This is a genomic window from Bradyrhizobium sp. F1.4.3 (genome assembly GCF_040548375.1).
In the GTDB taxonomy this organism is placed as follows: domain Bacteria; phylum Pseudomonadota; class Alphaproteobacteria; order Rhizobiales; family Xanthobacteraceae; genus Bradyrhizobium.
Genome location: NZ_JBEPRN010000001.1, coordinates 616,366 through 674,036 on the forward strand (window position 1 = coordinate 616,366; position 57,671 = coordinate 674,036).

52 protein-coding genes and 3 tRNA genes (2 of these 55 only partly in view) are annotated in these 57,671 nt (G+C 63.8%); 31 read left to right on the forward strand and 24 right to left on the reverse strand.

The features are described from left to right. The 3 genes from ABIB73_RS03070 to ABIB73_RS03080 all read right to left on the reverse strand — a co-directional run. Positions 1-617 carry the 5' portion of a PepSY-associated TM helix domain-containing protein gene (locus ABIB73_RS03070; RefSeq protein WP_354221308.1) on the reverse strand. The gene continues 520 nt to the left of window position 1, outside the view, so the window shows 617 of its 1,137 coding nt (coding positions 1-617); the start codon lies at positions 615-617; its stop codon lies beyond the left edge, outside the window. A gap of 22 nt (positions 618-639) precedes the next feature. Further along, on the reverse strand, positions 640-2,889 hold the full coding sequence (locus ABIB73_RS03075) for a TonB-dependent siderophore receptor (protein WP_354222535.1): 2,250 nt from the start codon (positions 2,887-2,889) through the stop codon (positions 640-642). A 175-nt stretch (positions 2,890-3,064) separates the two neighbouring features. Further along, entirely contained in the window at positions 3,065-3,580 is a 516-nt protein-coding gene (locus tag ABIB73_RS03080) for a MarR family winged helix-turn-helix transcriptional regulator (RefSeq protein WP_354221310.1), read from the reverse strand. Positions 3,581-3,776: 196 nt separating this feature from the next. Here ABIB73_RS03080 and ABIB73_RS03085 point away from each other — a divergent pair, with 196 nt between their 5' ends. The 8 genes from ABIB73_RS03085 to ABIB73_RS03120 all read left to right on the forward strand — a co-directional run bounded on the left by ABIB73_RS03085 (position 3,777) and on the right by ABIB73_RS03120 (position 9,714). Next, entirely contained in the window at positions 3,777-4,967 is a 1,191-nt protein-coding gene (locus ABIB73_RS03085) for a Rieske 2Fe-2S domain-containing protein (protein ID WP_354221312.1), read from the forward strand. Between the two features lie 60 nt (positions 4,968-5,027). Further along, complete coding sequence (locus ABIB73_RS03090) at positions 5,028-6,323, forward strand: spinster family MFS transporter (protein WP_354221314.1); 1,296 nt, start codon at positions 5,028-5,030, stop codon at positions 6,321-6,323. A gap of 142 nt (positions 6,324-6,465) precedes the next feature. Next, a complete protein-coding gene (locus tag ABIB73_RS03095; protein WP_354221316.1) occupies positions 6,466-6,669 on the forward strand; it encodes a hypothetical protein in 204 nt (67 codons plus the stop codon). Between the two features lie 160 nt (positions 6,670-6,829). Further along, a tRNA-Asp gene (locus ABIB73_RS03100) sits at positions 6,830-6,906 on the forward strand. 251 nt (positions 6,907-7,157) lie between these two features. Continuing rightward, positions 7,158-7,457: an HU family DNA-binding protein gene (locus tag ABIB73_RS03105; RefSeq protein ID WP_354221318.1), complete on the forward strand. Its 300-nt coding sequence runs from the start codon at positions 7,158-7,160 to the stop codon at positions 7,455-7,457. Between the two features lie 102 nt (positions 7,458-7,559). Next, complete coding sequence (gene pepT, locus ABIB73_RS03110) at positions 7,560-8,810, forward strand: peptidase T (RefSeq protein ID WP_354221320.1); 1,251 nt, start codon at positions 7,560-7,562, stop codon at positions 8,808-8,810. 59 nt (positions 8,811-8,869) lie between these two features. Next, positions 8,870-9,070, forward strand: coding sequence for a GDCCVxC domain-containing (seleno)protein (locus ABIB73_RS03115; protein ID WP_354221322.1), 201 nt, complete (start codon positions 8,870-8,872; stop codon positions 9,068-9,070). Between the two features lie 29 nt (positions 9,071-9,099). After that, the gene (locus tag ABIB73_RS03120; RefSeq protein WP_354221324.1) at positions 9,100-9,714 is read left to right on the forward strand and encodes a class I SAM-dependent methyltransferase; all 615 of its coding nucleotides are present in this window, start codon (positions 9,100-9,102) and stop codon (positions 9,712-9,714) included. 35 nt (positions 9,715-9,749) lie between these two features. Here ABIB73_RS03120 and ABIB73_RS03125 read toward each other — a convergent pair whose 3' ends face one another. Next, positions 9,750-10,373 carry a class I SAM-dependent methyltransferase gene (locus tag ABIB73_RS03125; protein WP_354221326.1) on the reverse strand — a complete coding sequence of 208 codons (624 nt, stop codon included), beginning with the start codon at positions 10,371-10,373 and terminating at the stop codon, positions 9,750-9,752. Between the two features lie 305 nt (positions 10,374-10,678). Between ABIB73_RS03125 and ABIB73_RS03130 the strand changes: the two genes are divergently transcribed. The 13 genes from ABIB73_RS03130 to ABIB73_RS03190 all read left to right on the forward strand — a co-directional run bounded on the left by ABIB73_RS03130 (position 10,679) and on the right by ABIB73_RS03190 (position 26,040). Then, positions 10,679-11,122 (forward strand): hypothetical protein, encoded by a 444-nt coding sequence (locus tag ABIB73_RS03130; protein WP_354221328.1) that lies wholly within the window; start codon positions 10,679-10,681, stop codon positions 11,120-11,122. Positions 11,123-11,253: 131 nt separating this feature from the next. Next, positions 11,254-11,652, forward strand: a complete 399-nt coding sequence (locus tag ABIB73_RS03135; protein ID WP_354221330.1) for a FixH family protein — start codon at positions 11,254-11,256, stop codon at positions 11,650-11,652. Beyond that, the gene (locus tag ABIB73_RS03140; protein ID WP_354221332.1) at positions 11,649-13,103 is read left to right on the forward strand and encodes an efflux RND transporter periplasmic adaptor subunit; all 1,455 of its coding nucleotides are present in this window, start codon (positions 11,649-11,651) and stop codon (positions 13,101-13,103) included. The genes ABIB73_RS03135 and ABIB73_RS03140 overlap by 4 nt, the downstream gene beginning before the upstream one ends. Beyond that, positions 13,100-16,291 carry an efflux RND transporter permease subunit gene (locus tag ABIB73_RS03145; RefSeq protein WP_354221334.1) on the forward strand — a complete coding sequence of 1,064 codons (3,192 nt, stop codon included), beginning with the start codon at positions 13,100-13,102 and terminating at the stop codon, positions 16,289-16,291. Before ABIB73_RS03140 ends, ABIB73_RS03145 begins: the two co-directional genes overlap by 4 nt. 54 nt (positions 16,292-16,345) lie before the next feature. Beyond that, positions 16,346-16,903, forward strand: coding sequence for a sigma-70 family RNA polymerase sigma factor (locus tag ABIB73_RS03150; RefSeq protein ID WP_354221336.1), 558 nt, complete (start codon positions 16,346-16,348; stop codon positions 16,901-16,903). Beyond that, positions 16,900-17,535: an NrsF family protein gene (locus tag ABIB73_RS03155; protein WP_354221338.1), complete on the forward strand. Its 636-nt coding sequence runs from the start codon at positions 16,900-16,902 to the stop codon at positions 17,533-17,535. The genes ABIB73_RS03150 and ABIB73_RS03155 overlap by 4 nt, the downstream gene beginning before the upstream one ends. A 720-nt stretch (positions 17,536-18,255) precedes the next feature. Further along, positions 18,256-18,966 carry a c-type cytochrome gene (locus tag ABIB73_RS03160; protein WP_354221340.1) on the forward strand — a complete coding sequence of 237 codons (711 nt, stop codon included), beginning with the start codon at positions 18,256-18,258 and terminating at the stop codon, positions 18,964-18,966. 4 nt (positions 18,967-18,970) lie between these two features. Then, positions 18,971-19,084 carry a GDCCVxC domain-containing (seleno)protein gene (locus ABIB73_RS03165; protein WP_354222537.1) on the forward strand — a complete coding sequence of 38 codons (114 nt, stop codon included), beginning with the start codon at positions 18,971-18,973 and terminating at the stop codon, positions 19,082-19,084. 96 nt (positions 19,085-19,180) lie between these two features. Beyond that, positions 19,181-19,543, forward strand: coding sequence for a hypothetical protein (locus ABIB73_RS03170; protein WP_354221342.1), 363 nt, complete (start codon positions 19,181-19,183; stop codon positions 19,541-19,543). A gap of 54 nt (positions 19,544-19,597) precedes the next feature. Further along, positions 19,598-20,872, forward strand: coding sequence for a divalent metal ion exporter subunit IhpA (ihpA, locus tag ABIB73_RS03175; protein ID WP_354221344.1), 1,275 nt, complete (start codon positions 19,598-19,600; stop codon positions 20,870-20,872). Continuing rightward, a complete protein-coding gene (ihpB, locus tag ABIB73_RS03180) occupies positions 20,869-21,846 on the forward strand; it encodes a divalent metal ion exporter adaptor subunit IhpB (protein ID WP_354221346.1) in 978 nt (325 codons plus the stop codon). The genes ihpA and ihpB overlap by 4 nt, the downstream gene beginning before the upstream one ends. Continuing rightward, entirely contained in the window at positions 21,839-25,051 is a 3,213-nt protein-coding gene (locus tag ABIB73_RS03185; protein ID WP_354221348.1) for an efflux RND transporter permease subunit, read from the forward strand. Before ihpB ends, ABIB73_RS03185 begins: the two co-directional genes overlap by 8 nt. Positions 25,052-25,053: 2 nt before the next feature. Beyond that, the gene (locus ABIB73_RS03190) at positions 25,054-26,040 is read left to right on the forward strand and encodes a cation diffusion facilitator family transporter (RefSeq protein WP_354221350.1); all 987 of its coding nucleotides are present in this window, start codon (positions 25,054-25,056) and stop codon (positions 26,038-26,040) included. Positions 26,041-26,262: 222 nt separating this feature from the next. On the opposite strand, the gene ABIB73_RS03195 is transcribed toward ABIB73_RS03190, so the two are convergent. The 9 genes from ABIB73_RS03195 to ABIB73_RS03235 form a co-directional block, all read right to left on the reverse strand. After that, a complete protein-coding gene (locus ABIB73_RS03195; RefSeq protein WP_354221352.1) occupies positions 26,263-27,123 on the reverse strand; it encodes a class I SAM-dependent methyltransferase in 861 nt (286 codons plus the stop codon). A 177-nt stretch (positions 27,124-27,300) separates the two neighbouring features. Next, positions 27,301-27,492, reverse strand: a complete 192-nt coding sequence (locus ABIB73_RS03200) for a hypothetical protein (RefSeq protein ID WP_354221353.1) — start codon at positions 27,490-27,492, stop codon at positions 27,301-27,303. Between the two features lie 675 nt (positions 27,493-28,167). Continuing rightward, positions 28,168-28,243: transfer RNA gene (locus ABIB73_RS03205), tRNA-Val, on the reverse strand. A gap of 61 nt (positions 28,244-28,304) precedes the next feature. Beyond that, complete coding sequence (locus ABIB73_RS03210; RefSeq protein ID WP_354221354.1) at positions 28,305-28,709, reverse strand: GFA family protein; 405 nt, start codon at positions 28,707-28,709, stop codon at positions 28,305-28,307. A gap of 83 nt (positions 28,710-28,792) precedes the next feature. Next, positions 28,793-31,216 (reverse strand): endopeptidase La, encoded by a 2,424-nt coding sequence (lon, locus tag ABIB73_RS03215; RefSeq protein WP_354221356.1) that lies wholly within the window; start codon positions 31,214-31,216, stop codon positions 28,793-28,795. A gap of 314 nt (positions 31,217-31,530) precedes the next feature. After that, a complete protein-coding gene (gene clpX, locus ABIB73_RS03220) occupies positions 31,531-32,802 on the reverse strand; it encodes an ATP-dependent Clp protease ATP-binding subunit ClpX (protein ID WP_354221358.1) in 1,272 nt (423 codons plus the stop codon). Positions 32,803-33,262: 460 nt separating this feature from the next. Beyond that, the gene (locus tag ABIB73_RS03225; RefSeq protein WP_354221360.1) at positions 33,263-33,895 is read right to left on the reverse strand and encodes an ATP-dependent Clp protease proteolytic subunit; all 633 of its coding nucleotides are present in this window, start codon (positions 33,893-33,895) and stop codon (positions 33,263-33,265) included. A gap of 303 nt (positions 33,896-34,198) precedes the next feature. After that, a complete protein-coding gene (gene tig, locus ABIB73_RS03230) occupies positions 34,199-35,560 on the reverse strand; it encodes a trigger factor (RefSeq protein WP_354221362.1) in 1,362 nt (453 codons plus the stop codon). Positions 35,561-35,739: 179 nt separating this feature from the next. Then, positions 35,740-35,824, reverse strand: a tRNA-Leu gene (locus ABIB73_RS03235). A 153-nt stretch (positions 35,825-35,977) separates the two neighbouring features. Here ABIB73_RS03235 and ABIB73_RS03240 point away from each other — a divergent pair. After that, entirely contained in the window at positions 35,978-37,282 is a 1,305-nt protein-coding gene (locus ABIB73_RS03240) for a multicopper oxidase family protein (protein WP_354221364.1), read from the forward strand. Between the two features lies 1 nt (position 37,283). On the opposite strand, the gene ABIB73_RS03245 is transcribed toward ABIB73_RS03240, so the two are convergent. After that, complete coding sequence (locus tag ABIB73_RS03245; protein WP_354221366.1) at positions 37,284-37,727, reverse strand: GNAT family N-acetyltransferase; 444 nt, start codon at positions 37,725-37,727, stop codon at positions 37,284-37,286. After that, complete coding sequence (locus ABIB73_RS03250; RefSeq protein ID WP_354221368.1) at positions 37,727-39,226, reverse strand: NAD(P)H-hydrate dehydratase; 1,500 nt, start codon at positions 39,224-39,226, stop codon at positions 37,727-37,729. Before ABIB73_RS03250 ends, ABIB73_RS03245 begins: the two co-directional genes overlap by 1 nt. Positions 39,227-39,603: 377 nt before the next feature. Between ABIB73_RS03250 and ABIB73_RS03255 the strand changes: the two genes are divergently transcribed. Together ABIB73_RS03255 and glnA are read left to right on the forward strand one after the other, a co-directional pair. Next, complete coding sequence (locus tag ABIB73_RS03255; RefSeq protein ID WP_007603495.1) at positions 39,604-39,942, forward strand: P-II family nitrogen regulator; 339 nt, start codon at positions 39,604-39,606, stop codon at positions 39,940-39,942. 152 nt (positions 39,943-40,094) lie between these two features. Next, positions 40,095-41,504 carry a type I glutamate--ammonia ligase gene (gene glnA / locus ABIB73_RS03260; RefSeq protein ID WP_354221370.1) on the forward strand — a complete coding sequence of 470 codons (1,410 nt, stop codon included), beginning with the start codon at positions 40,095-40,097 and terminating at the stop codon, positions 41,502-41,504. Positions 41,505-41,626: 122 nt separating this feature from the next. On the opposite strand, the gene ABIB73_RS03265 is transcribed toward glnA, so the two are convergent. The 4 genes from ABIB73_RS03265 to ABIB73_RS03280 all read right to left on the reverse strand — a co-directional run bounded on the left by ABIB73_RS03265 (position 41,627) and on the right by ABIB73_RS03280 (position 46,073). Continuing rightward, on the reverse strand, positions 41,627-42,763 hold the full coding sequence (locus ABIB73_RS03265; protein ID WP_354221372.1) for an asparaginase: 1,137 nt from the start codon (positions 42,761-42,763) through the stop codon (positions 41,627-41,629). 191 nt (positions 42,764-42,954) lie between these two features. Next, a complete protein-coding gene (locus ABIB73_RS03270; RefSeq protein WP_354222539.1) occupies positions 42,955-43,716 on the reverse strand; it encodes a slipin family protein in 762 nt (253 codons plus the stop codon). Further along, on the reverse strand, positions 43,713-45,095 hold the full coding sequence (locus tag ABIB73_RS03275) for an NfeD family protein (protein WP_354221374.1): 1,383 nt from the start codon (positions 45,093-45,095) through the stop codon (positions 43,713-43,715). The genes ABIB73_RS03270 and ABIB73_RS03275 overlap by 4 nt, the downstream gene beginning before the upstream one ends. A gap of 204 nt (positions 45,096-45,299) precedes the next feature. Further along, a complete protein-coding gene (locus tag ABIB73_RS03280; RefSeq protein WP_354221376.1) occupies positions 45,300-46,073 on the reverse strand; it encodes a gamma-glutamyl-gamma-aminobutyrate hydrolase family protein in 774 nt (257 codons plus the stop codon). A 261-nt stretch (positions 46,074-46,334) separates the two neighbouring features. Here ABIB73_RS03280 and ABIB73_RS03285 point away from each other — a divergent pair, with 261 nt between their 5' ends. Next, complete coding sequence (locus ABIB73_RS03285) at positions 46,335-47,465, forward strand: AI-2E family transporter (protein ID WP_354221378.1); 1,131 nt, start codon at positions 46,335-46,337, stop codon at positions 47,463-47,465. A gap of 110 nt (positions 47,466-47,575) precedes the next feature. On the opposite strand, the gene ABIB73_RS03290 is transcribed toward ABIB73_RS03285, so the two are convergent. Both ABIB73_RS03290 and ndk read right to left on the reverse strand, forming a co-directional pair. Continuing rightward, positions 47,576-48,436 carry a TerC family protein gene (locus ABIB73_RS03290; protein ID WP_354221380.1) on the reverse strand — a complete coding sequence of 287 codons (861 nt, stop codon included), beginning with the start codon at positions 48,434-48,436 and terminating at the stop codon, positions 47,576-47,578. Positions 48,437-48,588: 152 nt separating this feature from the next. After that, positions 48,589-49,011 carry a nucleoside-diphosphate kinase gene (ndk, locus tag ABIB73_RS03295; RefSeq protein ID WP_106943663.1) on the reverse strand — a complete coding sequence of 141 codons (423 nt, stop codon included), beginning with the start codon at positions 49,009-49,011 and terminating at the stop codon, positions 48,589-48,591. Positions 49,012-49,320: 309 nt separating this feature from the next. On the opposite strand from ndk, the gene ABIB73_RS03300 reads away from it, so the two are divergent. The 3 genes from ABIB73_RS03300 (at position 49,321) to ABIB73_RS03310 (ending at position 51,904) form a co-directional block, all read left to right on the forward strand. Further along, positions 49,321-49,569: a sulfur globule protein precursor gene (locus ABIB73_RS03300; RefSeq protein WP_354221382.1), complete on the forward strand. Its 249-nt coding sequence runs from the start codon at positions 49,321-49,323 to the stop codon at positions 49,567-49,569. A gap of 239 nt (positions 49,570-49,808) precedes the next feature. Next, positions 49,809-49,991 (forward strand): hypothetical protein, encoded by a 183-nt coding sequence (locus ABIB73_RS03305; RefSeq protein WP_354221384.1) that lies wholly within the window; start codon positions 49,809-49,811, stop codon positions 49,989-49,991. 50 nt (positions 49,992-50,041) lie between these two features. Further along, a complete protein-coding gene (locus tag ABIB73_RS03310; protein ID WP_354221386.1) occupies positions 50,042-51,904 on the forward strand; it encodes an ABC-F family ATP-binding cassette domain-containing protein in 1,863 nt (620 codons plus the stop codon). Positions 51,905-52,200: 296 nt separating this feature from the next. On the opposite strand, the gene ABIB73_RS03315 is transcribed toward ABIB73_RS03310, so the two are convergent. The 3 genes from ABIB73_RS03315 to ABIB73_RS03325 form a co-directional block, all read right to left on the reverse strand. After that, complete coding sequence (locus tag ABIB73_RS03315; RefSeq protein WP_354222541.1) at positions 52,201-52,695, reverse strand: hypothetical protein; 495 nt, start codon at positions 52,693-52,695, stop codon at positions 52,201-52,203. A gap of 166 nt (positions 52,696-52,861) precedes the next feature. After that, positions 52,862-53,314: a DNA polymerase III subunit chi gene (locus ABIB73_RS03320; RefSeq protein WP_354221388.1), complete on the reverse strand. Its 453-nt coding sequence runs from the start codon at positions 53,312-53,314 to the stop codon at positions 52,862-52,864. Between the two features lie 6 nt (positions 53,315-53,320). Then, complete coding sequence (locus ABIB73_RS03325) at positions 53,321-54,820, reverse strand: leucyl aminopeptidase (RefSeq protein ID WP_354221390.1); 1,500 nt, start codon at positions 54,818-54,820, stop codon at positions 53,321-53,323. Positions 54,821-55,162: 342 nt separating this feature from the next. Here ABIB73_RS03325 and lptF point away from each other — a divergent pair, with 342 nt between their 5' ends. The 3 genes in view from lptF to ABIB73_RS03340 are tightly spaced (each overlapping or abutting the next) and all read left to right on the forward strand, a layout consistent with a single transcriptional unit that may run on beyond the window. Further along, positions 55,163-56,332 (forward strand): LPS export ABC transporter permease LptF, encoded by a 1,170-nt coding sequence (lptF, locus tag ABIB73_RS03330; protein ID WP_354221392.1) that lies wholly within the window; start codon positions 55,163-55,165, stop codon positions 56,330-56,332. Beyond that, positions 56,329-57,426, forward strand: a complete 1,098-nt coding sequence (gene lptG, locus ABIB73_RS03335; protein ID WP_354221394.1) for an LPS export ABC transporter permease LptG — start codon at positions 56,329-56,331, stop codon at positions 57,424-57,426. Before lptF ends, lptG begins: the two co-directional genes overlap by 4 nt. Beyond that, positions 57,426-57,671, forward strand: the beginning of a protein-coding gene (locus tag ABIB73_RS03340; protein WP_354221396.1) for an LPS-assembly protein LptD. Its footprint extends 2,244 nt past the window's final position; 246 of the gene's 2,490 nt are visible here — the first part of the coding sequence; it begins with the start codon at positions 57,426-57,428; its stop codon lies beyond the right edge, outside the window. Before lptG ends, ABIB73_RS03340 begins: the two co-directional genes overlap by 1 nt.

The following is a 57,671-nucleotide window of genomic DNA, read 5'->3' on the forward strand; positions in this document are numbered from 1 at the left end:
AGCCCGACCACCAGCGCCCAGGCCACCGTCACGACGCCAATCAGATTGTGCCAGTCGAGCCAGACCACGCGGCGCGCGGCGCTGTCGCGGATGGTGGCAAAGCGCAGGCGCCGGGTGAACGGCCAGTACAGCACCACGCCGGAGACGATCGCGACGGCGAACAGCAGCCCCATCGCGCCGAGAAACAGCTTTCCGGCCTGGCCGGCGAACATGTCGGTGTGCAGCTTGAGCACGATCAGCATCGGCCCGACGCCGACTGGCCCGAGCAACTTTGCCGAGACCGCGTCGAAGGCACGCACGGTCGCGTTGTCGGGCGCACCGTCAGGCGCGCTGTTGGTGAAGGCCATGACGAGCCCGGGCTCGTCCTTGTCCCAGGAGATATATTGCAGGACACGGCCGGGATCGGCGGCGAGCGCGGCGTCGGCGACGACTTGTGGCGTCGCGCGCGCCGCGCTCGCATGAGCTTCGGGCTGGGGGGCGTAGCCCAGGAGCTCATCGATCTCGTGATGGAAGATCAGCGGCAGGCCGGTCAGGCAGAGCAAAAGCAGGAACACAGTCGAGATCAGGCTGGTCCAGGTATGGACCACTGACCAGAGTCTGATCGTGCGCGCCTTCACGACACCCTTCCCTCGCCCGGCCTCACCATTTGTAGGAGACGCTGGCGGTGACGCGGCGCCGGTCGCCGTAGAAGCAGGACGAGGCCGAGGCACAGCTCGCGACGTAGATCTTGTCGGTCAGGTTGATCACGTTGATGGCCGTACGCCAGTTCTGCCATTCGTAGTGGACCGCGAGGTCGCCGAGCACCACCGCGGGAACCTCGAGGGTGTTGGCGGTGTCGGCCCAGGACGAGCCGACATAGCGCACGCCCCCGCCGAAACCAAATCCCTCGAGCGGTCCGTCCTTGAAGGTGTAGTCCGCCCAGCCCGAGATCAGTATCTCCGGCGTGTTGGTCGGCGTCTTGCCGATCAGGGTCGGATCGAGGTCCTTGCTCGTGAAGAGATGATAGGCGGTGAAGGAGCCGATCAATTTCAGCTCCTTGGTAGCGTTGGCGACCGCTTCGAGTTCGATGCCGCGCGAGGTCACCTCGCCGGTCTGGTTTTGCAGCAGCACATTCGACGGATCGGTGGTTGCCACATTCTGTCGCTTCAGGTCGAACACCGAGGCTGTGAAATAGCCGTCAAATCCCCTGGGCGCGACCTTCACGCCGATTTCGGCCTGCTTGCCCGTCTCCGGCAGGAACAGCTGGTTTTGCGCGTTGAGGCCGATGATCGGATTGTAGCTCGTGGCATAGGAAATATAGGGTGCGATGCCGTTGTCGAAATTGTAGATCAGCCCGGCGCGCCCGCTGAACTTGCTGTCGGCGCGTTGGGCAATATTTGCGCCGGTGTCACGCGCGACCTGTGATGTCTCGACCCAATCGTTGCGGCCGCTCAAGACCAGCGTGAAGTTGCCGAGCTTCATCTGGTCCTGAACGTAGGTGCCGGCCTGCTTCTGCGTGATCTGGAAGTTGCGGAACGGCGCGCCCGTGAGCGGAATCTCGAGACCATAGGCGGGACTGAAGACGTTGATCGACGGAACGGTGCCGAAGTTGAAGGCCTGATAGTCGTCGATCTGATAACCCTTCAAATCGACCCCGAACAGCATCGTGTGCTTCACCGGGCCGGTGTTGAAGCGGTATTCCAGCTGGTTGTCGAGGTCGGCCTGGTTGGCGGTGTTCTTCGCATACCAATTATAGCGGCCCATCGTGGCCGTATTGATGTTGTCCCAACCGTTGCCGATGAAACCGCGATAGGTCAGGTCGACATGCGCAAACCGCGCGTTCTGCCGGAACGTCAGGTCGTCGGTGAGATTGCGCTCGAACTGGTAGCCGAGCATCTCCTGCTCGCGCGTGAACTTGTCGACGTTGGGATCGCCGGCGAAGAAGCTGGTCGGGATCTTGCCGAACGGCGCGTTGGTCACCGTGCCCTGGTAGGGCAGGAAGTTGATGCCGCGGGTGTCCTGCTTCGAGGCCGAAGCGAGCACCGTGAACGTGGTGTCGGCATCCGGCTTCCAGGTGAACGACGGTGCGATGAAGTAATTGTTGTCGGGCGTGAAGTTGACCTGGGTGTTGCCGTTCTGGACCTGGCCGACGACGCGGTAGAACAACTTGCCGTTGTCCGGCTGCGTTGCGACGGGACCACCGACGTCGAAGCCGACATAGGCGTTGCCGAAATTGTTGACGCCGGTCTCGATGTAGCGGACCGGCTCGGTCGGCGGCATCTTGCTGATGACGTTGACGATGCCGCTCGGACTCGATCCGCCATAGAGCACCGCCGACGGACCGCGCAGCACCTCGACCCGCTCCATGTTGGAGGGCTGCAGCTTCCAACTCGCATAGGAGGTGTAGAACAGCTGCATGCCGTCGAGGAACAGCCCGACGTCGTCGGACTTGAAGCCGCGGATCAGCCACCAGTCGTTGCGCGTATCCGCACCGAAGGTGCCGGCGCGCACGCCGGCGGTGTAGCGCAGGACTTCGTCGAGCTTGTTCGGCTTCTGGTCGCGGATCTGATCCGCGCCGATCACCGAGACCGCCTGCGGCGTCTCCATGATCGGCGTGTTGGTCTTGGTGCCGGACGAGCTGCGATTGGCGACGTAGCCGTGCACGGGGCCGCGCGCGGTCTCGACGAAGCCGACATTGCGTTGCGGCTGTGGTTTCTGGCTGTTGGCGCTCTGTACCGAGCGCTGAGCCCGGCGCGGCGCGGTCGTGGCTGCACGGCGGCGCTGTTCGGGCGCGGCCACTGTCACCGGCGGCAAGTTCGCCGCGCCGGATTGCGCCGACGATTGCGCAAGCGATGCTTGCGGCACCAAGACCCAAGCGGACGCGGTCGCCAACACGGCCGACCGCAGCATACCAAGACTGTTCAACGCGCCACCCCAAGACTGCATGTTTGATGCGTCATGCCGCCTTCCCAGGACGGCATGCGTTGGCGGTGACGCTTATGTGAGGGCGCGCGATTTCCCTAATTGAAAGCTTCTTAGAGAGACTCTTAGAAGCGATCCAATATTTTCGGAGATTGCCAACAGATCAGCGCGGAGCTTTCTCGGCTTCGAGCATCTCTTCCGCAGTCGCAGTGAGACGCTCGATCTGCGCAAGCAACGTTTCGAACTCGTTCTTGCTCAATTGTTCCAGCAGCAGGCGATTGCGCTCCTGCGCGCCGGCGACGATCGCGTCATGTGCGGCAAGCCCCGCCGCGGTGAGCGACACCAGCACCTCACGACTGTCTTTCGGATTCGCCGACTTCGCGATCAGCTTGCGCGACACGAGCCCGGCGAGCGCGCGGCTGATCTGGCCCTTGTCCTGGCCGACCGCTTCGGCGAGCCGCGCCACGCTCATCGGCGGACGCCGGCCGAGCGAGGCGACGAGGCCGAACTCGACCGAGGACAATCCGGCGAGGCGCTTGTAGCGCAGGATGGCGCCGCGCTTGAGCAGATTGGCGAGCACCATCAGCCGCGACGACAGCATCACCGTGATCGGCGCGGGCGACCCGCTGTCGTCGGTCTCGGGCGATGTCCGCCCATCGCTGCTCTGTGTCACGCTCATGTCTCACCTGTGCCAAGAAAGACCTGTGCCAAGAAAGCCCTGGCGTGCCAAGCCCGCGCGCCGCAGCCCTCCTGCGTCATCCAATGCAACCAAGAGGCATTTGGAAAATCGTTGACATTGTCATCGATCCATCTTTCACTGGGTCAACGGATGAAAACGACCCGGGCTGTGCAAGGCCTGCGGCGGGAGGACCAGGATGAGCATCACCCAGCGGGATCGTGATCTCGGCACGGCCTATGCGATGAAGCCGGCGCAGACGCGCACCGAGCTGACCTCGGTCGTGCGCGGCACGCCGATGGGCGAACTGCTGCGCCGCTACTGGCATCCGGTCGGGCTCACCGCTGACGCCACCGACACACCGAAGCAGGTGCGCGCGCTCGACGAGGATCTGATCCTGTTCCGCGACAAGCATGGCCGCGTTGGCCTGCTGCACGCCCGCTGCTGCCATCGCGGCACCACGCTCTATTACGGCAAGGTCGAGGAAGACGGCATCCGCTGCTGCTATCACGGCTGGAAGTTCGACACCGAAGGCCACTGCCTGGAACAGCCCTGCGAGCCCGATGGCGGCCCGTTCAAGGACAAGGTGCGCCAGCCCTGGTATCCGGTCGAAGAGCGCTACGGGCTGATCTTCGCCTATATGGGCCCGGCCGAGAAACGCCCGGTGCTGCCGCGCTACGAGTGTCTGGAAAACATGGACGACGGCGAGTTCGTCGAGGCCGACGATTCCTCGATCGGCGGCGGTGGCCCTGCGGTCATCCCCTGCAACTGGCTCCAGCATTTCGAGAACGTGGTCGATCCCTACCACGTGCCGGTGCTGCACGGCTCGTTCTCAGGCCCGCAATTCACCAACATGATGGCCTCGATGCCGGAGGTGAAGTTCGACAAGACGCCGCGCGGGATCGCCGTGCGCTCGATCCGCAAGCAGGACGACGGCAAGGTGTTTTACCGTGTCACCGAAGCCGCCCTCCCTACGCTGCGCGTCGTACCGAATCCGCGCGTGGCGCAGTTCGCCCGCGTCGAGTCGATCGGCTGGACGCTGCCGATCGACGACACCTCGTTCCGCATCTATGTCGCCGGCCGCGTCAAGAATTCCGGCGACATCGGCCGCATGCGCTCGAAGTTCAACGGAAAATTCTGGTGGGACATGACGGAGGCCGAGCACCAGCAGTTCCCCGGCGACTACGAGGCCCAGGTCGGCCAAGGCCCGCAGACAATCCATTCCGAGGAGCATTTTGGCCAGAGCGACCGCGGCATCCTGATGATCCGGCGCATGCTGGGCGACCAGCTCGACGCGATGGCCGCAGAGCGCGACCCGATCGGCGTCTCATTCGACGCCAGCGCGCCGCCGGTCGAGTTCGAAGCGGGGAACTACATCCGCGAAGGCTGAGCAGACAGCCCGTACAAGGGCTGGACCAACGACAACAACAAAGACACATTGGGGGAAGCGATGGTCGATGTGACGTCACAGGTGCCGGTGCAAACGGCCGCCGCGGCAACGCCGTCGGCGCGGCGCTACTACGTGCTGGGCCTGCTCACCCTCATCTATGCGCTGAACTTCCTCGACCGCACGATCTTCAATGTCCTGATCGAGCCGATCAAGAAGGAGTTTCAGCTCAGCGATACCGTGATGGGCCTGCTCGCAGGCTTCGGCTTCGCGCTGTTCTATTCCCTGCTCGGCATTCCCATCGCGCGCGTCGCCGACCGGCTCAACCGGCGCAACATCGTCGCGATGGCGTTCGCGTTCTGGAGCGCGATGACGGCGTTGTGCGGGATGGCTTCGAGCGTGACCGCGCTGGCGTTCGCGCGAATCGGCGTCGGCATCGGCGAATCCGCTGGCTCTCCCGCCTCGCAGTCGATCGTCGCCGATCTCTTTGCCAAGAACGAGCGCCCGCGCGCGCTCGGCATCTACGCCATCGGCACCTATCTCGGCGTCTTCCTCGGCTATTTCGTCGGCGGCTATGTCAACCAGCATTATGGCTGGCGGGCAGCGTTCTACGTTGCGGGCCTGCCGGGAATCCTGCTCGCCGCTATTCTCTGGCTGACGATCTCAGAGCCGAAGCGCGGCGCGATGCAGGAGGCTTTCGTGCCCGAGCCCCTCGGCCCGACGCTGCGCTTCCTCGCCTCACAGCAGAGTTTCATCATCGTGCTGGTCGGCTTCTGCCTGACCACCTACACCAACTACGCGACCGCGGCCTGGATCCCGCCGTTCCTCGCCCGCGTGCACCATCTGTCGAGCGCCGAGATCGGCACCTATGCCGGCACGTTCAAGGGGCTCGCGGGCATGGCCGGCACACTGCTCGGCGGCTTCGTGGTGGCCAACATCAGCCGCCGCGACGATCGCTGGAAGCTGTGGGCACCTGCGATCACCTCAGGGCTTGCCGGCCCGGTGTTTGCGCTGTGCATGCTGACGCAGGATTTCGCGATGATGGTGGCCATGCTGGCGCTGACCTCGTTCCTGGTCGGCTTCCATCTCGGGCCGATTTTTGCGATCGCGCAGACGGTCGCAAAACCCAGCATGCGGGCGCTGGCCTCCGCGCTGATCGCACTCACCGCGACCTGCTTCGGCCAGGGCGTGGGCCCGCTCGCCGTGGGCGTGGTCAACGATGCCCTGAAGGGCAGCTTCGGAGCGGATGCCGTGCGGTATTCGCTGCTCTCGGCGGCGGTCACGACCACGCTCGGCGCCCTGCTGTTCGTCTGGGCCGCCCGGTCGATCCGGGCCGATATCGGCCGGGCCGCCGCCTGAGGCCGGTTCCGGCCGCCAGCCCGGCGAAACCAACCGGGCGCATTGATGAAACCATTTTGCGGAACCCGCGAAACTATCCGGAAACAGATGATCTCTAGAAAAAGAGCCAACAGACGGGGGCAAAGCCCGTCGGGAGGCTCAGATGAACCACTCAATTCACTCTGCTGATCGCGGTACCCACATGAAGATCGTGGTGGTGGCGCTGGTGGCCGGAATCGCTGTGGCCGCCTTCGGGATCGCAGCCCGCACCAACGCCGATAACAGCCAGACCGCCCAGTCCACCCACGTGCTCAAGGCCGGCAAGCCGGTGGTGATCACGAGCTCCGGCACGTCGGAGGTCCGCTAACAGCCCTGTTCCGAGCAGACCCAAGTGGCCGCCTCCGGGCGGCCTTTTCGTTTTCCAGAGCAATACTTAGCCGAGGTGCCCTGGTGAAGCGCAACGTCCTTGACTTCACCATGTCCCCCCTTTAAGTCCCCCCTCGTTCCGCGCGCGTTCAGCGAGCCACGCGGGAGTAGCTCAGTTGGTTAGAGCGCCGGCCTGTCACGCCGGAGGTCGCGGGTTCGAGCCCCGTCTCTCGCGCCATTTTTGGCAACATTTTCAAAATCTTAACAGCAAACGCTCGGCCTGATTGACGGCGTCGCGTCAGAGGTCGGTGTTTTCGCTCGTCGAGTTCCGGCAGGAACGCCCGGATTCGCCTGAAAGATCGCGCGAAAGTCCCGCTCGCCGGACCGCTGGCGTGGTCAGTCCCATCCCGAATCGTCTAGGCCTGCCGGAACTTGGCAGTTTGGGAGCCCTGCGAGCTTCCGCGCGACAACCGAGGAAGGCCAGACAGCATGGCGAAGAAGGCAGCCGGTCCAGTCACCATCACGCTCAAGCACCTTGCCGCCGACATAGCGGAGAACCAGGATCTCTCGAAGAAGCATGCCGAGGCCGTCCTCACCGACATGATCGACCTGATCACCAAGCACCTGAAGAAGGGCGACCGCGTCAGGATCGTCGGGCTCGGCATCCTCCAGGTCCGCAAGCGCGCCGCCCGCACCGGCCGCAATCCCGCCACTGGCGAGCCGATCCACATCAAAGCGAGCAAGAAGGTCGCATTCCGCCCGGTCAAGGAACTGAAAGAGGCGATCTGAGCGTTACGCTTCGTTAAGCCTGATCCGGTGCCGTTCCGGCCGCAACGCGGCCCGCTTTTCTGGTATACCGCCTCTTCCCCTGACCCGGCGGTTTGACCAGAAATGTCCTCCCTCAGCTTCACGCATACCGTGACAGAGCGATTCCTGCGCTACGTCACCATCGACACCCAGTCCGATCCGGAATCCCCGGCCTCGCCATCGACCGAGAAGCAGAAGGATCTCGGCCGCGTGCTCGTCACCGAACTGAAGGCCATCGGTGTCGCCGATGCCCATCTCGACGACTACGGCTACGTCTATGGAACGATCCCGGCCAACACGACCAAGAAGGTGCCGGTGATCTGCTTTTGCTCGCACATGGACACCTCGCCCGACGTCACCGGCAAGGACGTCAAGCCGCAGGTCGTGAAGAACTATCGCGGCGGCGACATCACGCTGCCGGGCGATACCCGCCAGGTGATCCGCTTCGCCGAGCACCCCGCGCTGAAAAACCAGATCGGCAACGACATCATCACCACCGACGGCACCACGCTGCTGGGCGCCGACAACAAGGCCGGCGTCGCCGAGATCATGGATGCCGCGCATTTCTTCATCAACAATCCCGAGGTGAAGCACGGCACGATCAAGATCCTGTTCACGCCCGACGAGGAAATCGGCCGCGGCGTCGACAATGTCGACATCAAGAAGCTGGGCGCCGATTTCGGCTACACCATGGACGGCGAGAGCGCGGGCTCCGTCGAGGACGAGACGTTCTCGGCCGACGGCGCCACCATCACCATCAACGGCGTCAGCGCCCATCCCGGCTACGCCAAGGGCAAGATGGAGCACGCGATCAAGATCGCAGCCGCGATCGTCGAGCGCCTCCCGAAGGAAGGCTGCTCGCCGGAGACGACCTCAGGCAAGCAGGGCTTTCTGCATCCGATCGGCATCGAAGGCGCGCTGGAGCAGGCAACCCTCTCCTTCATCGTGCGCGACTTCACCGAGGAAGGGTTGAAAGAGAAGGAGATCCTGCTCGAGGGCATCGTCAAGGACGTGATGAAGGACTATCCGCGCTCAACCTACAAGTTCGAGGTCAGGGAGCAGTACCGCAACATGAAGCAGGTGATCGACCGTCACCCGCACATCCTCGAATACGCCATCGAAGCGATCCGCCGCGCCGGCCTGCGCCCGATGCGCACCGCAATCCGCGGCGGCACCGACGGCTCGCGGCTGTCCTTCATGGGCCTGCCCTGCCCCAACATTTTTGCCGGCGAGCACGCGTTCCACTCGCGCCTGGAATGGGTCAGCCGGCAGGACATGGAAAAGGCGGTGCAGACGATCGTCCATCTCGCCATGATCTGGGAGGAAAAGACGTAAGCATTGCCCTGCGGGCTCGAATGAAGTCGGGTGTCGGGAAGACTTGGAGTTTATCGCGAATGCAGTTGGAATCGACGCTCACCTGTCCGGAATGCGGCCATCGAATGCACGAGACCATGCCGACGGATGCCTGCCAGTTCTTTTTTGACTGCAAGGGCTGTGGCACGCGACTGAAACCGAAGGCAGGCGATTGCTGCGTATTCTGCTCGTTCGGATCAGTGCCCTGTCCACCCATCCAGGCGGGGGATTGTTGCTCCTAGACTGCACGCGAAGCGTCCAAGGATCTCGCATGGGCTTCTATCAGGACAGGATTTTGCCTTGGCTCACGCACCTGGCGATGCGCCAGGCCCAGCTCGTACCGTACCGGACGCGGGTTGCGTCAGGCGCAACTGGCCGCGTGCTGGAAATGGGAATTGGTCCCGGGCTCAACCTTCCTTTCTACGGTTCAGGCGTGGAACAGATCATCGGCCTTGACCCTTCACCGCGGCTCCTGGACATCGCGCGAGATGCCGGGCGAACGAGCATGGCGCCGCTCGAGCTGATCGAAGGCACGGCGGAAGCGATCCCGCTCGAGACGGCAAGCATTGACACGGTCGTGACGACCTGGACCATGTGCAGCATCCCGGACATCGACCGCGCGCTGTCGGAGGCACGACGGGTCCTAAAGCCCGGCGGAAAACTTCTCTTCGTCGAGCACGGTCGTGCACCTGAGCCCAGCATGCAATGGTGGCAGGATCATTTGACCCCGCCCTGGAAGCGCCTGGCGGGTGGCTGCCATCTCAACCGGCCCATTGCGGAGCTGATCGGCAACAACGGCTTCGCTGTCGAAGACCTTCAGCTCGGCTACATGCCGGGTCCGAAGCCGATGGCGTTCATCTACGAAGGCCAGGCTGCTCCGCGCTGATAACCCGACGAGACCGCACGGCTGCTTCGCGACCCTCATCCGATTCTGAGGAAGCTACTGAATTGAAAGTTCTGGACCGACTCCCACGGCGTCCTGTGCTGGTGTCGGCGGGTGTCCTTCAGTGTGAACGCGGAACCGAGCAACACGCCGATCGTGTCGGCGCTATGTCGCGTCACCGGCAGACCGCTGCACTTCTCGGGTCCGTCGAGCGCGAACGTCCCGATGATGGCGTATCCACCGACCTTCAGTCCTTGCCGGAGCCGTTCGATGTAAGCGGCCTGCTCCTCGGGCGCATTGAGAAAGTGGAAAGCCGCCCGGTCGTGCCAGACATCGTACCTCGTCTCCGGACGCCACGCGGTGACGTCTGCGACAATCCATTTCACCCGATCGGCATCGCGACCAAGTCGCTCTCGCGCCGCCGCCAGTGCCGCGGTCGACAAATCGAGCACGGTGACGTCCTGATGTCCCAAGGCCAGCAGGGCGTCGACCAGCCTCGATGCCCCTCCACCAATATCCACAATCGCGGACGACTTCGTGGCACCCGTGAGAGCAATGAGGTCGAGCGAGGGAGCCGGGCTTTCCTGAAACCAGCTGACCTCGCGCTCGCTCTTGTTCTCGTACACGTTTTCCCAATGCGTCCGTTGGTTCGAATTGGTCATGGCCTTCCCTCCCGATGCTGAGCCCCGATCCCCGGAAAACGAGCACTTCGCATCGCCTTCGGGTTCTCGACCGACGCGTGAAACACTTGCCGCGATCAAAGCCGCCGACGGGCGCAAAATAAACGCTGCCATCCATGGAACGATCCAGCACCAGTCACGTTGGACGCTCAAGTCCCAAGGATAGAGATTGTGGGCACAAAGGCCTCAGCCGGTCAGCCCCGGGCTGGGGCTTTTTCGCGTCTGGCTACCCAAATCGTGATGGCGCCCCGGTTTGCGGGTTCCGTCGTGGCATGCGAAAAGGGCGCATGCTCATAAGGCGGTTTGCCAATGCTGTGGTGATGTTGCTGGTCGCGTCCGGGCTCGTGCTCGCGCCGCTGGCAGCCCCTGTGCTGGCCGGACCTGCCTCGAGCGCCCCGCATCATCACGATATGCCGGGGATGTCCGACGACACGGCGGCGATGTCCGGCGACCTGCAAACCATGTCGGATGACGCTCAGGCCATGTCGGATGACGCTCAGGCCATGGCTGACGACATGCTCTGCTGCCCCGGCCAAACCGGGATCAAGGATTGCGGGTCGTGCCCGTTCGTGGCGCTGTGCCTGCTGAGCGTCTCTCTCCCCGCCCCGTCCGGCGCCATGGCACTTATCGAGCGCCACGCCCGGCACAATTCGCTGGCGCTGAGCGATGATCTCCTGATTGACGGGCTCGGCTCAAAGCCACCCGACCATCCCCCTCGACCCCTGGTCTGACCGGCGCTCACCCGCCCGATGAAAGTGCGCGTCGGTACCGGCGCGCGCGTCGCTGCCTGCCGTCCTGCTGCGCGTCGCCCTGTGGCGTGCGGTCATGACGGTACCATCAGACCAACCGAGGAATTGAAATCATGAAGATGTCCAACGTCACGCGTGCCGCCATGGCCGCGCTGATCGCCGCCGCGTTTGCGGGTGCCGCACGCGCCGAAATCAAGAACTACGAATTCCAACTCATTCAACCGACCGTCAAGGCCGGAGCCGATCGCGTCGTGACGGTGCGGCTGGTCGACAAGACCACCGGCAAGGCGGTGCCCGACGCGGTGATCTTTGCGAGCCGGCTCGACATGGCGCCGGACGGCATGCAGGAGATGGCCACCAAGGTCACGCCGATGCCGGGCACCGAGCCCGGCACCTACCGTTTCAAGGCGACCTTTGGGATGGCAGGGCGGTGGCAGCTCTCGCTCGGTGCCAAGGTGCAGGGCGAAACCGGAACGGTCGAAAACAAGCTCGTCGTCACGGCCGAGAAATGACCCGCGCCAGCCTTATGGGCACTGCCGCTGCGATCATCGCAGCGGCAGGTGTCGCGCTATTCGCCGCCGGCGCCGTGCGGCGACAGCCGGACGTCGGCCAATTTGTATCCGCCGCGAACGCTGCGGATACAGATGCCCCGATCTACTATCAGGACCCGGACGGCAAGCCGCTCTATTCGTCGACGCCGAAGAAAACGCCGGACGACCGAGACTATCGCGCCGTGCCCGCGAGCGCCGATATCGGCTTCGATGAGCCGGGCTCGCCGCCGGAGATCAATGCGACCGAGACCAGGGCCGATCGCAAGATCAAATATTACCGCAATCCGATGGGCCTGCCTGACACGTCCCCCGCGCCGAAGAAGGACTCGATGGGAATGGACTACATCCCCGTCTATGAAGGCGAGGACACCGACGACGGTTCGGTCAAACTGTCGCCCGGCAAGATCCAGCGCACCGGGGTCAAATCCGAGCCGGCCGAATTGCGCCGCATCCGAACGCTGGTGCGCGCCCCCGGCACGATCCAACTCGACGAACGGCGCGTCTCGGTGGTCGCGATGCGCGCCGAGAGTTTTGTGCAGAAGGTCGCTGACGTCACCACGGGGAGCCGCGTGACGAAGGGGCAGCCGCTGATGGATATCTACAGCTCCGCAGTGTCGTCTGCGGCAGCCGAATATATCGCCACGATCACATCGAAGACGACGGCAGGCATCGAGCCCTATGGCCGGGGCTCACGACAGCGGCTGGTCAATCTCGACGTCCCCGAACCCATTATCGCGGAGATGGAGAAAAGTCATTCAGTACCGATCGCCGTCCAATGGTTGTCCCCTCGCGACGGCATTGTGCTCCAGCGTAGTGCGATCGAAGGCATGCGCGCCCAGCCGGGCGACGTACTGTTCCGTATCGCCGACATCTCGCTGGTGTGGGCAAACGTCGATGTTGCCGAGCATGACCTCGGCAGCGTCGCCGTCGGCCAACCCGTGACGGTGCGGGCACGCAGCTATCCTGGCCGGGACTTCCAGGGCCGGATCAGCGTCATCTATCCGCAAGTGAACAAGGAGACCCGCACCGCGCGCGTGCGGATCGAACTGACCAACGCCGACCTCGCACTGCTTCCCGACATGTATGTCGATGCCGAGATCGACACCGGCAATCCGGCGCCGGTCCTCAGCGTCGCCGACAGCGCAGTGCTCGACACCGGCAGCCGGCAGGCCGTTCTCCTCGATAAGGGACAGGGCCGCTTCGAGCCGCGCGAGGTCAAGCTCGGCCGGCGCGGCGACGGCTATGTCGAAATCCGCGACGGCCTCGCCGAGGGCGATGCGATCGTGACCTCCGCCAACTTCCTGATCGATGCGGAAAGCAACCTGAAAGCGGCGCTCAAAGGATTCGCAGACCCCAGTAACACGCAAGGCACCGGCGTCTCCGGCGGCCAGGCGATGGGAGCCAAGCCATGATCGCACGCATCATCGCCTGGTCGGCGCGCAACCTGCTGCTGGTGCTGTTCGGCACCGGCTTCGCGGCCGCCGCGGGCCTCTATGCATTGCTCCATTTGCCGCTGGACGCCATCCCCGATCTCTCCGACACCCAGGTCATCGTCTACACCGAATATCAGGGACAGGCGCCGCAAGTGATCGAGGACCAGGTCACCTATCCCCTCACCACCGCAATGCTGACGGTGCCGAAGTCGAAGGTGGTGCGCGGCTTCTCCTTCTTCGGCGTCTCCTTCGTCTACGTCATTTTCGAGGATGGCACCGACATCTACTGGGCCCGCTCACGCGTGCTCGAATTCCTCAATGGCGCCGCGGCAAGGCTGCCCGCCGGCGTCACGCCGACGATCGGCCCGGACGCCACCGGCGTCGGCTGGGTCTACCAATATGCCGTGATGTCCAAGGAGTTGAATCTTGCGGAGACCAGGACGATCCAGGACTGGAACCTGAAATTCGCCCTCGCCAAGGCGGAAGGCGTAGCCGAGGTCGCCAGCGTCGGCGGCTTCGTCAGACAGTACAACGTCATCCTCGATCCGCAACGCATGCGCGATCTCGGCATCACCATGCAGAAGATGCGCGACGCGATCCGTGCCAGCAATGCCGACGTCGGCGGCCGCACCGTCGAGCTCTCCGAATTCGAATATGTCATCCGCGGCAAGGGCTATCTCAAGAGCATCGACGATCTCGGCAACATCGTGCTGAAGACCGACAACGGAACACCGGTCAAGCTGCGCGACGTCGCCCGTGTCGAACTCGGGCCGGACGAGCGGCGCGGCATCGCCGAACTCAACGGCGAGGGCGAGGTGGCAAGCGGCATCGTGCTCCAGCGCTTCGGCATGAACGCGCTCGACGTGATCGAGAACGTCAAGAAGCGGTTCAAGGAGATCGCGACCAGCCTGCCGAAATCGGTGGAGATCGTTCCGGTCTACGATCGCTCGAACCTGATCTACGCGGCGATCGATACGCTAAAGCACACGCTGGTCGAAGAGAGCATCGTCGTCGCCCTCGTCTGCATCGTGTTCCTGCTGCATGTCCGCAGCGCACTCGTTGCGGTTCTGATGCTTCCTGTCGGCGTCCTCATGGCCTTCGGCGCCATGAAGCTGCTCGGGATCGGCTCCAACATCATGAGTCTCGGCGGCATCGCGATCGCGATCGGCGCCATGATCGACGCGGCGATCGTCATGATCGAGAACGCGCACAAGCATCTCGAGCGCGCCAAGCCCGGCCGCTCACGGGTGGCGATTTTGATCGAGGCGGCTGCCGAGGTCGGCCCGGCGCTGTTCTTCAGTCTGCTGATCATCACCGTCTCGTTCATGCCGATCTTCACGCTGGAATCGCAGGAGGGCCGGCTGTTCAGCCCGCTCGCTTTCACCAAGACCTTCGCGATGGCGGCAGCGGCGCTGCTATCGGTCACGCTGGTGCCGGCACTGATGGTGATCTTCGTCCGCGGCAAGATCATCCCGGAGCACAAGAATCCGATCAACCGCTTCCTGATCTGGATCTATCGTCCGTTGATCAAGGCCGTGCTGCGCGCAAAACTCCTGGTGATTCTGCTCGCGCTCGGCGTGCTCGCCGCCTCGATCTGGCCGGCGCGCCAGCTTGGCTCCGAGTTCATGCCGAACCTCAACGAAGGCACCCTGCTCTACATGCCGACGACCCTGCCCGGCATTTCCGTGACCAAGGCGGCAGAACTGATGCAGACCCAGGACCGGATCATCCGTTCGTTTCCGGAAGTTGCCTCGGTCTACGGCAAGGCCGGACGCGCGGCCACTGCGACTGATCCTGCGCCATCGGAGATGTTCGAGACCATCGTCGACCTCAAGCCAAAGGAGCAGTGGCGTGCCGGCGTGACGATCGACAGCCTGATCGCCGAGATGGACAAGGCGCTTCAGTTTCCCGGCGTTTCCAACGCCTGGACCATGCCGATCAAGGCGCGCATCGACATGCTCTCGACCGGCATTCGTACCCCGGTCGGCGTCAAGGTCATGGGCACCGAGCTCGCCGGGATCGACAAGCTGGCCCGGCAGATCGAGCAGGTGCTCAAGGCAGTGCCCGGCACCTCCTCGGCCTATGCCGAGCGGAGCCTCGGCGGCTACTACCTCGAGATCACGCCCGATCGCGAGGCGTTGTCGCGCTACGGCATCATGGTGCAGGACGTTCAGGACACGATCGCCACCGCGCTCGGCGGCCAGACGGTGACGACCACCGTGGAAGGCCGGCAGCGCTTCACCGTCAACATGCGTTATCCCCGCGACCTGCGTGACAATCCGAAGGCGATTGCCGGCGACATCCTGGTGCCGATGCCGGGCGGCGGCGCCGTCCCGCTCGGCGAGGTCGCGAGCGTGACACCGGCGCGCGGGCCGACCTCGATACGCACCGAGAACGGGCAACTCGCCACCTACATCTATGTCGACATCCGCGACCGCGACCTCGGCGGCTATGTCGCAGATGCGCAGCACGCGGTGCAGGCAAGCATCGAGTTTCCGCCGGGCTATTACGTGGTCTGGAGCGGACAGTACGAATATCTGGAGCGCGCCACCGCGCGGCTGAAGATCGTTGTGCCGGTGACGCTGCTGATCATCTTCCTGCTGCTCTATCTCAACTTCCGCTCGGTCACCGAGACCATGATCGTGATGCTCTCGCTGCCCTTCGCTCTCGTCGGCGGGCTGTGGCTGATGTGGTGGCTCGGCTTCAACCTGTCGGTCGCGGTGGCCGTCGGCTTCATCGCGCTCGCCGGCGTGGCGGCCGAAACCGGCGTGGTGATGCTGATCTATCTCAACCACGAACTGGCGGAGATCAAGTCGCGCCGTGCTGCCGAAGGACGCACGCTGAGGCGCGACGATCTCTACGCCGCCATCATGGAAGGCGCCGTCGAGCGCGTTCGCCCGAAGATGATGACGGTGGTCGCGATCATGGCCGGCTTGCTGCCGATCATGTGGAGCAGCGGGACGGGATCCGAGATCATGCAGCGAATTGCCGTGCCCATGATCGGCGGCATGATCTCGTCGACGCTGCTGACGCTGATCGTGATCCCCGCGATCTTCGGGCTAGTGAAGGGGTTTGGGCTGGGCTCAGACGGTGCAGGCAGCCCACAACCGCCAACACGGAGCAAGCATGTCGCAGAGCCTGAGCGGGTTCCGGAGCCGGCTGAGTGAGGGAGCTGTGTAACCAAATCGGCCGTGCCAACGAACTCAAAAAGATCAGGCAGCATGACGACTGCGGAGACGGAACTCAGGGCCTTGATGCTTGCGAGCCAGGGGGGCGACGGGCTCTCACACCGGATGCTGCTCGACCGGCTCTGCCGGCATTTGCGGGGCTATTACAAGCGCAAGCTCGCAAGCTTCGGCAAAGGCCCAACGGACGCGGAGGATTTGGTTCAGGAGGCACTGTTGGCCATCCATGTTCAGCGACACAGCTACGACCCGGCGGAGCCACTGACGCCGTGGGTGCACGCGATCGCGCGCTATAAGCTGATCGATTTCCTGCGACGGTCCCGGACGTCACGCGCCGACGTTCCCATCGATGAAGCAGATGATATCATGGCATATGACGACCATGTTGCTACGGAAAACAGTTATGACATTCGGCGCTTGATCGGGAAGCTGCCGAAAAACATGCAACACGCCATCGGCGCGGTCAAACTGGAGGGATTGAGCATAGCTGAAGCGGCGCGGAAATATCGGCTTTCCGAGCCTACGATAAAGGTCAGCATTCATCGCGGGCTCAAGGCCCTGGCGGACCTGATTGCAAAAGAGATCAAAGCATGAAGACGGATGAGTTGGTTGCGGCGCTCAGCAGGCACGTCGAACCCGTCGATCGCGGCCTGATCGGACGGACCGTCGGCGTCGCCCTTGTTGTCGCCATGGTTTCGGCGCTCGGCCTGGTGACCGTGGGGCTTGGCCTGCGCGCCGACTTCACGACGGCTCATGCCTTCACGTTTCTCGTCGGAAAGATCGTCTTTGCGGTTGCTGTCGTCGGTATCTCGTCAAGCTTCTTGCTGCGGCTGGCGCGTCCCGGAGGGGACGCACCCTCTCTTTGGGCGCTAGTGCCTTTCGCGGCAGCGATTTTGCTCGCGGCCGTCAGCCTTGGGTCGGCGCCGAGTTCGCACTGGAACAGGATGATCCTGGGTGATGAATGGCTTGGATGCCTCCTGTCGATCCCGATCATAGCGATCGTCCCCTTTGCACTCCTTGTATGGGCGGTACGAAAGGCCGCACCGACCAATCTCGTTCGCACGGGCGCCTTTACTGGCCTCGTTGCCGGCGGGGTGAGCGCGCTGGCCTACGCGTTGCACTGCACCGACGATTCATTGCCGTTCATTGCCGTTTGGTACGGTGGCACGATTGTGCTCTGCACCGTGGCAGGCGCAGTCTTGGGACCTCGGCTGCTGCGTTGGTGATCGCGGGTTTTGGTTTTCCGGCTGCCTCACGTCAGCGTGAGCCAGTAACCGCCCGACGGTTTTCTCCGAACTCATCTTTAGAAGCGTGCACATGACGCGTTTCCCACCAACGATGGAGCCGGGACCATGCTTAGGAAGAGCCTTCTCACGATTTCGTTCTTGCTGCCACTGGCAGCGCTATCCGCAACCGCCCAGGCGGGCTCAACGATCACGGACAAAAGCTACTGGCCGAACGAGGCAAGGCAGAGCGCGCGATACACGGGTTTCCCGCAGGACCGGGCGAGCTCCGCATTTGCATACGACCGCGGAGCGACCATTGTTGCGCCAGCAACGGGTGCGAACGAGGATCGTTCGGCCTGGCGCTATCAGGGCGGCCCGAAATCCCGCTAGTGGTCCGCGCACTGACCGCGCTACCCTGCATGCTGATGATGTACAACTGCTTGAGGTGCGGAATCGGCAAGTCGGATCGCAACTTGGTGTCTCCGGATGACACTCTGGCGTTGCGCCCCACGACAATCGCGGGCCGACAAGGGCCAGCATAGCACATTCACTTCCGTAGTTTGCCGGAATCCTTCAAATGAGGTGGATCATGATGGATGGCATGATGCCTGGAATGATGTGGGCGATGGGCCTGCTCTGGCTACTGGTGGTCGTCGTCCTAATTCTATCGGCCGCCGCGCTTATCAAGTACTTGCTTTCCGGACGAGGAAGGGAAGAACGATGAGCAATCTTGGTCTTCTCACCTTGACGGTGATCGCAACCCAGACCGCGGCGTTTGCTCAGCAGGGTGACGTTACTCGCGGTCAGCAGGACTTCCGGGCCTGTGCCGCCTGTCACTCGCTCGAAGCTAACCGGAATATGACCGGCCCAAGCCTCGCCGAACTGTGGGGCCGCAAGGCCGGTGGCCTCGCCAGCTTCGAGCGCTATTCGACTGCGCTCAAATCGTCCGGGATCATTTGGGACGATCGTTCGCTTGACGGCTGGCTGACCGATCCAGACCGCATGGTCCCGGACAACGAGATGCCGTTCAACGGCATCAAGGACGCGCGCGTCCGCATCGACCTGCTCGCATTTCTCAAGGAGGCCACCAAGCCCGGAGCGCCACCACAACTCACACAACAGGATGGCATGGGCGGCAGCATGGGTGGAATGATGGGAGGTGGCGGACGCGATCCCAGCCTGAAAAAGCTGGACCCTGCCAGGCAGGTCACGGCAGTGACCTATTGCCATGACACCTATCGCGTGACCACGGCAGACGGGAAGACGCGCGCGTTCTGGGAACGCAACCTGCGCTTCAGGACGGATTCGAGCAATGCTGGGCCGGATAAGGGCGCGCCGGCGCTGATGCCGGCCGGCATGTTGGGAGATCGCGCGTCCGTGATTTTTACGGTGCCAGAGGAGATGTCTAAAACCATCGAAGCTCGGTGCTGAGGCGATCTGCAAGAGATGCGGAAAGCGGCTGAACCCCAAGGAGAGCGATTGCTGCGCCTTTTGCTCTTACGGATCCATGCCATGCCCGCCGGTTCGGCCGGGAAATCGCGGCTCTTAGCTCAACCGAGACAACAAGTTCCACACGCAACATTATTGCAGATCGACACAGTTCCGGGTCCCGTGCTACGAACCGGAACGCAACGAGAGTGACTTCGTGACTGCGATCCGCCGCCCGTTCCGATTGTTTCGCCTGCGCAACCGGCGCGGGCTTCTGGCTGCGTGTCTCGCAATCGCCTATCTGCTGTCGGGCATATTGCATACGTGCCAATGCCTGGACGTGACCAATCCGTTCGGCCAGCTGGAAATCGCCGCGGCGCCTGGACCAGATTCCGGAGATGCAGATAGCAAGGTGCTGGCAGCCCATCACTGCCATGGCTGTTTCTCGGTGGTCGTCGCGCAACTCCTGCTGCCTGGCACAATGTCGGAGTTGGTGGCCGCGTCGAATCCGCCTCGTCTGACTGTGCTTGCGGGCGTCGTGCCCGATACCGACTCCCCGCCCCCCAAACATCTGACCTGACGGATCAGCCGGGCGCCGTGTGCACCCATCGGTTCTCCTTCACAGGTCCTCTTCATGTTTTGCAGGCGAACGGCCGCGCGCATGGCGTGCGCGCTGGCACTTCTCATCAGCCCATTCCTGGTGCTTTCGTCCGAAGCCCAGACACTGACGATGCGCGCCGCGCTCGGGCGCGCGCTGGCCGCGAGCCCGCGGCTGACGGCGGCGGAGCGCGACGTCGGCATCGCCACGGGCCAGCGAATCCAGGCAGGCGCCCTCCTCAATCCGGAACTGTCCTATGAGCAGGACAATTCGTTCGGCTCCGGCATCCATCGCGGCACCAAATCGGCCGAGACCACGCTCCAGATCAGCCAGGCCTTTGAGCTGTTCGGCAAGCGCGACGCGCGGATTGCCGCGAGCGCTGCCGGCATCGAGGTCGCCGCGATCCAGCGCAAAGCGATCCGGCTCGAAGTGCTGTCGGAGACGGCGATTGCCTTCCTGAGCGTGCTCGGTGCGCAGCGGCGCATCCAGATCCTGGACGAGCAAATCAGCGCGATCGACCGGCTGACGCCGCTCTTGCGCCGCCGCGTCGAAGCCGGAGCCTCTTCGCCGGCCGAAACCGGCCGCGCCGAGGTCGCCTCCGCGCTGGTGAAGGCCGACCGCGAACGTTTCAAGGCGACGCTCGCCAGCGCCCGGCGCGAGCTTGCGGTGCTGATGGGCGATCCCGCGCCGAAATTCGGCGATGTCTCCGGCCGGCTCGACACCACGGGACGACCACCCACGTTCCAGTCGGTGGTCGCCGCCATCGATGCCAATCCGCAATTGGTGCGCTGGACCGCGGTTTATGCCCAGCGCAATGCCGAGCTGTTGCTGGCGCGCCTCAAGCCCTACCCGGACGTGCGGATCGCCGCGGGCTGGCGCCATTTCAACGAGACCAATGACGACGCAGTGCGCCTCACCGTCTCGGTGCCGATTCCCGTGTTCGACCAGAACCAGGGCAACATCCTCTCGGCGCAGGAAAGCCTCGCCAAGACCAGGGCCGAGCGCGAGGCCAACCGCAACACGCTGATCGTGGTCGCGGGCCGCGCCTACGACTCGCTTCAGGGCTCGCTGCGCGAGCTCACCGTGCTGCGCGAGATCGCGATTCCCAAGGCGACCGAAGCGGCGGACGCGATCTCGCAAGGCTACGGCCAGGGCCGCTTCACGCTGCTCGAGGTGCTCGACGCCCAGGCGAGCGTTGCGCAAGCGCGGCTGCGCGAACAGGAATCGCTCCAGAATTTCCACGCGGGCGTCGCGACCATCGAAGGCCTCGTCGGCAATCCCTTTGCGCTGGCCCGGGAGGGCGCAAGATGAAGACATCCTCCACCGTCGTCGTGGCCGTCGTTGCCGCCGCGCTCGGCGCTTACGGCTATTCCCTGCTCGCACCGGCCACGGTCGCGCCCGCCCAGCATGCCGCGGACAAGAAGCCGGAAAAGCCGAACGACCATGTCGAGCAGGACGAGCACGGGGCAGACCGGATCCGGATCAGCGACGTCAAGCTCGCTGCCGCCGGCATCGCGCTGGCCGAGGCAGAGAGCGTCACGCTGAACGACACGCTCGCCTTCAACGGCATTTTGCGTGCCAACCAGGAGGCCGTGGTGCAGGTGACGCCGCGCTTTCCCGGTGTTGCCAAATCGATCCTGAAGCGTATCGGCGACAAGACCGGCAAGGACGATCTGCTCGCCGCGATCGAGAGCAACCAGAGCCTCACCGTCTACGAGCTCAAGGCGCCGATTGCCGGCACCGTCATCGAGCGGCAAATCTCGCTCGGCGAATACGCCTCCGAGCAGAAGCCGGCCTTCGTCATCGCCGACCTCTCCACCATCTGGGTCGATCTCTCGATCTACCGACAGGATCTGAGACGCGTCCGCCCAGGCGACGAAGTATTGATCGATCCCGACGACGGCCGCGGCGAGATCAAGGGAGCGATTTCCTATGTCGCCCCCATGGGCTCGAGCGAGACCCAGACCGCGCTCGCACGTGTGGTGTTGACCAACACGGATGGAAGGCTCCGTCCGGGTCTGTTCGCGACCGCGCGACTTGTGTTGGGAAAGCGCAACGTTGCAGTGGCGGTTCGCACAGGGGCGATCCAGATGCTGGAGAGCAAGACCGTCGTATTCGTCCGCGAAGACGACGACAAGATCGAGGCCCGCCCCGTCGAGCTCGGCGAATCCGATTCGAAGTTCGTGGAGATCCGTGCAGGCCTCTCAGTCGGCGAACGCTACGTCGCCGAGAACAGTTTCGTCGTGAAGGCGGAGATGGGCAAGGGAGACGCCGACCATGATTGACGCCCTCCTCGCATTCGCCATCCGCCAGCGCTGGCTGGTGATCCTCATCGTGCTCGCGGTCGGCGCCGTCGGCGCCTGGAACTTCACGCGCCTGCCGATCGATGCTGTGCCTGATGTCACTAACGTCCAGGTCCAGATCAACACGCAGGCGCCCGGCCTGTCGCCGCTCGAATCCGAACAGCGCATCACCTTTCCGATCGAGACCGCCATGGGCGGCCTGCCGAAGCTCGACTACACCCGGTCGATCTCGCGCTACGGTCTGAGCCAGGTCACCGTGGTGTTCCAGGACGGCACCGATATCTATTTCGCACGCCAACTCGTCAACGAGCGCATCCAGCAGGCACGCGACCAGTTGCCGGCTGGCGTCGAGGTCGCGATGGGGCCGATCTCGACCGGTCTGGGCGAGATCTATGTCTACTCCGTCGAAGCCAAGCCGGGCGCGAAGTCGCCGGCCGGCCTAGACTTCACGCCGACGGAATTACGCACCATCCAGGACTGGATCATCAAGCCGCAGCTGCGCACCATCCCCGGCGTGATCGAAGTCAACTCGATCGGCGGCTACGAGCGGCAATTCCACGTGCTGCCGATCCCCGGCCGGCTCATGGCCTATCACCTCGGCTTCCGCGACATCATGACGGCGCTGGCCGCCAACAACGCCAATGTCGGCGCCGGCTATATCGAGCGCAACGGCGAGCAATATCTCGTCCGCGCCCCCGGCCAGGTCGCCAATATCGACGAGATCAAGGACATCGTGATCGGTTCGCGCGGCGGCGTGCCGGTGCGGATCCGTGACGTCGCTGACGTGCAGGAGGGGCATGAGCTCCGCATGGGCGCGGCGTCGGCCAATGGCAAGGAGACCGTGCTCGGCACCACCATGCTGCTGATCGGCGAGAACAGCCGCACCGTGGCCCAGCGCGTGGCGGCGCGGCTCAATGAGATCGCGAAATCGCTGCCCGAAGGCGTGATCGCACGCGCAGTCTATGACCGCACGCATCTGGTGGAAGCGACCATCCAGACCGTCGAGAAAAACCTCGTCGAGGGTGCCGCGCTGGTAATCGCGGTCCTGTTCCTGATCCTCGGCAACATCCGCGCCGCCCTGATCACCACCTGCGTCATTCCCCTCGCAATGCTGTTTACGATCTCAGGCATGGTCGAAAGCAAGGTCAGCGCCAATTTGATGAGCCTGGGAGCGATCGATTTCGGCATCATCGTCGATGGCGCGGTCATCATCGTCGAAAACTGCCTGCGGCTGCTCGCCGCCGAGCAGAACCGGCGCGGGCGGCTGCTGTCACTGGAGGAGCGGCTCCAGACCATTCGCGAGGCGAGCCGAGAGGTGATCCAGCCGAGCCTGTTCGGCACGCTCATCATCGCCGTGGTCTATCTGCCGGTCCTGACCCTGACCGGCACCGAAGGCAAGATGTTCACGCCGATGGCGCTCACCGTGCTGATGGCGCTCGCCGGGGCGGCGTTGTTGTCGATCACCTTCGTTCCAGCCGCGATCGCGATCTTCGTCACCGGCAAGGTCTCGGAGAAAGAGAACATCTTCATGCGAGCAGCCAGGCGGCTCTACGTGCCGCTGCTCGACCGCGCGATCCGCTACCGTCGCAGCGTGGCGCTCGGCGCCCTCCTCATCGTCGTCGGCAGCCTTTTTGCGGCAAGCCGCATGGGCGGCGAATTCATCCCGAGCCTCGACGAAGGCGACATCACCATCGAGACCATCAGGATTCCCGGCACCAGCCTGACCCAGAGCGCCGACATGCAGATCCGGCTGGAGAAGGCGGTCAAGCAGGTTCCGGAGGTAGCGACGATCTTCTCCAAGATGGGCACTGCCGAGATCGCCAACGACCCGATGCCGCCGAACGTGGCCGACACCTTTGTGACGCTCAAACCACGTGAGGAGTGGCCCGACCCGAAGAAGCTAAAGGACGAGGTGATCGAAGACATCGAGCGCGCCGCCAACACCCTGCCGGGCACCGCTTATGGCATGACCCAGCCGATCCAGATGCGCTTCAACGAGCTCATCGCCGGCATCCGCCGCGACGTCGGCGTCAAGATCTTTGGCGACGATCTCGACCTGCTCGCCGGCATCGCCCAGCAGGTTCATGGCGTCGTGCGCGGCATCGACGGCGCCGCCGACGTGAAGACCGAGCAGATCGCGGGCCTGCCGATCCTCACCGTCAAGCTCGACCGCCAGGCGCTGTCGCGCTACGGCCTCAGCCTCGGTGAGGTGCAGAACCTCGTCGAGATCGCGATCGGCGGCAAGCCGGCCGGAAAGCTGTTCGAGGGTGATCGCCGCTTCGACATCGTGGTGCGGCTGCCGGAAAACCTGCGCGCCAACCCGGACGCGATCAAGTCGTTGCCGATCCCGCTGCCGCCGGCCGAGGATACGGCGACCGTCACGAAAACCGCCTGGCCGGGGACAGCAGGCACGGCGCTGCGCTACGTGCCCCTGTCCTCCGTTGCGGCGATCGAGATCGCGCCCGGGCCCAACCAGATCAGCCGCGAGAACGGCAAGCGCCGCGTGGTGGTGATGGCCAATGTCAGAGGACGCGACCTGCGCTCTTTCGTCGCCGAGACGCAGGCCGCGGTCGCCGAGAAGGTCAAGCTGCCGCCGGGCTACTGGATCGGCTGGGGCGGACAGTTCGAGCAACTGGTCTCCGCGACCAAGCGGCTGACGATCGTGGTGCCGGTGGCGCTGGCACTGGTGTTCCTGCTTCTGTTCATGAGCATGGGATCGGCGGCGGATGCGGCTCTCGTGTTCTCTGGTGTGCCGCTGGCACTAACCGGCGGTGTCGCGGCGCTTTTGCTCCGCGGCATTCCGCTGTCGATCAGCGCCGGCGTCGGCTTCATCGCGCTGTCGGGCGTCGCCGTGCTCAACGGCCTCGTCATTATCGCCTTTATCGAGCGGCTGCGCAGCGAGGGACGCCCGGTCGCGGACGCCGTGCGCGAGGGCGCGCTGACGCGCTTGCGGCCGGTGCTGATGACCGCACTGGTCGCCTCCCTCGGCTTCGTGCCGATGGCGCTCGCGACAGGGGCCGGCGCCGAGGTGCAGCGGCCGCTGGCGACTGTGGTGATCGGGGGCATCATCTCCTCGACCGTGCTGACGCTTCTGGTGCTGCCGGCGCTCTATGTACTGTTCCGGCGTGACGGAGCGAGCGAAACGCCTACAATGGCGCTTGACTTGGCGGCTTCCGGGGAGCGCTAGATTTGGGCAGCCACGACCATCACGGCCATCACCACCATGACCATGCCGTTCATGCGCATGATCATGGTCACGACCACAGCCATGACCACAGCCATGGCGGGCACGTCCATGCGCCCGCCAGTTTCGGCAAGGCGTTCGCGATCGGCATTTTGCTCAACAGCGCGCTGGTCGTGGCCGAGGCGGTCTACGGCTATATCGGCAACTCCACCGCGCTGCTTGCGGACGCGGGCCATAACCTCAGCGATGTGCTTGGCCTCGTCGTGGCCTGGGGCGCCTCGATCGCAGCCCGCCGCGCGCCAAGCGGCCGTTTCACCTATGGCCTGCGCGCCTCCACCATTTTGGCGGCGCTGGCGAATGCAGTGTTCCTGCTGGTCGCGACCGGCGCGATCGGGTGGGAGGCGATCCTGCGCCTGCGCGAGCCGGAGCCGATCGCCGGCGTCACCGTGATGGTGGTGGCCGGCATCGGCATCCTCATCAACGGTTTTACCGCCCTGCTGTTCGCCAGCGGACGCAAGGACGACATCAATATCGAAGGCGCTTACTTGCACATGGCAGCCGATGCCGCCGTCTCGCTCGGCGTCGTGGTCTCGGCAGCACTGATCATCTGGACCGGCTGGCTCTGGCTCGATCCCGTCACCAGCCTCGTCATCTGCGCTGCCATCCTCTGGAGCACGACCAGCCTGCTGCGCGGCTCCATCGACATGTCGATGGCGGCGGCCCCAAAGGGCACGGACCTTGTTGCGATCAGGGAATTTCTGCTGGCGCGGCCCGGCGTCTCAGGGATCCACGATCTCCACGTCTGGCCGATCTCGACCACCGAGACCGCGCTGACCTGCCATCTCGTCATGCCCGCGGGCACCACCGGTGACGCGTTCCTGATGGAGACGGCGCAGCTGCTGAGGACATCGTTCCGCATCGGCCACACCACGCTTCAGGTCGAGACCCATCCCGACAATGGCTGCGCGCTGGCGCCGGATGATGTGGTGTGAGGCGGTACTTTGGTTGGCCCCCCAATCAGCACTGTCGTCCCGGACAAGCGCGCCCAAAGCGCGCGTAGATCGGGGACCCATAACCACAGGGAGTAGTTTGGCGAAGAATCGGAGTTGCCTGCTTCACACCACAACTGCTCCCTGTGGTTATGGGTCCCGGCCTTCGCCGGGACGACACCGAGGGTTTGACAGGCCGCTGACAGCACAGCAGCGTCTGTGATCCTACGCCGCCCTCGCCGTCACGATCCAGATCGCGCCCTGGAGTGCCACCGACTGCCCCTTCAGGAACGGCGCGAGAACCTCGCGGATCGAAGCCTTGGCGGCTTCGTAGGTCTTCGGAGGATGGCCCTGGAGCGCGCGGCTGGCGGGGCCGATCTGCAACGAGCCGTCGACGGCGGCATCGAGGCCGCCACCGATCGCGATATCCATCGCGAGATTGTGCGGCTCCATCGCGACGTCAACGAAGCCGGCACCTTTCAGGATGCCCGTCACGCGCTCCTCTGACGCGAAGGCGAACGGGCCCGGCTCTTCCGGTCCGAGCGGCGGCATCTTTGGCACGTGTTTGTAGACCGCCATCAGCGGCGTCATCATCCACGGATTTTCCTTCGGCTCGCGCCAGCAAGCAAAGGCGAGCCGTCCGGACGGCTTCAGCGCGCGGCGGAGGTTGGTGAAGGACGCAATGGGATCGGCGAAGAACATGACGCCAAAGCGCGAGGCCAAGAGATCGAAACTCGCCGGCTCGAACGGATGGACCGTCGCATCCGCCAGCGCGAAATCGAGCGGCAGGCCTTTCGGCGCTAGCGCACGCGCCTGCGACAGCATCGGATCGGAGACGTCGAGGCCGAGTGCAAATCCGTTCGGCGCCACTGCCTTGGCGAACGCGACCGTCGTTGCGCCGGAGCCGCAGCCGACGTCGATCACGCGCTCGCCCGGCTTCGGATTGGCGCGGCTGATCAAGACGTCGGCGATCGGCCCAAGCAGCGTCTCCTGCGCGGCGTGGCGGTCGGCCCAGCGCTGTCCGCTCGGGCCGTTCCAATAGGCGATCTGGTCGGCGTTTTGCTCGTGTCCGCTTCGCTGTTCCATGGACGCCCCTCCGGCAGCTTGGTCGAAAGACCGGGATGCCGAATTGCAAAGACGCCGTCAACTGAGGCGGGTTCTTCGGTCCACCTGTCAGCGATACACTTTTGCGTGCACCCTGCGCCACTCGGCGTCAGAGGCGGACAGCCGGGGGATTTAGCCGCCGACCTGCACTACGCCGGGTCATTCCGCTGCCAGCGAGACCCCGGTTCGTTTGGCAAGGACGCGGCGGAAGTCCGTGGCGAGTTCGTCGTAGTAGTAAGCAAGCTCCTCGTAAAAGGCCCGCCCGGCCTCATCAGGAGCTTCCCGAGCCGCCTTCATGCAGTGGGCGGCTTTGGCCTCGTACCTTTCCAGCTTCGTGCGAAGATCACTCATTACGCGATACTCCACCCTGATAACGGGAGCTGGAACGGTGGTTCGTGCGGCGACCGAAAAGATGACCGAACGAAGGCAATTTTGCACCCGTCGGGGGCCTATTTCTGGGCGTCGCATGCCTGGCGAAAGGCGCAAGAGCGCCCGCCAACCGGATCCGGGCTAGTTCTAGGAGCTGGTGTTGACTGAGGCGGTAGACCATATCCACAACGACCGACGGCCCGCCTCACTCCATGTCGGGCGGCCCCTTCATTCACGGATGATGTACCGTCTTGCTCCAAATGGAGAACCCCACTGATGATTTTGAAGCTCACAACCGACCAAAAGGCCGACGTCTGGGTTAACCTGGATCAGATAGTGCAAATGACAACTCTCACCGTCCAGGACGGTTACCCTTCGACGGAAATAATCATGGCCAATGGCGCGGCGATAAACGTTTACGAGAAGCCAGTTGATATAGCGAACTGGACCAAACCCCGTTAGCTCTGCGGCTCAGCACGGCCCGGTGCCAGTGCGGGGTCTTATGGGGTCGCGATCGGCTCATCGATGAGCGCGCGATCTCGGCGCGATAATTGTTCGCCATGATCTCGAGCCCGGCGCGTTCCTCCAGCATTGTCGCGCTGGCTGCCAACTCCAGGCAGGGCCGCTCGAAGTGTTTGAGTTCGGCGATGCGGGTGATGGTGGGCAGTGACGGGCTCGAACCGCCGACATCCTGCGTGTAAAGCAGGCGCTCTACCAACTGAGCTAACCGCCCTCGCCGCCTCTTTAGCCTTACGTGCCCCGAAGGGGCAAGTGCCAGCCCTACGATCTGGACGTCAATCCTGCGGCCTTCCCGGCAGCACGGGCACCGCGTCGATCCAGACGGCCGCCGACTGGCACCAGATCTGGCGACTGGGACGCAAGGCGTCGCGCTGGCGGATGCTGCCCCAGCGGATACCCCAATCGTCGGCCTGCTCGCCCTCGCCGCTGGTGAACAGCGGGGAACCGCAGTCGCCGCAAAAATGCTGGAAACGCATCCGGCCATTGTCGCCGCGCTTGCCATAGACCTTTGGTTTGCCGCCGGTCAGCCGGATTGCGGCTCCGGTGCAGATCGCAGTGACCCGAAACGGCGAGCCGGTCAGCGCCTGGCAATCCCGGCAATGACAGACCGAGACGGTCTCCGGGTCGATCTCGGCCGCGTAGGTGATTTGCCCGCAATGGCATTGTCCGTCGATCTGCATGGTCCTGCTCTTCAGAAAAGAACTGCCTCAAAACAAGAACGGCGCCCGAAGGCGCCGTTTTATCATCTTTTCAAGCTGCGATCTCAGTGAGCGGTCAGGCCCCCGGCGGCTTCATCGCCGTCCGGCTTCACCGTCACCTTGGTGTCCTCTTCCCAGACGATCGGCACCGGCTTCTTGACCAGCGCCTTGGCGACGACGTCATCCAGCCGCGAGACCGGGATGATCTCCATGCCGCCCTTGATCGCATCGGAAATCTCCGTGAGATCCTTGGCGTTGTCCTCGGGGATCAGCACCGTCTTGATGCCGCCGCGAGCGGCAGCCAGCAGCTTCTCCTTCAGACCGCCGATCGGCAGCACGCGACCGCGCAGCGTGATCTCGCCGGTCATCGCGACATCGTGGCGAACCGGAATGCCGGTCATGACCGAGATGATCGCGGTGGCCATCGCCACGCCCGCCGACGGACCGTCCTTCGGCGTCGCGCCTTCCGGCACGTGCACGTGGATGTCGCGCCGGTCGAACAGCGGCGGCTCGATGCCGTAGACGATCGCGCGCGAACGGACGTAGGACGCCGCCGCCGAGATCGATTCCTTCATCACGTCGCGCAGATTGCCCGTGACCGTCATCTTGCCCTTGCCGGGCATCATGACGCCTTCGATGGTCAGCAGCTCGCCGCCGACATCGGTCCAGGCCAGGCCGGTGACGATACCGACCTGCGGCTCGCTCTCGATCTCGCCGTAGCGGTACTTCGGCACGCCCAGAAGATCTTCCAGAGTCTTCTCGGTGACCTTGACCGACTTCTTCTTGGAGATCATCAGCTCCTTCACCGCCTTGCGAGCGAGTGTGGAGAGCTCACGCTCCAGATTACGCACGCCCGCTTCGCGGGTGTAGCGACGGATCAGAAGCAACAGCGCCTCATCGTCGATCGAGAACTCCTTGGAGTCCAGGCCGTGCTTGGACACCGCGTTCGGGATCAGGTGCTTGCGCGCGATCTCGACCTTCTCGTTCTCGGTGTAACCCGCGATCCGGATGATCTCCATGCGGTCCATCAGCGGTCCGGGAATATTGAGCGTATTCGCGGTCGTGATGAACATCACGTTGGATAGATCGTAGTCGACCTCGAGATAGTGGTCGTTGAAGGTCGCGTTCTGCTCGGGGTCGAGGACCTCAAGCAGCGCCGAGGACGGATCGCCGCGGAAATCGGCGCCCATCTTGTCGATCTCGTCGAGCAGGAACAGCGGATTGGACGACTTCGCCTTGCGCATCGACTGGATGATCTTGCCGGGCATCGAGCCGATATAGGTGCGGCGGTGACCGCGGATCTCGGCCTCGTCGCGCACGCCGCCGAGCGACACGCGCACGAACTCGCGTCCCGTCGCCTTCGCGATCGACTTGCCGAGCGAGGTCTTGCCGACGCCGGGGGGGCCGACGAGGCACAGGATCGGCCCGGTCAGCTTGTTGGCGCGCGACTGTACCGCGAGATACTCGACGATGCGGTCCTTGACCTTCTCGAGACCATAGTGATCCGCATCCAGAACCGCCTGCGCGGCTTCCAGATCCTTCTTCACCTTGGACTTCTTGTTCCACGGGATCGACAGCAACCAATCCAGATAGTTGCGCACGACGGTCGCTTCCGCGGACATCGGCGACATCTGGCGCAGCTTCTTCAGTTCATGCTGCGCCTTCTCGCGCGCTTCCTTGGAGAGCTTGGTCTTGGAGATCTTCTCTTCGAGATCGGCGAGTTCGTCGCGACCATCGTCGTCGCCGAGCTCCTTCTGGATCGCCTTCATCTGCTCGTTGAGATAGTACTCGCGCTGGGTCTTCTCCATCTGGCGCTTGACGCGCGAGCGGATGCGCTTCTCGACCTGAAGCACCGAGATCTCGCTCTCCATCAGGCCCAGCACCTTCTCCAGGCGCTGCGTGACCGAGAGCGTCTCCAGGATGCCCTGGCGATCCGCAATCTTGACGGCGAGATGCGAGGCGACTGTATCAGCGAGCTTAGCGAAATCGGTAATCGCCTGCACGACACCGACGACCTCGGCCGAAATCTTCTTGTTGAGCTTCACATAGCTCTCGAAGTCCGACACGACCGAGCGCGACAGCGCTTCCGCCTCGACCGACTTCGCATCGGTGTCGGCGAGCGCCACGGCGGTGGCTTCGTAATAGTCAGCGCGATCGGTGTACTTCTGCACGCGCGCACGATCGAGCCCTTCGACCAGCACCTTCACGGTGCCGTCGGGAAGCTTCAAGAGCTGCAGCACGCTGGCAAGCGTACCGGTCTCGTAAATGGAATCCGGCGCCGGATCATCGTCGGACGCGTTCTTCTGCGTCGCGAGCATGATCAGCGCGTCGTTCTTCATCACCTCTTCGAGCGCGCGGATCGACTTCTCGCGGCCAACGAAGAGCGGCACGATCATGTGCGGGAAGACGACGATATCGCGCAGCGGCAACACGGGATAAGCGTGCGTCTCGCCATGGACGATGGTTGGCCGGGGTTTTGGATTAGTCATGGCCTTTTCCTTTTGCTTTGCCCCCTTGCACGCAGCCCGCCATGCTCATGCGCAACCGCCACAAGGTGCCGAGGTGATCCACCAAGCCGGTCGAGTTGGACCAGGCTTGCCGGATCGGAACTTAGGCGAATCTTGAAGAGAATTCTCGCTCGCCGCCGACATTAGGTGGCTATCGACCCGGGGGGTGTCAAGTCATTGAAAAACGCGCGCCATCAGGCGCTTACGCACGCGGGTAAGCGACGCCACACAGGCTGCGGAGATACATTCCGCAGCCGCTACTTTCAAAGACGATTGGAGCGTTCCAGCGCCGCAATTTAGGCGCTGGCGTTCTCGACGGCGCGATCGGACCGATCGGCATAGATGTAGAGCGGACGCGCCGTGCCTTCCACGACTTCGCGGGAAATCACGACTTCTTCCACACCTTCCAGGCCCGGCAGGTCGAACATGGTCTCGAGCAGGATCGCCTCGAGGATGGAACGCAAGCCCCGCGCGCCGGTTTTGCGCTCGATCGCCCGGCGGGCGACCGCGCCAAGCGCCTCGTCGGCGAAGGTCAGCTCGATGTTCTCCATCTCGAACAGCCGCTGATACTGCTTCACCAGCGCGTTCTTCGGCTCGGTGAGGATCTTCTTCAGCGAGGTCTCGTCCAGATCCTCGAGCGTCGCGACGACCGGGAGACGGCCGACGAACTCGGGGATGAGGCCGTACTTCAAGAGATCCTCAGGCTCGACGTGACGGAAGATCTCGCCGGTGCGGCGGTCTTCCGGCGCGAGCACCTGGGCGGCGAAGCCGATCGAGGTCGACCGGCCGCGCGCCGAGATGATCTTCTCGAGCCCGGCGAACGCGCCGCCGCAGATGAACAGGATGTTGGTGGTGTCCACCTGCAGGAATTCCTGCTGCGGATGCTTGCGGCCGCCTTGCGGCGGGACCGAAGCCACCGTGCCTTCCATGATCTTCAACAGCGCCTGCTGCACGCCCTCACCCGACACGTCGCGCGTGATCGAGGGATTGTCGGACTTGCGGCTGATCTTGTCGATTTCGTCGATATAGACGATGCCGCGCTGGGCGCGCTCGACATTGTAGTCGGCGGACTGAAGCAGCTTCAGGATGATGTTCTCGACGTCCTCACCGACATAGCCGGCTTCGGTCAGCGTCGTCGCGTCCGCCATCGTGAACGGCACGTCCAGGATGCGGGCGAGCGTCTGCGCAAGCAGCGTCTTGCCCGAGCCGGTCGGACCGATCAGCAGGATGTTCGACTTCGCGAGCTCGACGTCGTTGTGCTTGGTCTGGTGGTTGAGGCGCTTGTAGTGGTTGTGCACCGCGACCGACAGGACCTTCTTCGCATGGCTCTGGCCGATGACGTAGTCATCCAGCACCTTGCAGATTTCCTTCGGCGTCGGAATGCCGTCGCGCGACTTGACCAGCGAGGACTTGTTCTCCTCGCGGATGATGTCCATGCAGAGCTCGACGCACTCGTCGCAAATGAAGACCGTGGGACCCGCGATCAGTTTGCGGACTTCGTGCTGGCTCTTGCCGCAGAACGAGCAATATAGCGTGTTCTTGGAGTCGCTCGTGCCGACCTTACTCATTCATGTCTCCGTCCGCGGTTCGTCTCGTCCGCTCGATCGCCCCATCCCGACACATCGCCCGGCATGGGACTCAAATAGAGCAAATTCCGTACCAAAAAAGACCCTACGCGCTACATCCCGTGCGAATCACGGCCACTCGACTCTCCGCGATCATAACCGATCAATCATAGCCAACCATGCTGTCACCCGACTATCAAGAATTCGCTAATCGAGGGGCCGCTGGCTACCCGTGACAATACCGTGATTTCACGTCTTGGCACGGGAGAACTGATCGAAATCACGCGTGCGTGGCTGGATTGCCACGAAAAACAAGCACGAAAGCGGAACTTTCTGCCTGTCGCGGGGCGCAAAACTTGCTTTTTGCGCCCCCGCGAAGTGCGCCGTTAACGTGAACGTCGCCCTGACGATCCCAAGGAATCCCCGAGAGGTATTCCAGGGATCGATGTTGCTGCCCGTCGAGTTACTGGGGCTTCGCCGCCGGCTCCTCGATACGCTTGTCGATGACCTTGTCGACCAGACCGAACTCCTTGGCGTCGCTGGCGGTCAGGAACTTGTCGCGCTCCAGCGCGTCCTCGATCGCCTTGTAGGTCTGGCCGGTGTGTTTCACGTAGATCTCGTTGAGCCTCTTCTTCAGGTTCAGGATTTCCTGGGCGTGCAGCATGATGTCGGTGGCCTGGCCCTGGAAGCCGCCGGAGGGCTGGTGCACCATGATGCGCGCATTCGGCAGCGAGAAGCGCATGTCCTTCTCGCCGGCGGCGAGCAGCAGCGAGCCCATCGAAGCGGCCTGCCCCGTGCACAGCGTCGAGACCGGCGGGCGGATGAACTGCATGGTGTCGTAGATCGCAAGTCCCGACGTCACCACGCCACCCGGCGAGTTGATGTACATCGAGATTTCCTTCTTCGGATTTTCCGCCTCAAGGAACAACAGCTGCGCGACGACCAGTGTCGACATGCCGTCCTCGACCGGTCCGGTCAGGAAAATGATGCGCTCCTTCAGCAGGCGCGAGAAAATGTCGTAGGCGCGCTCGCCACGGTTGGTCTGCTCGACCACCATGGGCACGAGGTTCATGTAGGTTTCAACCGGATCGCGCATGAGTCACCTAGGGTTTTCGGAGGCGAACAGCGCCAGTCTTGGCTGCCAGTCTCTTGGCTGGACTTGCCGGAAGGCCGATGGACGCCCGTGATGCAGGACTTTTGGGTACAGGACTTGGTAGGGTGTAGCGACAGATATAGCCCAATTCGCGCCAGACAAGTGCGGAGCGAATTAAGGCTTAATCCACGCGGCAGTTGAAGCTGATTCGCGCGAAGAGGCCCAGCCGGCCACCTGGCTAGCTGGGTCCCTTCCGCAGATCATCCTTAATGCAAGGCTTCTACACGTAAGGCTTTCTCAAAGCCTTCAGGCTGCGGTCTTTTCCGCCTCGTCGTCCTTGTAGAGATCCTCGCGCGAGACCTTCTTCTCGGTCACGTTGGCGAGCTCGAGGATGAAGTCGACGACCTTGTCCTCATAGATCGGTGCACGAAGCTGGGCCAGCGCGTTGGCGTTGTTGCGGTAATAGTCCCAGACTTCCTTCTCACGGCCGGGCATCTGGCGCGCCCGCTCGATCACGGCGCGGCCGACCTCGTCGTCGGTCACGGTGATCTTGTTCTTCTCGCCGATCTCGGAGAGCACGAGGCCGAGGCGCACGCGGCGGTCGGCGATCTTGCGGTACTCTTCCTTGGCGGCGTCTTCAGTGGTGTTCTCGTCGGCAAAGGTCTTGCCGGCGGAGTCCATCTCGGCCTTGACCGAGTTCCACATCAGATTGAACTCCTCGTCGACCAGCGACGGCGGCGCCTCGAAGCGATGCGCCTCGTCGAGGCGGTCGAGCAGCGCGCGCTTGACGCGCTGGCGCGTCGCACCAGCGAACTCGGCGGTCAGCCGCTCGCGCGCGGCTTCCTTCAGCTTGTCCAGCGAATCCAGGCCGAGCGTCTTGGCGAACTCGTCGTCGATCGCGAGATCCTGCGGCGCCTCGATCAGCGTCGCGGTGGTCTCGAACTCGGCCGGCTGGCCGGCGAGCTTGTCATTCATGTAATTCTTGGGGAACGACACCTTCAGCGTGCGCGTCTCATTGGCGCCGATGCCGGTGAGTTGCTCCTCGAAGCCGGGAATGAAGGTGTTGGAGCCGATCACGACCTGGATGCCTTCGCCGGTGCCGCCCTCGAAGGCTTCGCCGTTGATGGTGCCCTTGAAGTTGATGGTGACGCGGTCACCGGATTCGGCCTTGGCGCCCTCGGCCTTCGCCGCATAGCCACGGTTCGAATCGGCGATGCGCTTGATCGCCTCGTCAACATCGGTGTCGGCGACGTCGGCGACAGGCTTCTCGACCTCGAAGGTCTTGAAGTCGGCGAGCGCAATTGCGGGCACCACTTCGATCGCGACCGTGTAGTTCAGGTCCGACTTGCCCGAGAGCAGTTCCTCGACCTCGGCCTGTTCGGTCGGCATCGTGATCTTCGGCTCGGTCGCAAGGCGGAAGCCACGCTCGGAGAACAGCTGCGTGTTGGTATCGCGGATGGTCTGGTCGATGGTCTCGGCCATCACCGAGCGGCCATAGACCTTCTTCAGGTGGCCGACCGGCACCTTGCCGGGGCGGAAGCCATTGAGGCGCACCTTGTCCTTGAGGTCGACGAGCTTCGCGCCAGCCTTGGCGTCGAGATCAGACGCGGGCACGCTGATCTTGAACTCGCGCTTCAATCCTTCCGAGAGGGTTTCTGTGACCTGCATGGCGTCCAATCTTCTTCTCGTTCGGCCCCGGCACGCTTGCGTCGGGACGCTGTCATCAATCGATCCGGCGCGCGAGGCCAATGCCCCTGCGCCGGTGGGTTCATCAGACCCCGCTCCAGACGGAAAAACATCCGCGCGGAGCAGGCCCTTCGGTAATCCGTGCAAACGCTGAAAGCGCTTGGTGCGGGCGGAGGGACTCGAACCCCCACAACTTTCGTCACTGGAACCTAAATCCAGCGCGTCTACCAGTTCCGCCACGCCCGCGTAAATTTGCATCAAGACCGGCCGCGATGCCGCGGGCGGCGGGCTTATAGCATGTGCCTGCCTGTTCGCAGCAAAAAAATGGCCGGTTGGAGGCACACTTCAAGTAGGCACGGCGGCTAGACTTATCCAGCGCGGCGTGGTCCGCATCGAGCCATGAAAATGCGGATCTTTAACCCGACCAGGCGCGAGGTTTTGGCCGGACTTGGCTCCGCTACAGCCGGGTTGATGTCCGGCGGCGCAGTCCCGCCCGTGACCGCCCAGCTCGCCCTCCAAGCCCGCCTCGCGACCCTGGCTCTGAGACCGGGTCAGGCCGCTACACCAATCTGGGAGCTCGCCGCCGTAAGCCATATCGGAAATGTCCGTCTCAAGCGCGGCGACCGCTGCGAGGTGGTATTTCGGAACGACCTGCCTGTGCCGCTTGCGCCGATCTGGTACGGCCTGAATGGCGCGGCCGCGGTCGACCCGCTGCGGGGGCGCGCGCCGACCGCGCCGGACGCAACTGAAGTATCAACAATTTCAATACCAAACGCCGGAACCCTGCTGGCGGACTTCCGTCTCTTCGAAGACGGGCTGAAGCAGCCTGCACGCCCACTTCCGATCATCGCCGGCGAGACCAACCGCGTCGCCGTCGACCGCGACGAGGTCCTGCTGATCGAGGAATGGCGCCTGCGGCCGGATGGGACTGCAATCGTGCCGGGCCGCGACCCGAAGGACACGGCGCCGCTCTATACAATTAACGGGCAGACGTCTTTTGAACTCTCAGCCGCGGCCAATGAGCGGTTGCGGCTGCGCTTTATCAACGGCTCCCAACGTACTGTTCTGGCGATCAAATTGGAAAATCACGACGTCCGCGTGATGGCCTTGGACGGACAACCGGCCGAGCCGTTCCCGGCGCGCGGCGGCGCTCTGGTGCTGGCCCCCGGCGCGCGTGCCGACGCATTTGTGGATGCGGCCACATCGGCCCCATTCTTGTTGCATGACGGCAAGGAGGCCCGCCCGATCGGAAGCCTCACCATCTCCGGCAGATTGGAGCGGCGTGCGCCGCTTTTGCCGCCACCGCCGCTCCCTTCGAATGACCTGCCTGACCAGCTCGACCTGAGAGGCGCCCTGCGGTTCGATGTCGCGCTCAGCGTGCCCGAGGCCGGTTGGACACGGCCTGCGAATTTCTCCGTCTCGTCCGCCCCCGCCTTCCGCGCCAAGGCCGGCCGCACCGTCGTGCTGGCCCTCAAGAACCCCGGGCCGGTCGCTGGCGTCTTCCACCTGCACGGCCACCACTTCCGCCTGCTCGACCGCCTCGACGATGGCTGGAAGCCCTACTGGCTCGACACGCTCGCGATCGAGCCCGGCCAGACCCAGCGCATCGCGTTCGCTGCGACCTCACCCGGACGATGGCTGATCGAATCCTTTGTCACCGACTGGGCTGCACCGCGGCTGGTGCGCTGGTACGCGGTGGAGTGACTTATCGGCCCGCACGCGCCCAGAGATAACGGGCGTCAGGCTCCCTCTCCTCGTTCCGCGCTCCGTTGGTTTGCTCGACCAGGGTGAATCCGCGGGCTTCGTAGAAGCCTCGCGCCCGCGCGTTGCGCTGGAAGGTCCACAGTTCCAACCGATCGCAGGCGTGTTTGGCTACGTCGAGGAGTTCGCTGCCGACGCCGCGGCCCTGGGCAGTGGGGAGCACGTAGAGCTGCTCGACCCAGCCGTCGCGGAAAGCGATGATTCCGCTCAGCACATTGTCGTCGAAGCGCCCCCACACGCGGCACGTCGCGAAGAGTCGCTCGCGGTAGAACCAGCGGTCCTGATCCGGCGTGTGCAACCCGATGAGCCACGGCATCTCCTGGTCAAACGCAGTCCGGTGGACCTGCGCCGCCTCGCCCATGTCGGTGAGCGCGAGTTGCCTGAGCACTAGTACGCGATCCCGAGCGCATTATAGATCCGCCGGTGCACCGCGGGCAGCGTCTCCGTCAGGTCTTCCGCAATCAGTCCCGGGCCGGCTTCGCTTGCCGCCTCGCCATGCATCCACACGCCGATGCTGGCGGCCTCAAACGCTGGCACGCCTTGCGCGAGGAGCCCTGCGATGATGCCAGCGAGCACGTCGCCGGCACCGGCGGTGGCGAGCCAGGGCGGCGCGTTGGCGGCGATGGTGGCGCGGCCGTCGGGCGCGGCGATCGTGGTGTCGGGCCCCTTCAGCAGCACGACAGCACCGGAGCGCTCGGCAGCGGCCCGGACGCGCTCGAGCTTCGAGCGGCCCGGATATTTGTTGCTGAGGTCGGAGAACAGGCGCGGAAACTCGCCCTCGTGCGGCGTAAGCACCACCGCTGCGTCCTGCGAGGACTTGATCGATTCAAACAGCCGCTCGGGATTTGCGGCAAAGCTGGTCAGCGCATCCGCATCGAGCACGACACGCCGCTGCGCCGTGAACGCCGTGTGGACGAAGTCGCAGGTGCGATCGCCGATGCCTGCACCGGGGCCGATCATGCAGGTGTTGTAACGCTTGTCGCCGAGAAGCTCGCCGAACTCGATCGCGGTATCGACGGGACGAACCATCACCGCGGTCAGCGCCGCAGCATTGATCGCGAGCGCATCGCGTGGGCTCGCCAGCGTCACCAGGCCTGCGCCTGCGCGTAGCGCCGCGCGCGCGGCGAGCCGCGCGGCACCTGTCGCAGCCGCATCGCCAGAGACCGCCAGCACATGGCCTCGCGCATATTTGTGACCGTCGATGCGCGGCACCGGAAAGGCTGGGCCCCAGAAATCCGGATCGTTCTCGAAAATCTGCGGCCTGATCTCGTCGAGCACATGGCTCTCGATGCCGATATCGGCGACACGCACATGGCCGCAATGCATGCGGCCCGGCAGCAGCAGATGCGCCGGCTTCTTGCGGAAGAAGGTGACGGTCTCGGCGGCATTCACGGCCACGCCGAGCACCGCGGCGCTGGTGCCGTTGATGCCGCTCGGCAGGTCGACGGCGAGCACCGGCGCGCCGTTGGCGTTGATCGCCTCGATCATCTCGCGCGCCTCGCCGTCGACAGCTCGGCTGAGACCCGCGCCGAACAGCGCATCGATGATCAACGCGGGCTTTCCGATCGCCTGTGGATTGAACGGCAGCACCGGATGCTTCCAGCCGCGCGCGGCGGAGGCCGCATCGCCCTGAAGCTGATCGCGCTCGCACATCAGGATCACCGAGACCTCGCGCCCCTGGACGGCGAGCTCGGCGGCCGCGACAAAACCGTCGCCGCCATTGTTGCCGGGGCCAGCCACGATCAGGATCGGCCCCTCCTCCACCAGCGCATTCGCAGCTTCGGCGACGGCCTGGCCCGCGCTCAGCATCAGCTTGAAGCCCGGTGTGCCGGCAGCGATCGAGAGCTGATCGGCCCGCTGCATTTCAGCATTGGTTAGAACTTCCATGCCACTTCCCTGGTCCAAACGCCTCTACAACAGGCATCTTCCGTGCCGATCCCGTACACGGAACAGATGCCTGCACACACATTGACCGTTTGCCTATTTCGTAGTCTTCGCTATTTTGAGCCGGTCGGCTTCACCTATCAGAGATGCTCGTTAAAAGGCTGATAACGCTTCAATAATCAGGGCATTTGCAACTTGGCATAGACCCTGCTTTCGAGGAAGCCGCTTCGGTTCGTCGTGCTCACTGGCATTATCTGGGTGTGGCCGGCCGCCGCCGGGCCGGTCAGGCGACCCGGGACAGCGAAGACAAGTCCGTGCGTGAGATAAAGCGCATCCTGACGAAGACGTTGCTATTTGTTCGAAAGGCCGGGAGGCGCGCAGTGAAGAAAATCGAAGCCATCATCAAGCCATTCAAGCTCGACGAGGTGAAGGAAGCGCTTCAGGAGGTCGGCCTTCAGGGCATCACGGTGACCGAGGCCAAGGGTTTTGGCCGTCAGAAGGGTCATGCCGAGCTCTACCGCGGGGCAGAATACATTGTCGACTTCCTGCCCAAGGTGAAAATCGAGATCGTGATAGGCGACGACCTCGTCGAGCGCGCCATCGACGCGATCCGCCGCGCCGCCCAAACCGGGCGCATCGGTGACGGCAAGATTTTCGTCTCGAATATCGAAGAGGCGATCCGCATCCGAACCGGCGAATCCGGGCTGGACGCTATCTGAGCCGGGTGCTATCCCGCATTTTGCGACACTCTGACAAGAAATAAGGCTGCTTCGGCGGCCTGATTTCGTTTGTGCGGTCGCGCAAAACTCGCCCAAAGCGAGAACAATTTTGCTCATCTGGAAACCGACCCGCAGAGCCAAAAGGGGTATGCATGAAGACCGCCAAAGACGTCCTGAAATCGATCAAGGACAACGACGTCAAATACGTCGACCTGCGCTTCACCGATCCGCGTGGCAAGTGGCAGCATGTGACGTTCGACGTCAGCATGATCGATGACGACATTTTCGCCGAAGGGACGATGTTCGACGGCTCCTCGATCGCCGGCTGGAAGGCGATCAACGAGTCCGACATGTGCCTGATGCCCGATCCGGTGACCGCGACGATCGATCCGTTCTTCGCCGAGACCACCATGGTCATCACCTGCGACGTGCTCGAGCCGACCACCGGCGAGCCCTACAACCGCGACCCCCGCGGCATCGCCAAGAAGGCCGAAGCCATGGTGAAGTCGATGGGCGTGGGCGACACCGTTTTCGTCGGCCCCGAAGCCGAGTTCTTCGTGTTCGACGACGTGCGCTTCTCCTCCAGCCCCTACAACACCGGTTTCAGGCTCGACTCTTCGGAGCTGCCGACCAACACCGACACGGAATATGAGGGCGGCAATCTCGGCCACCGCATTCGCACCAAGAGCGGCTACTTCCCGGTCCCGCCGCAGGACTCCGTGCAGGACATGCGCTCGGAAATGCTCGGCGCCATGGCCAAGATGGGTGTCAAGGTCGAGAAGCATCACCACGAGGTCGCTTCCGCCCAGCACGAGCTCGGCATGAAGTTCGACACGTTGACGCTGATGGCCGACCACCTCCAGATCTACAAATACTGCATCCACCAGGTCGCCCACATCTACGGCAAGACCGCCACCTTCATGCCGAAGCCGGTCTTTGGCGACAACGGCTCGGGCATGCACGTCCATCAGTCGATCTGGAAGGACGGCAAGCCGGTATTCGCCGGCAACAAGTACGCCGACCTGTCGGAGACCTGCCTCCACTACATCGGCGGCATCATCAAGCACGCCAAGGCGATCAACGCCTTCACCAACCCGTCGACCAACTCCTACAAGCGCCTGGTCCCAGGCTATGAAGCCCCCGTGCTGCTCGCCTACTCCGCGCGCAACCGCTCGGCCTCCTGCCGCATCCCCTACACCGCTTCGCCGAAGGCCAAGCGTGTCGAGGTGCGCTTCCCCGATCCGCTCGCCAATCCCTATCTCGGCTTCGCCGCGATGCTGATGGCCGGCCTCGACGGCATCAAGAACAAGATCGATCCGGGTCCGGCGATGGACAAGGACCTCTACGATCTGCCGAAGGAAGAGCTGAAGCAGATCCCGACGGTGTGCGGCAGCTTGCGTGAAGCCCTTGAGAATCTCGACAAGGACCGCGCCTTCCTCAAGGCCGGCGGCGTGTTCGACGACGACTTCATCGACGCCTATATCGAGCTGAAGATGACCGAAGTCGCCCGCTTCGAAATGACCCCGCACCCGGTCGAGTTCGACATGTACTATTCGGGCTGATCGGCGCGAACGGGATACGACAGGCAAAGGGCGCTTCCGAAAGGAGGCGCCTTTTCGTTTGGGCATCGCCCGTTGCTGGAATCAGCGGGTCCGCAGGATACGAGCGGGCCCGCTTGGGCCGACTACCATGTTGCAGTGAAGGCCCGCTGTAGCTCGGCCGGAGCCGTCACGCCGCCCGCGATCAGCAGTTGGGTCAGAACGCGTGCCTTCTGGGGATTGAGGTCCTCGGACACAACGAAGCCGTTTTTGTCATCGTCAACCTCGACGTTTCGGGTCACGAAACCGGATCGAACCCGCGTGGAGCGCACGACCATGATTCCCTTTTTTGCCGCCGCTTCGAGCGCCTCAAGGGCTTGCTTCGATGTGTTCCCATCACCGACACCGGCAAGCACGATGCCTTTGGCGCCGTGTGAAATGGCGTCCTCGATCGGAACGAAGTCCATGTTGGCATGCGAGTAGACGATCTCGACGCGGGGCAGTTGCTCGCCTGCCGGGAGTTGATATGTCGTGCGCTTGGGACCGGGGGCCTGGGCCATGAAGCGAATGCCGCCGGCAGTGTCAACATAGCCGATCGGGCCGTCGTTGGGAGAATTGAACGTCTCGACGCTGGTGGTGTTGGTCTTGGTGACCGAGCGAGCCCCCTGAATCTTGTCGTTCAACACGGCCATGACGCCACGCCCGCGGGACCGAGGGTCGGCAGCCACCTGAACCGCTTCGTAGAGATTGCCGGGGCCATCCGCACTCACCGCCGTGGCTGGACGCATCGAGCCGACGATGACCACCGGCTTGTCACCGCGGACCACGTTGTCCAGAAAAAACGCCGTCTCCTCGAGTGTGTCGGTGCCATGGGTCACGATGACACCATCGACTTCATTCTTGTCGAAGGCGTCCTGAATACGACGAGCCAGTGCAAACCAGACCTTGTCGTTCATGTCCTGCGATCCGATCGACGAAATCTGTTCGGCGTTCACCTTCGCGAGCTTGTCCAGGCCCGGCACCGACTGCATCAGTTGTTCGCCCGTGATCTGTCCGGATTTGTACGCTCCCGTCGCACGTGGGTCAGCCTGACCTGCGATGGTCCCACCCGTCGCAAGTACGAGAATGCGCGGCAGATTGGCCGTCGCGGCATCCTTTCCCGGCTCCGCGGCCTGCGCAGCCGGGCTGATCCAGCATGACAAGACTGCAAAGGTGAGCACCGTGAAGGAGAGCACTCTCCGACCTTGGCGGCGGCTTGCTGCGCTGACGGCATGCTTCGTCATCGAATCTTCCTCCCGTTTAAGTTGGGGCCGACATTCGACACGTTCAATTGGGCCGAAGCTGGGTCATCCCGCTGCGAACTTGACCGATAGTTTCGGCACGAAGGATGGGCAGCTCCTGCGAAACCCATTATCTTACTCTTTTCTGGTAGGATGCCGGGTTTCGCTTCGCCTATCCATCCTGCCGCCCCCGGCTACGGGTTGTCATGCCGCGGCATGAAATGGTCGAGCAGGCCGATTGGCAGCGGAAACACGACTGTCGACGACCGCTCGCCCGCGATGTCGTGCAGAGCCGCGAAGTAACGCAGCTGCATCGCTTGCGGCTCCTGCGCGAGAATCCGGCCGGCCTCGACCAGCTTTTCGGCGGCCTGCTGTTCGCCCATCGCGTTGATCACCTTCGCCCGCCGCAACCGTTCCGCCTCGGCCTGCTTGGCAATCGCGCGCACCATGGTTTCGTTGAGATCGACGTCCTTGATCTCGATTCCGGTGACCTTGATGCCCCAGACGTCGGTCTGCTTGTCGAGGATCTCCTGGATATCGGCGTTCAACCGGTCGCGTTCGGCGAGCATCTCGTCGAGTTCATGCTTGCCAAGCACCGAGCGCAGCGTGGTCTGGGCGAGCTGACTGGTCGCGGCCATGTAGTCGCCGACCTTGATGATGGCGCGCTCGGGATCGACGATGCGGAAGTAGAGAACGGCATTGACCTTGACCGAGACGTTGTCGCGCGAAATCACATCCTGGGGCGGCACGACCTGCACCATCACCCTGAGATCGACCTTGACGAGCTGCTGCACGACCGGAATGAGGATGATGAGGCCCGGCCCCTTTTCCCCGGTGAAGCGGCCGAGCGTGAAGATAACGCCGCGCTCGTATTCCCTGAGGATGCGAACGGCCTGGGTGAGAAACAGGATGACGATCAGCGCAAGCACTGCGTAAATCGAATATTCGATCATCAGAATTGACCTCCCTCGCCGGTCGCAGGGCTCGGACGCCGAACCACCAGCGTCAAGTCGTCGATATTGGCGACCTCGACCCTCTCGCCGGGCTTGAAGCTGTCGGCGCCGCGCGCCCGCCAGCGTTCGCCATGCGTAAAGACGTGCCCCTTGTTCTCGCTCCAGTCGAGGACCTCGGCGGCCAAGCCTCGCATGGCTTGCGCGCCGACCCGTGGCGGACCGCGGCGGGCGCGCCGAAGCGCGCCAAGCACGACCAGAACGAAACCGGTGAGCATCGCCGCGACGACGGCGATGACCGACCACGATAGCCGGTAGCCCGGCGCTTCGACCCTGACCAGCATGATGGCGCCCAGCACAAAGGCGACGACACCTCCAAGGCCGATCACGACGGTCGGATTGAACGCCTCGATGGCGAGGAGCGCGACCCCGACCAGCATCAAGCCAAGTCCGGCATAATTGATCGGCAGCAGGTTGAGGGCGTAGAGGCCGAGCAGCAGGCAGATCGTCCCGACCACTCCCGGAGCGACTGCACCGGGGGACATGAACTCGAAGATCAGGCCGTAGATGCCGACCATCAGGAGAATGAACGAGACGTTGGGGTCGGTGATGACCGCCAGGAATCGCGAGGTCCACCCGGGATCGACGGCTTCGATGACCGCGTTCTGCGTCGCCAGGCGTTGCGTCTCGCCGCCCGCGACCTCGACGACGCGACCATCGATTTGCCTGAGCAATTCGGCTGCATCGCGCGCAACGAGGTCGATGGCGTGCGCCTGCAACGCGCCGTTGGCTGACAGGGTGGCAGCTTCACGGACCGCCTTCTCGGCCCAATCGGCGTTGCGGCCGCGCAGTTCGGCGAGGCTGCGAATAAAGGCTACGGCATCGTTCGTCACCTTCGCCGTCATCGCGTCTTTCGGTTCATCCTTCTTGTCTTTGCTGTCCTTGTCGGGTGTGCCGCTCGGCAGGCCCGGAAGCGGCCCGCCAATCTGCACCGGCGTCGCGGCGCCGATATTTGTGCCTGGCGCCATCGCCGCGATATGGGTCGCATAGAGGATGTACGTCCCGGCGCTCGCCGCATGGGCGCCGGCCGGCGCGACGTAGCCGACGACGGGAACGGACGAGCCGAGCACATCCGCGATGATCTCGCGCGTGCTGGAGTTCAGACCGCCGGGCGTATTCATTCGGAGAATCACGATCTCGGCGCGTCGTTCGCCTGCCTTGACCAGGGCCTCCTTCACGTAGCTCGCCGACGCCGGGCCAATGGCTCCATCGATCGTGACGATGAGTGCAAGACGGCGATTCTCCTCCGCTGAGCCGGGAAGGAGACAGGCGAGAAAAGCGACGATGCCGATCGCCGCGACGAGGGCCGCCTTCATGGTCTGCACGGCAAGGGCTCCCTTGCCGAGGATATGGTGTGCGTCTCCCAAACCTCAATGCGGCCGTCTACAGTTGCGATTGTGCGATGCAATGGACGGGATCGAACTGCGTCTCTCCGCGGACGCACTCTGGATTGCGTCGCTGCGCTCGCGCAGCATAGACGGTGCGGCTATGGGCTCGCCTTGAAGTTTCCGACGCCGCGCGCCTGCCGCTTACGCCGTCGCGCGCTGCCGCTCGACCAGCGCTTCGCCAAACGCCTCGAACAGCTTCCGATTGATGGGATTGCGCTGCGGGTCGTATTCAGCGTGCCATTGCACACCGAGCGCGAAGGTCGGGGCCTCCGCGATGCGGATTGCCTCGATGGTGCCATCTTCGGCGATGCCTTCGATCAGCACGCGCCTGCCGGGATCGAGGATGCCCTGGCCGTGCAGCGAATTGACCCGGATCTTGTCGCAGCCGAGGATTTTTGCGAACGCGCCCCCGGGCGTCAGGTCGACGTCGTGACGGTCGGCGAATATCACCGTGGGATCGGGATGGATCTCGCCATTCTCGAGTCTGGGCATGCGGTGGTTCATGCGGCCGGGGATTTCGCGGATCTCTGGATGCAGCGAGCCGCCGAAGGCGACGTTCATCTCCTGCAAGCCGCGGCAGATGCCGAACAGCGGGATGCCCCGGGCGACGCAGGCCACCGAGAGCGCCAGCGCCACTTCATCGCGGTGAATGTCGTAGGGCTCGTGCTTCTCGCAGGGGTCGACGTTGAAGCGGGTCGGGTGGACATTGGCGCGGGCACCGGTCAGCACGATGCCGTCGACGGCATCGAGCAGCGCGGCGATATCGGTGATGTCAGGCGAGCCCGCGAACATCACCGGCAAGCCGCCGGAGACCTCGGCCACGGCGCGCAGATTACGCTCGCCGACCATCTGGACCTGAAATCGATTTTCGACGCGATGGGCGTTCCCGATCACGCCGACGACCGGCTTTCTCATCTCCCGTTCCGACCTCCAGCCGAAGAAGATTCTCCAAACATGCCCGCCCGATGGAACAAATTCAACAGAAGGGATTGCGGGACGGCAATGCTATTTTCGCGCAAATGCCGCCGGGAGCCCGCGGTGGCACCCCTTCGCGCCCCCCGGCGTTGGCTCAGGAGGGCGCGAACGCGGCAAACCGGCGCGCGGCTCCGGCTTGATCCGCAGTGAGATTTCACGAAAGAGTGCCGCGCCCGCCCGGCCCCGCCAAAAGGACACGATGTGACCAATCCCGCAGACGAGCGCTCCCGGATCCGCACCGACCTGGCCTGGGCGATTTCGGTGGGAGGCATCGGCGTCGTGCTGTTCACCACGCTGCTGGTCTTCACCTGGTATTTTGCCGCCACCCTCCTGCTGATCTTCGCCGGCATGCTGCTCGGCGTCGGCCTCAATGCGCTGACCAACGCGCTCGGGCGACAAGTTCGCCTGCCGCACGCATTGCGGCTTGCGATCGTCTGTGTCGCGCTGGCCCTGATGCTCGCAGGCGTGGCCTATCTCGGCGGCGCCACCATCGCCGAGCAGGCCTCGCTGCTCAGCAGCACCATCAAGTCGCAGATCTCGCACGTCAGGTCCTTCCTCGAGAACCACGGCATCGACACCAGCTTTTTCGATCTCGGCAACGCAGCGCCCGCGGCCTCCGCCGACACAGCGGCGCCCTCCCCGAGCCCGACCTCGCACGGTCCGTTGCCGGACGCCGGCGCGCTTGCCTCCAGCGGTGGGGCGATCGTGAGCCAGACCTTCAAGCTGCTGCTCGGCACGATCAGCGCCGTCGGCAACGTCTTCATCGTGCTGTTTCTCGGGCTTGCCTTCGCCGCGCAGCCGAGCATCTATCACGATGGCCTGTTATTCCTGGCACCGGCCAAACATCGGATCCGCGCGACCCTCATCATCGACCACATCGGCGAGACGCTGGAACGCTGGCTGATCGCGCAGATCATCGTCATGCTGGCCGTCGGCGTGGTGACCTGGATCGGGCTTGCCGTGATCGGCATCCCCGGCTCGTTCATCCTGGGGATCCAGGCCGGCCTGCTCGCCTTCATCCCGACCGTCGGCGCCATCATCGCCGGCGTCGTCGTGGTGCTGGCGAGCCTCGCCTCGGGCTGGATCCCGGCGCTATCCGCCCTCATCCTCTTCCTCGGGGTGCACGCGATGGAGAGCTACGTGCTGACGCCGATCCTCCAGCGGCAGGCGCTGGATATCCCGCCGGCCACGCTGTTCGCGTTCCAGATCCTGCTCGGCGTCGTCTTTGGAATCTGGGGCCTGGCACTGGCGCTGCCACTGGTCGCCATCGCCAAGGTCGTGATCGACCATTTCAAGACGTATGAGGTGCCGCCCCTGGCAGAGGCGGCCTAGTGTGCATGATCCGGACCCGGAGGGCCGCGTTAGCGCAAAGTGTGAAGCGGTTTTCCCTCGCGACAGACGCGGAACGCGTTTGCGCGGAGATCATGCTCAAAAGATAAAGCTTATTCAGCCGAGACTTTTGCGTGCTGGTCAGAGGCCTCAACCGCGGCCCGGCTCAGGCTGCGCCGGCGCCAGATCGAGCCGATGACCAGCACCACGACCACACCAAGCGCTGCGCAGAGATATTCACCCCCTCCATCACCATGGGCGAATTGCGGCGGGATGTGCAGGCTGCCGAGCATCTTGTCCAGCGAGGCGCCGAACGGGCCGTCGAACAGCGTGTGCAGCTTCGGCGCGATGCCGGGATCGGTCGCGATCACTTCCCCCGCGATCCAGCCGAGCAGCGCCGCGCCGGCCCAGACCAGCACCGGCAGCCTTGCCAGCAGCGCCATGATCAGTGCGGCGCCAGCGACGATCAGGGGCACGCTGATGGCGAGGCCGAGGACCAGCAACGGCACGCTGCCATTGGCGGCGGCGGCAACTGCAATGACGTTGTCGAGGCTCATGACGATGTCGGCGACCACGACGATCTGCACGGCCTGCCACAGATGCGAGGCGGACTCGACGCCGTCCTCGTCCTCGTTTTCCGGCACGAGCAGCTTTGCCGCAATCACGATCAGCGCGAGGCCGCCGACCAGCTTGAGGTACGGCAGCTCCATCAGGCTCGCGACGATGCCGGTGAAGATGATCCGCAGCAGCACCGCGGCTCCGGCGCCGAGCACCATGCCCCACAGCCGGTGCCGCGGCTTGAGGCCGCGGCAGGCCAATGCGATCACCAGCGCGTTGTCGCCGGAGAGCAGGATGTTGATCCAGATGATCTTGCCGACCGCGATCCAGAAGGTCGGTTCGGCCATCTCATTGCGGAACTGGGTGAAGAATGCCCCGATCGTGGCGGGATCGAAGATCTGCCAGAGCCAGTTCACACTGCGTCCTTTCGCCCCGTCGGCTTAAAGCATGATCCGGACCCGGAGGGCCGCGCTAGCGCAAAGCGTGCAGCGGCTTCCCGAAAAGATCATGCGCTAACAATAAACCAAAGCGCGATGACGCTCATCGCGATTTGGTTTCGGCTGACGGATCAGCCGACGATCTCGTTGCCCGAGAAGAACTGCGCGATCTCGATCGCGGCCGTCTCCGGTGCATCCGAACCATGCGCGGAGTTCTCGCCGATCGACTTCGCATAGAGCTTGCGGATGGTGCCGTCGGCCGCCTTGGACGGATCGGTCGCGCCCATCGCGTCGCGGTACTTGGCGACGGCGCCTTCGCCTTCCAGCACCTGGACCACGACGGGGCCCGAGGTCATGAATTCGACGAGCTCGCCGAAGAACGGCCGCGCCTTGTGGACGGCGTAGAAGGTCTCGGCCTGTTCCTTGGTCATGCGGATGCGCTTCTGCGCGACGATGCGCAGGCCCGCCTTTTCGATCACGGCGTTAACCGCACCGGTGAGGTTGCGCGCGGTCGCATCGGGCTTGATGATCGAGAAAGTGCGTTCGATGGCCATGATCTTGTCCTTGAAGAGAAAACGGTGGTTCGGAGTTGCGGGGCTTATATCGGCGCCTTCGCGATACGGCAAGCGACCGCCAAAACGGGCTCACGGGTGCTTCGCCGTAGGGCCAGGGCCAGAATTCCAACATGGATTACAACGATTTCACCCAGATGAACCCAATCTGAAGGCCCCATCAGGGTTTGGTTCAGCCTCGCCAGCGTAAGGTCAGCTCCATCGAAACGAGAGCCTGATCATAAGGCAGTCCGTTTCGGCGGCCTTCCATCGACGCGATAGCCCCGCGCCGGCAGTTTTGAGGAGATCACCATGTTGAGGAAACTTTCGCTTGCTGCGGTTGCCGCGGTCGCGCTGGGTGCCGCGCTGGCACCGACCTCCGCCTCCGCTCACTGGAATGGCGGCTGGGGCTGGCACGGCGGTGGCGGCTGGCACGGCTACGGCTGGGGTGGCCCGCGCTTCTATGCCCCCGTCTCTTACGGCTATGGCGGCTGCTATGTGCGCAGGCTGGTCCCGACCCCCTGGGGACCCCGCTGGCGGCTGATCAACCGCTGCTACTGAGCCCGCAAGTACCTTCCTGCAGCACCTTTCCAAAATACCTTCCAGAGGTACCGCCCCCCAACGGTACCTTCCAAGAGAGGCCCCGGCGTTCCCCCCCCGCCGGGGTCTTGTATTTGCGCAGAGACGACGAATTCATACAATTTTTACCAGAATGCTGCGCATTCCCGACGCCCGGCGAAACCATTTTGGGGCCAATGACTTGGTACCGTGTCGTTACTTTGCAAACACGGAACCCCACAATGACTGGCCCTTTCGCCAATGACAGCGAACAGATCGACCGGCGCACCAGCCGCTCGATTTGCGATGCCGTGGGCGAGCGGCTTAAGCAGAGCCTTCGTCCCGAACCCCGGCTCCCAACCCATCTCGAACAGCTCCTGAACGAGTTGCAGAAGCGCGACCGCGACAGCGGTTCGCGCAACTGACCGGCGCAAAAACGGGTTGCGTTCGCAGCGCCTTGCGGTGACAAGGCCGCATGCTCTCCATCACCGACCTCTCTATCCGCCTCGCCGGACGCCTTCTCATCGACCAGAGCTCCGTGCAGATCACGCCCGGTTCGCGCGTCGGCATGGTCGGGCGCAACGGCACCGGCAAGTCGACGCTGTTCAAGGTGATCCGCGGTGAGCTCGCGTCCGAACATGGCTCGGTGACGCTGCCGCCGCGCTGGCGGGTCGGCAGCCTGGCGCAGGAAGCCCCGAACGGCCCCGAAAGCCTGATCTCGGTCGTGCTCAAGGCCGACCTCGAACGCGATGCGCTGCTCTCCGAAGCCGAGAGCGCCACCGATCCGCACCGGATCGCGGAGATCCAGACCCGGCTCGTCGACATCGATGCGCATTCGGCCCCGAGCCGCGCGGCCGCGATTCTGTCCGGCCTCGGCTTCTCAGCTGCCGATCAGGAACGCCCCTGTGCCGAATTCTCCGGCGGCTGGCGCATGCGCGTCGCGCTGGCCGCCACACTGTTCGCAGCCCCCGACCTCCTGTTGCTCGACGAGCCCACCAACTATCTCGACCTCGAAGGCACGCTGTGGCTCGAGGACCATCTTGCGCATTATCCGCGCACGGTCATCGTGATCAGCCACGACCGCGACCTGCTCGAAAGCTCGGTCGACCAGATTCTGCATCTGGAGCGCGGCAAGCTCACGCTCTATCGCGGCACCTACTCCTCCTTCGAGGAGCAGCGCGCCGCACGGGAGCTGCTCGATGCCAAGCAGGTCAAGCGCCAGGAGGCCGAACGCGCGCGCCTGCAAGCCTTCGTCGATCGCTTCAAGGCCAAGGCGTCGAAAGCACGCCAGGCACAATCTCGCGTGAAAATGCTGGAGCGGTTGAAGCCGATCACGGCGCTGGTAACGGAGGACGTACGCGAAATCAGCTTTCCCACGCCCGAGAAAATTCTGTCGCCGCCGATCATCGCCGTCGACAACGCCTCGGTCGGTTACGATCCGGCCACGCCGGTGCTGGGCCGAGTCACCCTGCGCATCGACAATGACGACCGCATCGCGCTGCTCGGCGCCAACGGCAACGGCAAGTCGACGCTGGTCAAGCTGCTCGCCGGCCGGCTGGCGCCCTTCTCGGGCAAGGTGACGCGCGCCGACAAGCTGTCGATCGCCTATTTCGCGCAGCATCAGCTCGACGAGTTGAACGAGGACGCCTCCGTCTACGACCACGTCCGCAAGCTGATGGGCGATGCGCCCGAAGCCAAGGTTCGGGCGCGCGCCGGCGCGATCGGCTTTTCCGGCAAGGCGGCCGACACCAAGGCCGGCAAACTCTCGGGCGGCGAGAAGGCGCGGCTGCTGCTGGGCCTTGCGACCTTCTTCGGCCCCAACATGATCATCCTGGACGAGCCAACCAACCATCTCGACATCGACAGCCGCGCAGCACTTGCCGAAGCGATCAACGAATTTCCCGGCGCGATCATCATGGTCTCCCACGACCGCTATCTGATTGAGTCCTGCGCCGATCAACTCTGGATCGTCGCCGACCGCACCGTGACCAATTACGACGGCGACCTCGACGAATACCGCCGCCTGGTCCTGTCCTCGCGCAACGCGGAAGCCGCCCCGCGCGAGCGCAGTGCCACGAGCGAGAAGCCGCAGCGGCCGAGGTCAGACAATCGCGGCTCGCTGAAAAAGCGCATCGCGGAAGCCGAGGCCGAGATCGCCCGCGTCAGCGAAATCATCGCCAAGATCGACACTGCGCTGGCCCTGCCCGACATTTTCACGCGCGACCCTAAGCAGGCCGCGCAACTGTCGAAGGCACGCGCGAATGCGGCGGACGCGTTGGCACGCGCCGAGGAAAGTTGGCTCGACGCGAGCACGCAGTTTGACGAGGCAGCGGGGTAGCTCATTTTCGTGTCCCGGCCGCCTAACCCTAGCCATGTTAGGGGGCTTCGAAGTTCGAAATCAAATCTTCAGGCAATCTGCGCTCTTCAGGAGCCTTTTCAGTCGGATCGCACAGCACATTGCGGACGAGATACTACTCGGCTTCGCTTCTGATCCGGCCACGCATCATGATTTTTGCGTAGCTTTTCGAATACCGTCTCCGCAATTCAGAAAACGTGACTGCTTGATACGATACGATCCGAAAGGTTCAGCGTCGCGTCATTTCATGCCGCGCCGCGTCCGGGACACGAGAGCGCCTAAGTCGCCGCCTTCTTCTTCGCCTTCGGCTTGGCCGGCTTCGGCACAACGGGCGCCTCCGGCGTGCCCTCGATCGAGGACAGGCGACCGGCGGTGAAGGTGTAGATTCCCGCGCGCGGACCCGAGTTCCAGGTGACCACAGCGACGCGTCGGCCGGCGGCATCGTTGGAGAGATTGACGTTCGAGGGCGCGCCGATGCCGCGCACGACGTCGCATTCGGTGTGGCCGAGCGCGACTGTGCCGCCCATCGGCGCCGGCGCTGTCGTCGACGCGTTGGCATCAGCTGGCCCCGGGGGCGGTGCCATGCCGGGACAGGCGCCGTCGGCGCTGACCAGATCCTCAGCCCCGACCGGCTTGTCGGGGGTCAGCGGCGGCGACTCGATCGAGATGTTCTTGATGAACAAGCGGCTCGGCTTGTTGAACCATTCGGCGTCCTTCGACAGCAGATCGGTCCCGCCCGAGCAGCCCGCGATCAGCGGCGCTACAGCGGCCAGCGCAACTATGAGCGACTTTGGAAGCTTTTGGTGTCGCACGATAAACTAAATTCCCCGCGTGAAGGACCAGTCCTAAGCGATTGTCCCAACATCACTTTGCGGCACGAAGGTGGCCGAAACCAGCTTGCCTGCGAAAGTACAAATTATCATTAATTGCAAACGGCCGCTAATTCCGCCGCTGCCACCGGCCCCGTTCGTCGGCCTGCCAATAGGTGACCTCAAATCCGCGCGTCTTGCAATCCGTCCAGGTGCTGCGGGCCAAAGCTAGCGCGTCCGGATCGTCGCCGTTGAACAACAGCACCATCCGCTCGTAGCTCTGGCAATCCTGGGGCAGTGCGGCGTTGTCGACCAGGAAGCGGACATTGGCACCGTTCGGATTGTCCTCCTCGATCGCCAGCACGATCGGCTGGTCGGCGGCATCGTTCACGCGCCATGTCGCATGCGGCAGGAAGGAATCGTCGCGATAGGTCCACAAATGCGCATCCAGCGCGTCGGCGCGTTCCAGCGAGGTCGACTGCACCACCACGCGCCAGCCGCGCTCCAGCGATTTCTCCAGAAGCGGCGGCAAGACGTTCTCCACCGTCATGTCTTGCAGATGGTAGAACAACACTTCAGTCATCTTGGCTCATTTGCGCTCGTAGTGATCTGCAACCAATCGGTCCAGAAGCCGGACGCCGTAGCCGGAGGCCCAGCTCTGGTTGATGTCGGTCTTCGGCGCGCCCATCGCGGTGCCGGCGATGTCGAGATGCGCCCAGGGCGTGCCGTCGACGAAGCGCTGGAGGAACTGCGCCGCGGTGATCGAGCCGCCATGGCGGCCGCCGGTGTTCTTCATGTCGGCGAACTGGGAATCGATCAGCTTGTCGTATTCGGGGCCGAGCGGCAGGCGCCATACCTTTTCCCCGCTCTCGATGCCGGCCGTCAGCAGCCGGTCGGCAAGCTCGTCATTGTTGGAGAACATGCCGGCATGCTCGGTGCCGAGCGCGACCACGATCGCGCCGGTCAGTGTCGCCAGATCCACCATGAATTTCGGCTTCGTCTTCTTGGCCACGTACCAGAGCACGTCGGCGAGCACGAGACGGCCTTCCGCGTCGGTGTTGATGATCTCGATGGTCTGGCCCGACATCGAGGTCACGATGTCACCGGGCCGCTGCGCGTTGCCGTCGGGCATATTCTCGACGAGGCCGATGGCGCCGACCACGTTGACCTTGGCCTTGCGCGCCGCGAGCGCGTGCATCAGGCCGACGACGCAGGCCGCACCACCCATGTCGCCCTTCATGTCCTCCATGCTGCCGGCCGGCTTGATCGAGATGCCGCCGGTGTCGAAGCAGACGCCCTTGCCGACGAAGGCGACCGGCGCCTCGCCTTTTTTCCCACCATCCCAGCGCATGATCACGGTGCGGCTCGGCCGCACAGAGCCTTGGCCGACGCCTAGCAGCGCGCCCATGCCGAGCTTCTGCATCGCCTTGACGTCGAGCACCTCGACCTTGACGCCGAGCTTGCGCAGCAGGCTTGCACGGCGCGCGAACTCTTCGGGATAGAGCACGTTCGGCGGCTCGTTGACGAGGTCGCGTGCGATGACGACGCCGTCGACGATCGCGCCGGCCGATGCAAAGGCCTTTTTCGCCGAAGCCGCATCACCAACCGCAAGCGAGACGTCGGCGCGCAGGGCCCCCTCCTCGCCGTCCTTCTTCTTGGTCTTGTAGCGGTCGAACTTGTAGACGCGCAGCCGCAGGCCCGAGGCGATCGCAACCGCCTGCTCGCTCGTCATGGCGCCGTCAAGCAGTTCAGCCATGATGACCATCGAAGCAGAACCCGCCTTGAGCTTGCTTGCCGCCATACCGCCGAATTTGAGGAAATCGTTCGCCTTCAGGGCCGACGCCTTCCCGGTCCCGATCACGATCAGACGCTCCGCCTTCAGACCCTCGGGGGCCAGGATGTCCAGCGCCGCACCGCTTTTACCTTTGAACGAGGCGGCCGCCGCCGCCCGCTTCACGAGTTCGCCAGCACCGCCGAGCGCCTTCGCTGTCGCCGGGCCGACCTTGAGACCATCGTCGCAGAACACGATCAGGATGCCACGGGGCGCGGCGGACAACGGGACGAAGCCGACCTTGATGGCATCGGACATGCATAACTCCTCAAGAACATGGGGCTTTTGCCGATCAGCGATCCCGGTCAAAGACCGGAACTGAACGGCGATTCACTGGACTTTCCCCACTATGGGCCACCGACCCGGCAAATGCCAAGCGCTGCCCGTGGCGCGAACGCCACAACGAGGGAAATATTAACCATATATCGACGGTGCCACGGGTCAGCCATTTTGTTGACGGATCAAAGGGATGGTAGTGAGAAAGTAAGCCGGCGGACGAGATGGCTGCAACGACCCTGGGGCTCCCCGCGCGGGATGGGTCGGGCAAGCCAGAAATTCGGGGACTGCATCGGGGTCTTGGTGGGGATCGTGCGGTAGCGCATGGGGTCAATCGACAGGTATATCTTCCGCACGACGCTGGCGTCGTTTGCGCTCGTCCTAGTCAGCCTCACCGGCGTGATCTGGATTACGCAGGCGTTGCGCGGCATCGACCTGATGACGAGCCAGGGTCAGACCATCCTCACCTTCCTCGGCATCACCAGTCTCGTCATCCCGGCACTGGTCCTGATCATCTCGCCGATCGCGCTGATGATCGCGATCTCGCACACGCTGAACAAGCTCGCGACCGATTCCGAGATCATCGTGATGAATGCCGCCGGCTTCTCACCGTTCCGGCTGTTCTATCCGTTCTTCTACGCCACCTGCGTGGTGGCGCTGCTGGTCGCCTTCATCTCGGCCTACCTCGCTCCCGACGGCATGCGACGGATCAAGCAGTGGGACGCCGAGATCACCGCCGACGTGCTCACCAACATCCTGCAGCCCGGCCGCTTCGCCCAGCTCGACAAGAACCTCACGATCCGGATCCGCGAGCGCCAGCCCGGCGGCATCCTCGCCGGCATCTTCATCGACGACCGCCGCGATCCGAACGAGCGCGTCTCGATCGTCGCCGAGCACGGCGAGGTCGTAAAGAACGACAACGGATCGTTCCTGGTGCTGAAGGACGGCAATCTCGAGCGCTTCGAGGCCGGCAAGCGCGACCCGGCGCTGGTGGCGTTCGGCCGCTACGGCTTCGACATGTCGAAGTTCGGCAATCAGGGCCACGACGTCACCCTCGGCATCCGCGAGCGCTATCTCTGGGAGCTGTTCTCGCCGTCCGAGGACGATCCCGTCTACAAGGCGGTCCCCGGCCAGTTCTGGTCCGAGCTGCATGATCGTTTGATGGCGCCGCTCTATCCGTTTGCATTTGCGGCGCTGACCTTCGCCTTCCTCGGCGCGCCGCGCACCACGCGCCAAAGCCGCAACTTCTCGATCGGCGGCTCAGTGATGGCGGTGTTCGGCCTGCGCATGGCCGGATTCGCCTGCTCGGTGATGGCGGTGAAGTCGCCGTTCGCGGCCGCCGTGCAATATGCGATGCTGGCGGTCGCAATCGGCGCCGGCATGTGGATGATCGTCGGCGGCGTCGTGGTCGAACCGCCTGCCGGCCTGCTGGAGGCCATCAACAAATCGAATGCGCGCATCGCGCGGCTGTTCGGACGACCGGCCACCGCATGAGCATGCTCACCAATACGCTCGGGCGCTATTTCGCCGGCCGCTTCGTGGTCGCAGCACTCGGCGTGTTCGCGAGCATTTTCCTGCTGCTGGTGCTGGTCGACTACATCGAGATGGTGCGCAAGACCTCAGGCCTTGCGTCCGCCTCCGCGATCATGGTGGCCGAGACCTCGCTGTTCCGGGTGCCGCAACTGCTGGAGAAGCTGACGCCGTTCTGCATGCTGATCGGCGCCATGACCTGCTATCTCGCTCTCTCCCGCCGCCTCGAGCTCGTGGTCGCACGCGCCGCCGGAATCTCGGCCTGGCAGTTCATCTCGCCGGCGCTCGGCAGCGCGCTCCTGATCGGGGTGATCGCCACCGTCGCCTACAATCCGATGTCGGCGAACCTGCGCGAACTCTCCAAGCGCATGGAAGCGGAGCTGTTCGGCTCGGAGCCGGGCGGCGGCATCCAGGACGCCTCGGGCTTCTGGCTCAATCAGGCGACCAGCGACGGCCAGACCATCATCAATGCGGCGCGCAGCGAGCAGCAGGGCATTCGGCTCACGGGACTCACGCTGTTCCGGTTTGACACAGACCAGCATTTCAAGGAGCGGATCGAGGCGCGTGAGGCCACGCTCGAGGCCGGTCGTTGGCTGTTCAAGGGCGTGCGCCGCTTCTCGCTGGATTCGCCGCCGGTCGACCAGGCCAGCCTGGAGATTCCAACGACCCTGACCGAGGCTCAGGTCCGCAACAGCTTTTCCACACCCGAAACTGTGTCCTTTTGGCAACTGCCGAGCTACATCCGCTCCTCCGAGAGCTCGGGCTTCGCGACAGCGGGATATCGACTCCAGTATCACAAGCTTCTGGCACAGCCGTTTTTGCTCGCAGCCATGGTGATGCTCGCGGCCTCCGTGTCGTTGCGCTTCTTCCGGATGGGCGGCGTACAGAAGATGGTTTTGAGTGGCGTGGGCGCAGGCTTTCTGCTCTACGTTTTGTCGAAAGTGACTGAAGATTTGAGCAAGGCTGAGTTGATGCATCCGATCGCTGCGGCGTGGTTGCCCGTGGTGGTGGGCGGCCTCACCGGCTTTTTGGCCTTGCTGTATCAGGAGGACGGCTAGTGACGACCGTCCGCCGAGGACCTGTGTCTGGTTTGGCGTTGCGCACCCTCGTGCGCGCGAACGGGTTTGGTTTGTCTGCGCGTAAGATCCTGCTGGCGCTCGCCGCGGTCGCATCGCTCGCCGGCATGATCGATCTTGCCGCGGTGACGCCGGCTGCCGCCCAGAGCTTCACCTACAATCCGCTGCCGCCGCGTCCGAAGCCGCCGAAGGCCGCCAATGACGGGCAGATGCTCGTGCAGGCGACC

Coding starts and splice junctions, on each gene's coding strand:
- ABIB73_RS03075 (WP_354222535.1), bottom strand. CDS start 2,889: ATGCTGCGGTCGGCCGTGTTGGCGACCGCGTCCGCTTGGGTCTTGGTG.
- ABIB73_RS03210 (WP_354221354.1), bottom strand. CDS start 28,709: ATGCAGATCGACGGACAATGCCATTGCGGGCAAATCACCTACGCGGCC.
- ABIB73_RS03200 (WP_354221353.1), bottom strand. CDS start 27,492: ATGAGTGATCTTCGCACGAAGCTGGAAAGGTACGAGGCCAAAGCCGCC.
- ABIB73_RS03250 (WP_354221368.1), bottom strand. CDS start 39,226: ATGGAAGTTCTAACCAATGCTGAAATGCAGCGGGCCGATCAGCTCTCG.
- ihpB (WP_354221346.1), top strand. CDS start 20,869: ATGAAGACATCCTCCACCGTCGTCGTGGCCGTCGTTGCCGCCGCGCTC.
- ihpA (WP_354221344.1), top strand. CDS start 19,598: ATGTTTTGCAGGCGAACGGCCGCGCGCATGGCGTGCGCGCTGGCACTT.
- ABIB73_RS03140 (WP_354221332.1), top strand. CDS start 11,649: ATGACCCGCGCCAGCCTTATGGGCACTGCCGCTGCGATCATCGCAGCG.
- lon (WP_354221356.1), bottom strand. CDS start 31,216: ATGACTAATCCAAAACCCCGGCCAACCATCGTCCATGGCGAGACGCAC.
- ABIB73_RS03305 (WP_354221384.1), top strand. CDS start 49,809: ATGACTGGCCCTTTCGCCAATGACAGCGAACAGATCGACCGGCGCACC.
- ABIB73_RS03090 (WP_354221314.1), top strand. CDS start 5,028: ATGGTCGATGTGACGTCACAGGTGCCGGTGCAAACGGCCGCCGCGGCA.
- ABIB73_RS03300 (WP_354221382.1), top strand. CDS start 49,321: ATGTTGAGGAAACTTTCGCTTGCTGCGGTTGCCGCGGTCGCGCTGGGT.
- ABIB73_RS03115 (WP_354221322.1), top strand. CDS start 8,870: ATGCAGTTGGAATCGACGCTCACCTGTCCGGAATGCGGCCATCGAATG.
- glnA (WP_354221370.1), top strand. CDS start 40,095: ATGAAGACCGCCAAAGACGTCCTGAAATCGATCAAGGACAACGACGTC.
- ABIB73_RS03105 (WP_354221318.1), top strand. CDS start 7,158: ATGGCGAAGAAGGCAGCCGGTCCAGTCACCATCACGCTCAAGCACCTT.
- ABIB73_RS03150 (WP_354221336.1), top strand. CDS start 16,346: ATGACGACTGCGGAGACGGAACTCAGGGCCTTGATGCTTGCGAGCCAG.
- ABIB73_RS03120 (WP_354221324.1), top strand. CDS start 9,100: ATGGGCTTCTATCAGGACAGGATTTTGCCTTGGCTCACGCACCTGGCG.
- clpX (WP_354221358.1), bottom strand. CDS start 32,802: ATGAGTAAGGTCGGCACGAGCGACTCCAAGAACACGCTATATTGCTCG.
- pepT (WP_354221320.1), top strand. CDS start 7,560: ATGTCCTCCCTCAGCTTCACGCATACCGTGACAGAGCGATTCCTGCGC.
- ABIB73_RS03225 (WP_354221360.1), bottom strand. CDS start 33,895: ATGCGCGATCCGGTTGAAACCTACATGAACCTCGTGCCCATGGTGGTC.
- lptG (WP_354221394.1), top strand. CDS start 56,329: ATGAGCATGCTCACCAATACGCTCGGGCGCTATTTCGCCGGCCGCTTC.
- ABIB73_RS03085 (WP_354221312.1), top strand. CDS start 3,777: ATGAGCATCACCCAGCGGGATCGTGATCTCGGCACGGCCTATGCGATG.
- lptF (WP_354221392.1), top strand. CDS start 55,163: ATGGGGTCAATCGACAGGTATATCTTCCGCACGACGCTGGCGTCGTTT.
- ABIB73_RS03195 (WP_354221352.1), bottom strand. CDS start 27,123: ATGGAACAGCGAAGCGGACACGAGCAAAACGCCGACCAGATCGCCTAT.
- ABIB73_RS03160 (WP_354221340.1), top strand. CDS start 18,256: ATGAGCAATCTTGGTCTTCTCACCTTGACGGTGATCGCAACCCAGACC.
- ndk (WP_106943663.1), bottom strand. CDS start 49,011: ATGGCCATCGAACGCACTTTCTCGATCATCAAGCCCGATGCGACCGCG.
- ABIB73_RS03130 (WP_354221328.1), top strand. CDS start 10,679: ATGCTCATAAGGCGGTTTGCCAATGCTGTGGTGATGTTGCTGGTCGCG.
- ABIB73_RS03185 (WP_354221348.1), top strand. CDS start 21,839: ATGATTGACGCCCTCCTCGCATTCGCCATCCGCCAGCGCTGGCTGGTG.
- ABIB73_RS03325 (WP_354221390.1), bottom strand. CDS start 54,820: ATGTCCGATGCCATCAAGGTCGGCTTCGTCCCGTTGTCCGCCGCGCCC.
- ABIB73_RS03135 (WP_354221330.1), top strand. CDS start 11,254: ATGAAGATGTCCAACGTCACGCGTGCCGCCATGGCCGCGCTGATCGCC.
- tig (WP_354221362.1), bottom strand. CDS start 35,560: ATGCAGGTCACAGAAACCCTCTCGGAAGGATTGAAGCGCGAGTTCAAG.
- ABIB73_RS03280 (WP_354221376.1), bottom strand. CDS start 46,073: ATGAGAAAGCCGGTCGTCGGCGTGATCGGGAACGCCCATCGCGTCGAA.
- ABIB73_RS03320 (WP_354221388.1), bottom strand. CDS start 53,314: ATGACTGAAGTGTTGTTCTACCATCTGCAAGACATGACGGTGGAGAAC.
- ABIB73_RS03095 (WP_354221316.1), top strand. CDS start 6,466: ATGAACCACTCAATTCACTCTGCTGATCGCGGTACCCACATGAAGATC.
- ABIB73_RS03265 (WP_354221372.1), bottom strand. CDS start 42,763: ATGACGAAGCATGCCGTCAGCGCAGCAAGCCGCCGCCAAGGTCGGAGA.
- ABIB73_RS03240 (WP_354221364.1), top strand. CDS start 35,978: ATGAAAATGCGGATCTTTAACCCGACCAGGCGCGAGGTTTTGGCCGGA.
- ABIB73_RS03145 (WP_354221334.1), top strand. CDS start 13,100: ATGATCGCACGCATCATCGCCTGGTCGGCGCGCAACCTGCTGCTGGTG.
- ABIB73_RS03310 (WP_354221386.1), top strand. CDS start 50,042: ATGCTCTCCATCACCGACCTCTCTATCCGCCTCGCCGGACGCCTTCTC.
- ABIB73_RS03080 (WP_354221310.1), bottom strand. CDS start 3,580: ATGAGCGTGACACAGAGCAGCGATGGGCGGACATCGCCCGAGACCGAC.
- ABIB73_RS03155 (WP_354221338.1), top strand. CDS start 16,900: ATGAAGACGGATGAGTTGGTTGCGGCGCTCAGCAGGCACGTCGAACCC.
- ABIB73_RS03125 (WP_354221326.1), bottom strand. CDS start 10,373: ATGACCAATTCGAACCAACGGACGCATTGGGAAAACGTGTACGAGAAC.